The sequence below is a fragment of the Sphingomonas sp. GC_Shp_5 genome (genome assembly GCF_026540855.1).
In the GTDB taxonomy this organism is placed as follows: Bacteria; Pseudomonadota; Alphaproteobacteria; order Sphingomonadales; family Sphingomonadaceae; genus Sphingomonas.
Window position 1 is genome coordinate 1 of sequence record NZ_JALNUP010000025.1, and the last position, 56,839, is coordinate 56,839.

Consider the following 56,839-nt stretch of genomic DNA (forward strand, 5'->3'; position numbering starts at 1 on the left):
ACTCGATCGCATGCCCCTTGCCGCTGCAGTAGGCACCTGGGTGCTACGCACTGCCATCGCCCAAGCCGCGCAGTGGATGCGGGCGGGTACGCCGATACGAGTTGGGGTAAACCTCTTTGCAGCACAATTCCGTTCTGGAAGCTTGCCCGAGCGTATCGCTGCAAAGCTGAGCGAGAACAATCTGCCTGCCAATTTGATTGAGATCGAGCTCACCGAAACGATTGCGGTCAAAAACAGCAGCATGGTCAAAACAGCCTTGAGCGCGCTGCGACAGCAGGGGATCGGCATTGCCCTTGATGACTTTGGTACTGGCTATGCATCGCTCAGCGTTCTGAAAGAGCTGCCTGTTACTCGATTGAAGGTCGACAAGTCCTTTGTTGAGGGCATGGTGGCCGGGAGCCCGGATGCCGTTGTCGTCGACTCGATATTGCGGATGGGTCAGAGCTTCCGCCTGGACGTCACAGCCGAAGGCATTGAGACTGTAGAGCAACAGGAATGGTTGAAGCGTTCGGGCTGCGCAGAGGGGCAGGGATACCTTTACGGCCGCCCCATGTCTGCAAGCGATCTTGACCATATCATGGCGGAGCAGGCCTCCGGCTTAGCCGCCTAGACCGGGAATATATGACAGTGATACTTACCGCGTAAACACCAGCTGCTGGGTACATTTCAAGGATGCTCAGCCGAAGGGTTGCATTATGGCTTAAGAACCCATAATTGCTTGGTCAGTAGCGGCTAGCTCGTGTGACGATTACCGGAAATAATCCGCGCCGACATCCTTGCCCAGTCGTCGGCGAACCAGACGGCGGGGTCTTCTGCGCAAACCGCCTGATCGTCATTGAGGCGGTCGCTAAGCACGGCATCCTCGTAATCGATCAGACACGTCTCGACCGTGTCATAGAACGCGCGAGCGACAGGACGGCAACCCTGCTGAGCGGCCGGCATAATGACCCCAAGCCGGTTCGAGCGCAGCCGGATCAGCTTGCCAGCCGGAAACACGCCGACACTGCGCATAAAGCGGAATAGCAGATCCCGATCGAAGTGGCCGTGCATCGCTGCCATCTGGGTCAGCGCCTCCACCGGCGACATTCCCTTCCGATACGGCCGGTGGGATGTCATCGCATCGTAAACGTCACAGATCGCCGCCATACGAGCGGCTTGGGTAATGCTATCCTCGCGCAGGCCGAATGGATACCCCGACCCATCGAGGCGCTCGTGGTGATGCAGGCAGACATCGAGCGCGGCGGTAGGTACACCTGTCTCCGCCAGCAGCATGGCGTGACCGATCTCGGGGTGCTTAGCGATCAGACTGCGCTCTTCCGCGATGAGATCTCCAGGCTTTCGCAAGATGGTCTCGTCGATCTGGAGCTTGCCCACGTCATGAAGGAGGCCCGCAGCGCCGAGATCACGAACGCTCTCGGCAGATAGGCCGAGCTCACGTGCAAGACTTATCATTAGCGCGCATACCGCGACCGAATGGGTATAGGTGTAGTCGTCCTTAGCCTTAAGCCGGGTGACACTGGCGAATGCCGTGCTGTTCTGCTCCAGGGTCTCTGCGATGTCGCGGACAATTGCGAGAATCTGCGCAGTCGGAATCGATCGCCCAAGCCGGCAGTTGTCAAATATATCTTTGACCACCCTGGTAGATCGCTCTGCCAGCGCTGCTGCGCGAAACTCATCGGCTTTTCCGAATGCAGGCGGCGCGATAGCTCTTTTAGGCAACCGCTTTGACTGCCCACGCGCCGAGGGCGCGGCCAATCTAGCCTGTAGTGCAGACACTTTCTTGGGTTCAACAATCGGGCGGTCCGGCTGCACTTCCTTCTGCAGCGCCACGGGTGCACCTTTTTCAGGATCAATAAAAATGTCAGTGCCGCCGCCTCGTATTCGGAGGAGATCGTCATCTGATTTGATCACGAAATGGGCCCGCCAGAACGGGTGCGAAAGCCAGCTTCCGGGAAAACCATCCACGTACATGCCTAGCTCAGCCTGCTCGGGCTTGATGCGGATGGACATGCTTAGCTCCTGACCCTGTACTGCCCCTCCCGGGTCTTACAGGCACAGCAATGCCGCCCTACAGCCTTCCAAATGGTTTATATAACGAGGGAAATTGTCAGTCCGTTGCCGCCCGCCCGACGATACGCCGCGATGCGGATGATCGTGGCAACACCCCGTTTAGAAACCTCCGTTAGGGCCGCCGCATTACAATTCCGAGGTGATCCTTGTTTCAACAAAGCCGCCATGTTGCCAAACCGAGGGCGACCAAGGAACCGGCCCGCATGGGGCTGGACGTGCTGACCTTCCTGACCGAGCAGGGACTGACGCCGACCCCGGCCAATTATGAGCTCGCCTATTGCTATCGGAGCGATCGCCAAACCCTTGTCGCCCGTGCCATAGATGCGGTGACCATGACCGGGGATCAGCTCAGTCAAGCAAAGGCAACTGAGTTGCTGGCGGTTCTTAGGCAGACGAACGATAGTGCGCCGGACGATGAGCGCTCGCGCATGCGCGACCATACACGGGAGTTGGCTGATCTTGCCGCCTTGGCAAAGGCTGCGACAGGCCAGTTTGGTCGCGACCTGGCGGGCGGCCTCGACGAAATGGGCGTTGAAGGCGTCAATGTAGCCGCAATCGTCAGCGCTATGATTGAACGCAGCCGGGACACCGAGCAGGCCCTCGTCGAAGCCAGCCGCCAAATAGAGACGCTTCGTCAGGAGGTGGAGGCGGCAAAAGGCGATGCCAGCCGCGACGCCCTAACCGGGCTGCACAATCGCCGTGGAGTTGAAAGCGAAGTGTTGGGCCTCAGCGGTCGTCAGCATTCGGTCGTGGCACTTTGCGACATCGACCATTTCAAGCTTATCAACGATCGGCACGGTCACGCGATCGGTGACCGGGTGCTGAAGGCGGTAGCTTCGTCTTTAGCCGAAAGCTGCCACCCACATCTCGTAGCACGGTGGGGCGGAGAGGAGTTCATCATCCTGATGAACGGGGTAGATTTGAACAGCGCAGCGACCATGGTCAACCGGGCTCGAACTCAGCTCAGCACGCGCAGTCTCAAGGTCAGCGAAACCGGCGAGCTCCTCGGCACCATCACGTTCAGCGCTGGCGTAGCCGTACTCGACGGCCGAAAATTCGAAGTGGCGGTCAACAGAGCCGACATTCTTCTTTATCGAGCCAAAGCCAACGGCCGAGATCAGGTGATCAGCGAGCCTGTAGATCCGTAGCCGGTTGTTTACCCGTCTCTCGCTGAGGGCGCCATCTTCGTAAACCGCTCAGCAGGCGGGGAGTCAATGCCGGAGTTGCGCTTATCTGCGGTAGCCTACAATTGCTCAGACGGTCCAGCAAACCGAGGTGGGCCATGGTACGGGCGTCGCGGGCAGCGTGGCCACCAAGACCGAGATCACTCACACCAGCAAGCATAAGAAGGTGACCCGCCAAACCGTTCGTGAGACCTCCGTCAGCACCAGTGGTGACCACAGCACCACTGGTGAAACGTCGCATCGAGATCAACCTTTACCTGGGCTTCACAATCCGAGCACAGGCAAGTTATTCCTGTTTGGCTTGGTGGTGGACGGTGTCACACGCCAGTTCGACAGGGCACATCGAGTGGAAGCGTAATGATATGAACAATGATGGGCAATTTACTTCGGGGATGAGATCACTTCAACCTGACCATCGGCTTGATCCTAGCCGGCTTTGGATGCTGCCGGATTTCGAGCTTGTGACAGAGCACGATCAGCTACCTCCTGAGCAGAATGATGCGCTTGCGCAAGCAATCCGAGACGAATTTAATCGGCGAGGCCTCGGTAGATCGGAAGCCTAGCTCTTACTCGATGCATGGAAAAGCCTTGAAGCCGTTGACCGCGTAGTGGCTTAGACGCCACAAATTCTGCGCCTTTCACATACGCAAGACGCACCATTTTTAACTGGTCGGACGTTAACATCCCAGCGGCGCGCTATCAGTGTGATCCGCGTCTATTAACTGGAGACTTCGTTCATGGCTCGGATCTTGATCGTCGATGACGACGAAGTCTTGGCGGAGATCGTTACAGACCTACTCGAACAAGCTGGCCACATGGTAAGCGCCGTCTACCATGGAGATGAAGCGATAGATGCCGCATTAGCCAGTGCCCCCGATCTCATCATACTGGACTATGCCCTTCCTGGTCGATCAGGGATGGATGTCCTCAGGACACTGCGGAACACACCGGCCTTGGCTGATGTGCCAATCATGATGCTGACAGGCAAGCGAGGAAATCTTCTTCCCGCGCGTGCGGAACACGACGGGGTCGACGACTACATCAACAAGCCTTTCAACCCTGAGGAATTGGCCACCCGCGTTGAGGTCCTACTGAGGAGAGCATCGACCGTACGCGGTAGGCCTCGCTGAATCATGACTGGTTTTGGCTGATCCCGAGATCGTTGGTCTGATCCTTAGGCTAAGTTTCGCGACATAGCTTTGGGCGTTCGTGTATCCTTGTGTAGATATCAGCGGTAATTTGCACGCAGCCGTCAGCGCATGCCGAACGGTGGGGAGTGGTGGCTAGTCTGCTTGGCGCGCGTCATTAATACAACAGCAGTGATGCCGCATGCCGCTCCAGCCATCCCCTTGCGGACGGGGTAGATCACCATGACTGATGATGGAAAGCCGGAACCGGGAAGTGCCGAAGTCGCGAAACGAATGGCCGTGCTTCGCCGGCACCTCCATCATGCGGTGCCGCTGAGCGAGGCCGCGACCGACGCCGGCATATCAGCACGCACCGCCCGCCGCTGGCTCGCCCGCTACCGTGCCGACGGTCCAGAAGGGCTGGCGCGTCCGATCCGACCGGAAGCCGGCAAGCGCACCTTTCCGAAAGAACTGGTCGAACTGATTGAGGGCATGGCGCTGCTCAAGGCGCGACCGTGGCTGACGACGGTGCTGGACGATCACTCGCGTGTGATCGCGGGCTACATGGTCTTCCTCGGTGCGCCCTCCGCGCTCAACACGTCGCTCGCACTACCACAGGCGATCTGCCGCCCTACAATCAGCGCAACCGCATTGAGCGCATGTTTGGCCACCTCAAGATCAACCGTGCCATCGCCACCCGCTACGACCAACTGACCAGCAGCTTCCTTGGCATGGCCCACCTCGCCACCGCCAGACACTGGCTCAAATTTGTCCACGCCGCCTAGTACCTCAACAGTGGGGTGGCGGGTGCGATCGACCTGCACGCCACGCCTTCCCGTTTGGGAACCTGTGGCGGGACAGTCGCCCAGGCGATCACGCCGGCAGCCGTCCGGGGCACCTGCTTTCCCAAAATCTGTTCCCGATTGCTCTTTCTTGAAATGATCCTTTGGAGACGAAGAAACGGGAAAGATCGCGCTGAACGAATGGCCGTTATCGGGAATGCGGATCGCCAGCCTGAACGTCCGCGTGTGAGCGAGGCCGACAAGCGCCATCGGAGCTGCGAGGCAGCGCCCTGCTGAGCAGCTACGGGCAAAGTTGTCCCATGCTGGATGGCTCGCCGGCTTCCGAGCGGCAGACGAGGGGGCTAGTTACCCATGCCCATCGTGTTGTTAGCAATTGGTAAAACGCCATCGTCCGACGCCGTGTCGTGAGCTTTTGCCGCCGCAACCGATTGTGAGCTTGGACGTGCATAAACGGCCGCTTTACACCCACCTTGTTTCGTATACGTTACACGAAGTGACGGTTCGTGTCACCGGTTGGGGAGGGGGAACTTATGCGGCGAGCGGCACTCTTACTGGCCGTTACCGCGATCACGAATTTTCAAGCCGTTGCTTCGACGCAAGGGGATCTCGTCCCGCTGTTTGCACAATGGCGTCAAGCGGCGGCGCCGGAGACGGTGCGCGGCGTTCCCGACTTCACCCCGCCCGCGATTGACCGTACCAGGGCGCGTCTTGCCCGGATGCGCGCGCGGCTGGCTGCGCTGGATCGGTCAGGTTGGACGGCGCCGAGGCGAACCGATGCAAGGCTCATCGAGGCCGAGATGAACGGGCTCGACTTCGACGTGCGCGTGCTGCGTCCGTGGGCGCGTGATCCCGGCTTCTATGCCAACGTTTGGGCTGAAATGAGCGATGTGCCCGCGCATGAAGGCACCACCGCGCCGGCGATCGACCTGTTCCGCTACCAGTTTCCTTTGTCTAAGGCCGATGCCGCAGCGTTGACGCGCCAATTGCGGACGGTGCCGCCGCTGCTCGAACAGGCGCGCGGCAATCTGCGGGACGGCAATGCGCGCGACTTGTGGCGCTACGCGGGCCGGGCATTGCAGGACCAGGCGGATACGCTGGCGGCCCTTGATGCCGGCACGTTGCGCATGCGCACGCTGGACGGCGAGCCACTCGCCACGCTTGCTGGCACGTCGCCCCAGCTGCGTGACGCCGTGCGCCAGGCAAAGGCGGCAACGGATCGCTTTCGTGATTGGGTGGCCGATCAGGCGCGGGACAAGACGGGGCCTTCGGGCGTCGGCAAAGCCGACTATGACTGGTATGCGCATAACGTCCATCTGGTGCCCTATGGCTGGGATCAGCAGGTGACGTTGCTGCAGCGCGAGCTTGATCGCGCGATCGCCGGCCTGCGCTTGGAGGAACTCCATAATCGTGCCTTGCCGCCGTTGCCGCAGCGTGATGATCCGGCGGCCTTCCTGGCCTGGTCGAACGAGCGGCTCCGGCGGTTTGGCGATTTCCTCGTGGCGACGCGGCTGATGGACGAGCGGCCGGCCTATCGCGCCGCGCTGGCCGCCCGGCTGCTGCCCTATGCAGCGCCCGACAAACGCGACTTCTTCGGTCACGGCGTCGCGCTTGATCCGATGCCGCTCTATTCACATTTCTATCATTGGATCGAGCTGGCCCGGATGCGCGAGCAGCCTAACCCCGATCCTGTTCGCCGTTCGCCATCGCTCTCCAACATCTATGATGGCCGAGCCGAGGGGTTCGCCACCGCGCTGGAGGAGCTGGCGATGCACGCCGGCCTCTATGACGATGTGCCGCGTGGGCGCGAGATCGTCTACATCATGCTGGCCAATCGCGCCGCGCGGGGCCTTGCCTCGCTGCACGTGCAGGCCAACGAATGGGACCTGGAACAAGCCGGCCGCTTCCACGCCCGCTGGACGCCGCGTGGCTGGTCGGATCCAACTAGTGCGCTGGTCGGGTTTGAACAGCTCCTCTACCTGCGCCAACCCGGCTACGGGACGAGCTATGTGATCGGCAAGCTGCAGTTCGATCATCTCGTCGCCCGCCTGTCGGAACGCGCCGATCGCAGGGGCGCCACGCTGGACATGCGCGACGTCTTCGCCCGCTTCCTCGCCGCCGGCGTGATCCCGACCGCATTGATCGAAGACGAAATGCTGGAGGATCCGCGATGAAATGGTGCGTCAGCCTCGGCCTCATGACATTCAGCCTGGTCCTCGCCGCGCCGGCGCCGGCGCAGGAGATGCCACGCCTCGTCACCAAGCAGGGCCGCCACGTCATGATGGTCGACGGCAAGCCGTTCTTCATCCTGGCCGCGCAGTTGCACAACAGCAGCGCCTGGCCTGCGGTACTCGACGACGCCTGGGCGGCAGCCGATGCACTGGCGCCGAACACGATCGAGGCGCCGGTTTATTGGGAGCAGTTCGAGCCGCAGCCCGGCCAGTTCGACACCACCAATGTCGATGCGCTGATCGCCAAGGCGCGAGCTACCGGCAAGCGGCTCGCGCTGCTCTGGTTCGGCACCTGGAAGAACGGCCAGATGCACTATGTGCCGGGCTGGATAAAAAGCGATCCGGCAACCTATCCGCGCATGACCGATGCGCGCGGCCAGCCGATCGACGTGATGTCTCCGCACGCTCCGGCGACGCTGGAGGCGGACAAGCGTGCATTCGCCGCGCTGCTCGCCCACCTCAAGAAGGTCGATGGCGATCGCCACACCGTCATCCTCATGCAGGTGGAGAATGAGCCGGGGTCGATCGGCTCGGTGCGTGATTTCGGCGCGGCGGCGCAGGCGGAATTCGCCGGACCGGTCCCGGCTGCGGTGCTCGCGCGCACCGGGCGCAAGCCGGGCGACTGGCGTGCCGTGTTCGGCCCCGATGCCGACGAGGCGTTTGCGGCCTATGCCACCGCCCATTTCATCGATGCCGTCGCCGCTGCCGGCAAGGCAGTCTATCCGTTGCCGATCTACGTCAACACCTGGCTGCGCTACAAGGACAAGAAGTATCCCGGGATCGACTATCCCAGTGGTGGCGCGGTCTGGACGATGTTCGACGTGTGGCGCGCGGCCAGTCCGTCGGTGGATTTCATCGGCACCGATATCTATGCCGACGATGCCGGCGAGTATCGCAAAGTGCTCGATCAATACGCCCGCGCCGACAATCCGTCCTGGGTGTCCGAGACCGGGTTCAACACCAAGACCGCGCCGTTCCTTTATTACGTGCTGGCGCGCGGCGGGATCGGCTTCTCGGTATTCGGCATCGACAACGCGTCCTCGGCCGAGCACGATGCCGCGGTCGCCGCGCATCGCGCCAATTTCGCCGCGCTCGATCCCATCCGTTCGCTGATTGGGCAGGCCGCGCTGGACGGCCGGCTGTTCGCCGCAGTGGAGGAACCCGGCGCCGCCAAGCAGCGGCTCGATCTTGGCCAGGGTTGGCGCGCCAATATCGCGTTCGGACCGCCGCCCTGGGGCGACACGCCGGCGCTGCTCGGCAATTCGCCGGCACAATCCGGCCGCGCCATGGTGATCCGCCTGTCCGACACCAGCGTGCTGCTCACCGGGATCGATGCCCGCATCGAGCTGGAGCGCGTCACGGGCGATGGCCGGCACGGCCAGCTGCTGCGCGTCGAGGAAGGCAGTTACGTCGGCGGCCAATGGCGGCCCACGCGCTGGCTGAACGGTGACGAGACTGACTACGGCATCAACTTCACCGGTGCGGCCCGCATGATCCGGATCGACCTCGGATCCTACTGAGCCGTCGCGCCGACCACGAACAAAAACAGAAACGACCAGAGGACGCCTGAAAGACAGGGAGCACAACAACAAGGGGGTTAATGATGACCGGACAACGAAGCCTCGCATCGCGTCTTCGTCTGCACGCGGGCACGGGCCTGATGGCGCTGATCCTCGCCGGCGGCGTGGTGGGACGGGCGCACGCCCAAACCGCCGCAGAACCTGCCGCAACTGCCACCAGCGGCGATGAGGAAATCGTCGTCACCGGATCGCGCATCCGCCGCAACCCGCTCGACCAGGCGGCGCCGGTCACCGGTATCGACCGCGCGGACATCGACCGCACCGGCCTGTCCTCGATCGCCGACGTGCTGCAGCGCCTGCCAGGCAGCGCCGGCGGCCTCAACTCCCGCTTCAACCGATCAGGCAACAACGGCAACCCGCCGGACGGCGGCGGCGTGGGCGCGGGCTCGGCGGAAATCGACCTGCGCTATCTCAGCAGTCGCCGCACCCTCGTCCTGCTCGATGGTCAGCGCTTCATCAACGGCAGCGCGGCGAGCGGCATTCCCGGCGCCGTCGACCTTAACGCGATCCCCGAAGCGATGATCGAGCGCGTCGAGGTGCTGCGCGATGGCGCTTCCACCACCTACGGTTCCGATGCGATCGCCGGCGTGGTCAACATCATTACCAAAAAGCGGCAGAACGGCTTCATGGCGAGTGCGCAGGGCGGCGCCTTCGACAAGGGCGATGGCGTCACCCAGAATTACCAGCTGAGCTGGGGCACCGAGGACAAGGGCACCGGCACCTCGATCGTGTTCGGCGGCAATTACGTCAAGCAGGGCAGCGTCTTTGCCGGCGACCGCGCGCACTACGCCTATCCGACGCCGGGGCAGACGGCGTGCGATAGCAATTGTAGCTCGGGCAGCGCCAACGGCCGCTTCATCGTCACCAATCCGCTCACCGGCGAAGCGCTCAACCTAACGCTGAAGGCGCCGGTCACCGGGCGTCCGGTGTTCGATCCCCTCGATCCGACCGGCGCCACCAGCGATTTCAAAACCTTCACCAATGCCGATCGCTACAACTTCCGGCCGGTGAACTATCTGGTGACGCCCTATCAGCGCTACGGTGCCTTTCTCAACTTCAAGCAGGCGCTCGGCAACGACGTCAACTTCTCGACCAAATTGATCTACAATCGCCGCACGTCCGACAATCAGGCGGCGCCCATTCCGCTGTTCGTCGGCCCCGATGCCGGCAACGGCAACCTGCTCGATACGATCTCAATTGATGCAACCAATCCCTACAACCCGTTCGGCGTAACCTTGAGCGCTGGCAACAACGGTACGCCGGCGAACTACACCTATATTGGGCGACGCTTCCTCGAAGCGGGGCCGCGCCATTTCTCGCAGAGCGTCGACACCATGTACATGAACGGTGGATTCGACGGGAAGTTCAAGATTGGTAACGGCACCTGGTATTGGGATGCGACGGCCATCTATGCCGAAAACCATGCCAAGCAGTCGATGAGCCGCAACGTCAACGCCGGGCGTCTTGCTCAGGCACTGGGCCCGGTGGCAAACTGCACCGGCGACTGCGTGCCGTTCAACATCTTCGGTGGCGAGGGCTCGATCACCCAGGCGATGATCGATTACGTGACCTTCGTTCAGCGCGATCGCTCGGAACAGTCGATGGTCGATGCGACCCTCAACCTGTCGGGCAATCTGTTCAACCTTCCCGGCGGCCCGCTCGGCACCGCCGTAGGTTATGAGTATCGCCGCAACGCCGGTTCGTTCGATCCCGATCCCATCGTCGCCGCCGGGCTCGGCTCGGACATCCCGGCGCAGCCGTCGCAAGGCTCGTTCGACGTGCACGAGGTCTACGGCGAACTCAACGCGCCGCTGTTGCGCAACGTGCCGTTCTTTTCGCTGCTCGAAGCCTCCTTCGCTGCACGCTATTCGAACTACTCGACCAGCGGCAGCAAGACGACGCTCAAGGGCGGGCTGAGCTGGAAACCGGTCGAAGATCTGCGGCTGCGCGGCACCTGGGCGCAGGGCTTCCGCGCCCCGAGCATCGGCGAGCTGTTCGGCTCGCCATCGCGCTTCGACGGTGGCGTGCAGGACCCGTGCTCCGATTTCCTCAACTCGGGCGTGTCGCAGACCGTCGTCCAGAACTGCGTCGCTCAAGGGGTTCCTGCCAACGGCACGTACGTGCAGGCAAACGGCCAAATCGGCATCATCACCGGTGGCAACCGCCAGCTGAAGGCGGAGACGTCGGAAAGCTGGGTGCTGGGGGGCGTATATAGCCCTGGCTGGGCGACCAACAGCGGCTGGGCACGAGCGCTCAGCCTCGAGGCGGACTATTACACGATCAAGGTGGACAATGCAATCGCCTCGATCGATGCGGCGGTGCTGCTGGCAAATTGCACCGGCCTCGCCGACGCCACCGCCTGCGCCTCCATCCCCCGCACTGCGTCGGGCGCGATCACCCAGATCAATGGCGTGCTGCAGAACATCGCCTCGCTGAAAAGCGAGGGGATCGACATCATCCTGTCGTATCGTAGCCCGGATGTTGCCGGGGGCAGTTTCGGCCTCGCGTGGTCGAGCAACATCCTTCTCGAATATTCGACGACGCTGCCGTCGGCAGGCGGAACCACCACCGTCAGCGAAAAGGGGCTGGAGCGTGGCTCGCAAGCGTATCCGCGCTACAAGGGCAACATCGTGCTGGACTGGTCGAGCCCAAGCATCCAGGCATCGGTAACGGGGCGCTTCATCAGCAAGGTGACCGAGCCGGGTTATGATGATCACGTCATGGGCAACACCTTCTACACCGATGTTCAGGTTGGCTGGTCTCCGAGCGCCTGGGACCGCCGCTTCACTCTCACGCTGGGCGTGAACAATCTGTTCGGCAAACAGGCGCCCGACTGCCTGAGCTGCGGCGGCTTCGATCCCACGACCTACGACATGCCCGACCAGTTCGGCTATGCGCGCCTGTCCGCACGGTTCTGATAATAAGCCAAGCTGCTGCTCCAAACTACAGGAGCAGCAGTTTTCAGCTCCCATGCGAGGAGTACGGGCGACGCAAATCCGGGCGAAAAGCTCAACCGAAGATTGGACCAAAGCTCATCCAACCTCTGCAAAGTCGCTGTTGGCATCGATGCGGTCAGGCGACGATGACTAGCTCTGGGTCCGCGTCATCTCCGGAGGATTGATGTGTTGGCGGCTTTTGGTTGCTCGTGCTCGCGCGCTCGCTACGCTGTGCCGCTGCAAGGCGATGGGGAATGGGATGAGCCACACGTGGAAACTGGCGGCGACATTGCTCGCTGCGTCAAGCATGTCGGTCGCAAAGCAATATGAGCTGCCTGCGACGCCGGCGACCGTCGCATGGGGCCATTATGATGCGTCGGCGGCACCGGCCCTGACGGTCCGCTCGGGTGATACGGTGGTGGTGCATACCTTGCTGACCAATAGCCCTAAGGGTCTGGAAGGCGCAGGGCTGCCAGCCGATCAGGTAGAACCATCGCTGCGTGCGGTGTTCGACGGCGTGCCTGCATCGGCGAGGGGGCCGGGGGGGCACATCCTCACCGGCCCGATCGCCATAGAGGGCGCCCAGCCGGGCGACACACTGGAGGTTCGAATCCTCAAAATCGATCTAGCCATTCCTTATGCTTACAATGCTTTCGGGCCGACTACCGGCTTCCTTTCCGACGACTTCCCCTATCGTCGGATCAAGATCGTACCGCTCGATCGGCGGCTGATGACGGGGGCGCTGGCGCCCGGCGTAGAGGTGCCTCTGCACCCGTTTTTCGGTTCGATCGGTGTCGCTCCACCGGTCGCCTTCGGCCGCTACGATACAACTGCGCCCGCGATCCACGGTGGCAACATGGACAACCGCATGCTCGTCGCCGGAACGACGCTGTTCCTGCCTGTTCACGCGCCCGGGGCGCTGCTTGAGGTGGGCGATGGACACGCGGCACAGGGCAATGGTGAAGTGGACATCACTGCGCTGGAAACCTCGCTTACAGGCACGTTTCAGCTCGTGCTGCACAAAAAGGGAGAGGGTGCCGCCGTCGAGGCGCCATATCCGCGTGCCGAGACTCCAGACGCCTATGTGGCGATGGGATATGACGAGGATCTTTCCAACGCCGCGCGCAAGGCGGTGAGAAACATGATCGCCTTTCTTGTTGCGGCGAAGGGCATGTCACGCGACGACGCGTACATGCTCGTGAGCACGGCAGGTGATGTGGACGTGACCGAGTTAGTGGACCGGAGCAAGGGCGTTCACGTCGTGCTGCCCAAGCGGGTATTCACCAAGCGCTGACAGACCTTACCGAGGATATCGAACGCAGCAGCCATATCAATGGGGTGAACGAAAGCGTGCTTTTGGGCCTCTGCCGCCGACAGCTGAATGCCCAACTATGGGTCACTCTCGCTAGGCTGGGTTTAAGGGCGGCCAGTCTCGTTTGGTGATTGCGACATCCTGCGCGACAGTTCCTGCGCTGGTGCCGATGGCTCCGATCACGGCCCCGTCGCACAGGACGGGCAGACCACCGCCGATCAGAGTGACGTCGCCGCGATTGCTCTCCTCGATGCCGTACAGTTCGGCCCCAGGGTGGGCCATGCAGCCGAGGGCGTCGGTACGTTTGTTGAACAGCCGAGCGGTGCGCGCCTTGTTGATCGCGAGATTGATGCACCCCAGCAAGGCTTCATCCTGGCGAGCGAACGCAAGCCGATGGCCGCCGGCATGGACCACGGCGAAGCAATAGGCGACTTTGATAGCGTCCGCTTCGCCTCGGCCGCGCGGATCATTTGCTGCGCATCGGCTTGGTCCAGGGGCGGAATGGTGCATGGACATGGTGCGCCTCTGGCCAAGGGCCGCGCCGCAGGTCTTGCATCCCGACTTGCGGCGTCGGGCCCGGCGTTTCGGGTCAGCGTGACGAACCGTCCGCCGTCTCGATGAAGACAGCGACCTCGTCGGGATGCGACATCATCACTGCGTGACTGCTCGCGATCTCCTCTGTCTTCGCATGCGCGCGCTTGGCCATGACGCGCTGGGCAGTCGGCGGCACCATGTGATTCTGCGTGGTGACCAGGAAGTAGCTGGGCTTTGTCTTCCAAGCGGGGCTGGTGATGACGCCGGCGACGGCATTCAGCCCCCAGGGCACCTGCGACCTAGCCATGAACGCCGTCGTTCCGGCATCAACATCGGACGCGAACGCCGTTGCGAACTTAGCAGGATCGACGATCAGGAACCCGTCTTTGGGAGGGAGAAGCGGCGCGCTCGGTTCGCCCGGCACCGGCGTTGCGGCAAGCTTAGCGACGGATTCGCCCGCATCGGGAGCAAATGCAGCGAGGTACACGAGGCTACGGACCTTGCGATCGTTGCCAGCTTCCGTGATAACCGAACCACCATAGGAATGGCCCACCAGGATCACGGGATGTCGAGCCGCCGCGATAGCATGCTCGGTCGCGGCGACGTCGTCCTTCAGCGTCACGGTGGGATTCTGGACAACAAGCACTTCATAGCCGTCCTTGGTCAGCCTGTCGTAGACGGAGCGCCAGCCCGAAGCGTCGACGAAGGCGCCATGGACGAGGACCACGGAGAGTCCCTTCTCGGCAGCCTTGGCCGGCAGGACCGGCGCGGCGGTCATCGCGAGAGCGAGCAGGGCGGATGCGGTACGGATCATGGGAAGTCTCCTGGGGATTGCGGGTGAGGTCAGGCCACGGAGGCGGGATCAAGTGTCACGGCAGTGCGCTCGGCGAGGTCGGCGATCGCCGCCAGGTAGTTCTGGAAGTGGGCGGACGTTCGATGCGCAACGACCGCGTCGCTATCGACGTACAGTTCATCGAGCGCAAAGCGTGTCGGATCGGTCTGGTCCTGCCAGAGGTCGTAGCGCAGGTTGCCCGGTTCGGACCGGCTGGGCGTGGTCATGCCGTCGAGCAGTGCTCGCAGTTCCGCAACCTTGCCGGGCCGTGCGGACAGGATAGCGACGATCTTGACGTGATTGGTCATGCTGCTGTTCCTTGTCGGGTTGGTGCGCAATGCAGGGCGCGCACCGAGCACCCCGCCGGTCATGCGCGTGCTCATGCGTTCTTCAGCGAGCGGTCGAGCGCCTCGATCAGCGCTGCCGCGACCGGGTGATCGGAGGCCATGTTCTGGCCGGTGATCAGCTCGCGGTCGATTACCACGTTAGGCGCCCAGTCGGCCGCGCCGGTTGTCACCTCGGCGCCCGCCAGCCGCAACGCGTCGGGCATGTAGAAGGGCAGGTGCGCATGGAAGAGGTTGTTCTCGGCCCACTGCTCCTCGGTGGTCGAGAACACGGTAGTGCGGTAGCCGGCATAGATCCAGTCCTTGGCCAGCTCAGTCGCCGCTTCGGTCTTCCCGGCAACCAACGCGGCACGGAACTCGCGAGCGTGCGGCAGGGCGGCGACCAGTGCGACGGGGCCGTGGCACAGCAGCGCGGTCGGTTTCGCGGCCGCGTGGAAGTGGCGCAGGATCGTGCCGACGTCCGCGTCCTGCATCAGGTCGACGACCGGGGCATGGCCGCCAGGCACGAACACGCCCGCAAAGCCGTCCAGCCCTTCGTCGATGACCGAGCCCAGCGTGCGCACCTGGTTCATCGAGGCATCATTATCGTAGAAGTGCCTAGCCCGGAGATGGGCCGCCTCGTCGTTACCGAAGTGCTGCGCGGCATCGGAGACCTCATCGATGTGCGGTTTGGTGCCGTCCGGCGTGGCGAGCACGACTTCGTACCCGGCGTTGATCAGCGCCATCGAGGGTACCACCGTCTCGTTGAGATACTGGCCGATCGCGGCCGAGCCGCCGTCCTTCAACTCGATCCGGGTCGCGTTGGAGCCGAGCACGAGTAGCTTTGCCTTGGTCATCTGAGCCTCCGTCTGTGGTGATGGGAGCAAGATGGCGGCAGGAGAGGCATTCAAGAACTTCATTGTTCGGATTATGGATATGCTCGAAGGAGCATATCTTGTGCGCTATGACCTTAACCTGCTGCCGATCTTCGTCGCGTTGATGGAGGAGCGCAGCGTCACCCGAGCCGCTGAGCGGGTCGGCATGACGCAGCCCGCGCTCTCCAACGCACTAGGGCGGCTACGTCTCATGCTGCAGGACCAGCTTTTCGTCCGCGAGCGTTACGGCATCCAACCGACGCCGATCGCACTGGAGCTCGCGCCCTCCATCGCAGAGGCGCTCGCGAGGCTGGACGATGCGGTGCTCGGCCAGCAGAATTTCGATCCCGCGAGAGCCGAACGGGTGCTGACCATCGCACCGAACGGTTATGTCGAGTTCGTGCTGGTGCCGGCGATCGTGGCAAGGCTTCAGGAGGTCGCCCCTGGTATCAAGCTGCGCCTGACACCCTACGGCAACGATCTGATCGAAACCGGCGTGGTCTCCGGCACCACGGCCTTGGTGCTGGGCCGCATAGTCGCTCCGCCAGATAATCTCGTGGTGCAGCACGTCATGGACGAGGGGCTGGCCTGCGTCGTGCGGGCGGAGCATCCCGACATCGGCGACAGCATCTCCCGCGAGCAGTTCGAGCGGCTTAAGCACGTCAACGTCGTGCCGCCCGGCCGCATGCGCGCAGGGCTATACCAGGCGCTGTCACAGCAGGAGTTGAAGCGCGATGTCGCGATCTCGGTCACGAACTTCTTCGCGGTTGCCGAGATGGTCGCTGTCACCGACTACTGCGCGACCTTGCCGAACCTAATTTGCCGGAAGCTGGCGCACGATCCTCGGCTGAAGGTGCTGCACGCGCCGGTCGACCTCGGGACTTTCCCGGTCGAGATGGCATGGCATGTGCGGTACCGTCATGATCCGGCCCATCGGTGGTTTCGGACACTGATCGGGGAGGTCGCCGAGATGCTTGCGGCAACAGAGGCGACGGACATGTAATCCGAAGGCGGTAGGACTGCTATCGAGTGGAAATGAATGTGCGTCTGCTTGCCCGGCGGCCGCAAACTGGGCTCAGGGTCCGAAACGGGGTCAACGTACCGACAAGTCCCGCGACTTGTCGTATGCGGTCACTGCCTCCGCCATCGCCTGCTCCTGATCCAGTGCCCACGAACAAAGCGCTTCGAAGGGTTCGCGAAGCGAGTGGCCTAGCGACGTGATCGTATAGACGACGCCGATCGGAGTGGTCGGGATCACAGTGCGCGTGATCAGTCCATGACGTTCCAGGCGCTTCAGTGCATCGGCGAGCGACTTGTGGGTGATGCCGTCCAGCCGTCGCTTGATCTCGTTGAAGCGTGCTGGTTGAGGGCACAGCACGGTCAAAATCATGATCGTCCACTTGTCCGCGATCTTGTCCAGCACGGGGCGGATTCGAGGCACGTCCATCATCGCCTTGCACGACAGGGCCTCCAGGTCGGTATCACTCGCCATATCTACGCTACTCCGAGTGCGTTCTTGATAGCAGATATGCTTTGTATATCTGGTTTGCCATCTCGAACGAAAGGGCTGAAGATGGCAAGAATGGCAGGCAAGGTCGCGCTGGTGGTCGGTGGAGCGAAGGGGATTGGTCTCGCGACCGCCCGCGGGCTCGCGAAGGAAGGTGCTACGGTCCTTCTGACCGGACGTCGGTCACGCGAGGTTGCTGCTGCGGCTGAGAGCATCGGTCCATCGGCGCACGGCATCGAAGCCGACGCGGCGTCCCAAAGCGATCTTGAGCGAGTCGTGGCCGAGGCCAAGCGTCTGCATGGTCGCATTGACGCGCTGGTGCTGAACGCCGGATTGTCGGAACCGGCAACGATCGTCGAGGAGACCGGCGAGCATTTCGACCGACACTTCGCCGTCAACGTGCGCGGCGCGCTGTTTGGAATTCAGGCGGCGCTGCCCGTGATGAGTGACGGAGCATCGGTGGTTCTAATCGGCTCGATCGCCGACATCATGGGCGTGACGCCGTTCAGTACCTACGGAGCGACCAAGGCGGCACTGCGCTCCTATGCGCGCAGCTGGGCGGCCGAACTCACGCCGCGTCGCATCCGCGTCAATGTCGTCGCGCCGGGACCAACCGATACGGACATGATGGCTGCGGTATCCGAGGAGATGCGGCAGATGCTCATCGAGCCCATTCCGCTCGGGCGCATGGCACGCGCCGACGAGGTTGCCGCCGCTGCCGTCTTCCTCCTCAGCGGCGAAGCCAGCTTTATCACCGGCGCCGAACTCTGCGTGGATGGAGGCATGCGACAGGTGTAGCCAGATGAACGAGCGGCGCCTGACGCGTGGATCGGCCAGACCGCGCAGTCAGCGTCGCCCGTCTCCAGTGGCAGCGAGATCGGCCGATCCGCCCGAAAACGCTGAGGCAAGCACGCCTCGCGCTTCTGAACGAATGACCGAAGTTCGGCGGCGAGGAACAAGCCGCTAATGTCTGAATGTGGGTCCTCAGCGCATTCGGTTCTAGATCCAATGGCGGCCTTGTTGTGCGAGTGGCCGGCGACGTGACAGGTGGTGCATAGAGCTTAAAGATCAGCGTCGTGGTTAGAGCCTACTACCGCATGGTGGACCTGCTCAGACGGTCTTGAGCACGTCCACGACGGTTCACAGACAGGCCGGAGTGCTCTGATGCTCCTGCCGGGCAGCGATCTCGTGTTCACCGTTCGCCGATTATGGCTCGCCGGACTAAATAGATGATAAAGCTTTTGGCGACCTACTCACTAGACTCGACAACTAGATCTTCGATCTGCGCCGCGTTCTGCTCGCCATCCGCCCCCTCACGATGGTTTAGCGCCATCGTACATGGCGCGATGGGTTTCGACGCCTTTGGCACCGGCTTCGACGGCCTGCCCACGAGTGCGGCGCGATCCCGTTTATGAAGAGGTTAACATCCTGCAAGACCATGTGAATCGAATGAACTCATGATCGGTTCGGGTGACAGTGATAACGCTGGATGAGCGTTTTTCGTCAGCCGGAGCTTGCGGGCATCCACAGCAGCGGAGGCAAATCGATGCCTGATGCGCATTTATCTCGTCTCGACGCTGCTATTTTGCCAGTACAGGCGAATTGGATTGTCCACTAGAAGTCGGCGCTGCGCCTCCTCCGTCTCGGCGATGCGCGGGATGATATCGACCAGATTGCCGTCGTCGGGCATGTGGCTGGTCATGTTGGGGTGCGGCCAATCGGTGCCCCACAGCACGCGATCCGGGAAGCGCTTCACCAGCGTGCGTGCGAAGGGCACGACGTCGTCGTAGTTGGGCGGCCCTGAGACCGACAGGCGCTCGGGGCACGTCACCTTGCTCCAGACATTGTCATGCTCGGCTATCAGCCGGATGAAACGGGCGAAGTCGGGGCCGTCGACCGGCTTGGTGACATCGGGTCGGCCCATGTGGTCGACCACCACCACCGTCGGCAGCGAGGTGAAGAAGTCCCAACGCTCTTCGAGATCGGCAGCCTCGAAATAGACCACCACGTGCCAGCCGAGCGGCGCGATGCGATCGATGATCGCGCGGTAATAAGCGTCGGGCTTAGGATCGACGAGGCGGCGTACGAAGTTGAAGCGTACGCCCCGTACTCCCGCGGCATCGAGCGCGGCGAGTTCCTCGTCGGTGACGGTGTCGCGCACGGTGGCGATGCCGCGGGCGCGGTCACCGGCCGCCTGCAAAGCATCGACCAAGGCACGATTGTCGGCGCCATGACAGGTCGCCTGGACGATGACGTTGCGCGCAAAGCCGAGATGGTCGCGCAGCGCGAACAATTGGTCCTTGCTGGCGTCGCACGGCGTGTATTTGCGCTCAGGGGCGTAGGGGAAGACATCGCCGGGGCCGAACACGTGGCAATGTGCGTCCACCGCGTCTGCCGGGGGCACGAAGCGCGGTGTGGTTGGCGCCGGATCCCAGCACAGCCATCCCTCGTCCATCTGAAAGTCTGCCATCAAAGCCCCCGTGCCGTGAGCTGCGCGTCGAGCCGTGGATAGACGCGACGGGCATTGCCTTCGAATACTTTGCGCTTATCCGCCTCGGGGATCGCCAGCGCGTCGATATAGCGCTTGGTGTCGTCGAAATAATGGCCGGTCTCGGGATCGATGCCGCGCACCGCGCCGACCATTTCCGAGCCGAACAGGATATTGTCGGTGTCGATCACCTCGATAGCAGGTCAATTCCCGGCTGGTGATAGACGCAGGTGTCGAAGAACACGTTCTTCATGACATGGTCGGCCAGCGGCGGTCGCTTGAGCATGTCGGAAAGGCCGCGATAGCGTCCCCAGTGGTACGGCACTGCGCCGCCGCCATGCGGGATGATGAAGTTGAGCGTGGGGAAGTCGCGGAACAGATCGCCCTCGATGAACTGCATGAAGGCGATCGTGTCGGCGGCAATGTAATAGGCGCCGGTGGCGTGCATCGCGGGATTGCAGCTGCCCGAGACGTGGATCATCGCCGGCACGTCGAGTTCGACCATCTTCTCGAAGAACGGATACCAGGCGCGGTCGTAGAGCGGCGGCGCGCTGAACTTGCCGCCCGAGGGATCAGGATTGAGGTTGCAGCCGATGAACCCGAGCTCGGTGACGCAGCGCTCGAGCTCGTCGATCGACTGCGCGATCGACAGGTCGGGGGTCTGCGGCAGCTGGCAGACGCCGACGAAGGTCTCGGGGTAGAGGTCGATCACGCGATTGATCAGGTCGTTGGATCGCCGTGCCCAGATCCGGCTCATCGCGGCATCGCCGACGTGGGGCGCCATCGCCGACGCGCGCGGGGAAAAGATCGTCATGTCGGCACCGCGCTCGCGGAGCAGGCGGAGCTGGTTGGCCTCGATCGTCTCGCGAATCTCGTCGTCGCTGATCGCGGGATAAGCGGGGTCAATGTCGACGCCGGTCTTGCCGGCTGCCTTCTGCGCTTCGCGCCATTCGTTATGCGGGGCGGGGGACGTGGTGTAATGACCGTGGCAGTCGATGATCATGCGGCGTTCCTCTCCAGGCCGGGGCGCGGCGGCCGTCCGGCAGGGTCGCCGCCCCAGCTAGTCCTCCGCGGCCGCTCATGCGTATCGAAACGGCTCGCGCTCGATTGCTTTTGCTGAAGTCCACTCATCGCACACGGCGCGGAAGGTGCGCACGAAGGCGTCCTGCAATGGTGTCGGGTGCCAGTCGTCGCGCACCGTGAGGCCGATCCTACGGCGGAGCGAGGTCCCAACCCCAGGGATCTCGGCGAGCAGACCGGCGCGGCGTTCGAACACGAATTGGTCGGGCGACATCAGCGTCAGCCAGTCGTCCTCCAGCATCAGCCCGCGCACCACCAGCACCGACCCGCATTCGATCCGCAGCGGCGGCGGTGTGATGCCGCGCTCGGCGAACATCTGTTCCCAGCGCGCACGCACCGGCGCGCCGGGCGCCGCGATCACCCAAGGGTAATCGAGCAGCCGGGTGAAGGCGAAGCCGGGTTCGTCGAGCAACGGGTGGCCCGAGCGCCCGACGATCACTGGGTCGTCGACGATCAGCCCCTCCTGGCGGACGTCGGCGGTCGGCGGCGGCTCGCGCATCGCGCCGATCAGCAGGTCTAGATCGCCCTGGCGCAGGCTGGACAGCAGTTCGGCATAGGGGCCCTCGACGACGTTGACCGAGGCGCGCGGGTGGGCGCGGGCGAAGCGCGCCAGCGCCTGAGGGAGCAGCAGCGCGCGGGCGAGCGGCATCGTGCCGAGGGTGATGTGACCCGCGCCCTGCTCGCGCAGCGCGGCGAGTTCGTCGAGCCCGGCCTGCAGCTCGGCATGGGCCAGCCGGGCGAAGCGGAGCAGCCGCGCCGAGGCGGGGGTGGGGCGGACGGTACGCCCCTGGCGGGTGAGGAGGTCGACGCCGAGCATCCGCTCCAGCTCGCGCGCGGCGCGGTGGAGTGCGGGCTGCGACAGCCCCGTGCGGGCCGAGGCGAGCGCGAAACTGCCCGCCGCATCGACCACGATCAGCGCGCGTAGCTGCCCGAGCGTGATCCGCCGCTCGATGTGCGGCAGCGGCGGCAGCCGGGCGCCGCGGCGGATCGCCTGGCCTCCGCGCGCGACATAATCCAGCGCGCGCTCGATCCGCGCGATCATCAGCCGTCCGGCCTCGGTGGCGGCGACCCCGGCGGGCTGCCGGTCGAACAGGCTGTGGCCGAGCTGCGCCTCCACCTTGCCGACGGCCTGGGTGAGCGCGGGTTGCGAAAGGTTCATCGCCTGCGAGGCGGCGCGAATGCTGCCGAGCCGCCCGGCGACCGCGACGGCATCGAGGTGGCGGAGGTTGAGATCGAACGGCGTTGCCATGACTGGATTAGCCTTAGCTTATATCCTGACGATAAATCCAACGGGGTGCTGCCTGGCCGATGACGTTAGGAGGCGTCCCCGTAACAAATGATACCAGAGGATGTTCGAATGCCCAAGGTGATCACCCGCGTCGACCGCGCGCCGCTCGACGTGATCGATGGCTTGGCGCACGCCGGGGTCGCCACCGTGCACGAGGCGCAGGGCCGGGGCGGCCTGCTCGGCAGCAGGCTGCGCCCCATCTACACCGGCGCGCGCATCGCCGGTTCTGCGGTCACGGTCTCGGTGCCGCCCGGCGACAATTGGATGATGCACGTTGCGATCGAGCAATTGCAGCAGGGCGACATCCTGGTGGTGGCGCCGACCAGCCCCTGCGAGGACGGCTATTTCGGCGACCTGCTTGCGACCTCGGCGCTGGCGCGCGGCTGCCGCGGGCTGGTGATCGACGCCGGCGTGCGCGACGTCCGCGATCTGACTGAGATGAACTTTCCTGTCTGGTCCAAGGCGATCTGCGCGCAGGGAACGGTCAAGGAGACGCTGGGCTCGGTCAACGTGCCGATCGTCTGCGCGGGCGAGTTGGTCAACGCCGGCGATGTGATCGTCGCCGATGACGACGGCGTTTGCGTGGTCCGCCGCGACGACGCGGCCGCGGTGCTCGAGAAGGCGCGCGACCGCGAGGTCAAGGAAGCCGACAAGCGCGAGCGGCTCGCCGCGGGCGAGCTCGGGCTCGATATCTACGCGATGCGCGAGCGGCTCGAGCAGAAAGGCCTGCGTTATGTCTGACGGGATCCGCGCGATGTGGATGCGCGGAGGGACCTCCAAGGGCGGGTTCTTCCTCGCCGAGGACCTGCCTGCCGAGACGGTGGCGCGCGATGCCTTCCTGCTGAGCGCGTTCGGCTCGCCCGATCCGCGCCAGATCGACGGCATGGGTGGCGCCGATCCGCTGACCTCCAAGGTCGCGGTGGTGTCGCGCTCGAGCCATGACGGCGCCGATGTCGATTACCTGTTCCTCCAGGTGTTCGTCGACCAGGCAATCGTCACCGATTCGCAGAATTGCGGCAACATGCTGGCAGGCGTCGGCCCGTTCGCGATCGAGCGCGGGCTGGTCGCGCCGACTGGCGACCAGACCCGCGTCTCGATCTTCATGGTCAACACCGGCAAGCTCGCCACCGCGACGGTGCAGACCCCCGGCGGCACCGCCACCTACGCAGGCGACGCGCGCATCGACGGCGTTCCCGGCACGTCGGCGCCGATCCCGCTCGCCTTTGCCGACATCGCCGGTTCGAGCTGCGGCGCGCTGCTGCCGACCGGCCATGCGGCGGACGAGATCGAGGGCGTGCTCGTCACGCTGATCGACAACGGCATGCCCTGCGTGGTGCTCGCCGCCGCCGATGTCGGCATCACCGGCTATGAGGATCGCGAGACGCTTGATGCCGATGGCGCGGTCAAGGCGCGGCTGGAGGCGATCCGCCTCAAGGCCGGGCCGCTGATGAACCTCGGCGACGTGGCCGAGAAATCGGTTCCCAAGATGATGGTGGTGGCGCCCCCGCGCGCCGGCGGCGCGATCAGCGTCCGTTCGTTCATCCCGCACCGCGTCCACGCCTCGATCGGCGTGCTTGGCGCGGTCAGTGTCGCCACCGCGTGCCTGATCGAAGGTTCGCCCGCCGCCGCGGTGGCTGTGGTGCCCGAAGGGCGCGCCGAGACGCTGGATGTCGAGCATCCCACCGGCGCCACCGGCTGCGTGATCGAGCTTGACGAGGCGGGTGAGATTACCGGCGCGGCGATGCTGCGCACGGCGCGCAAATTGTTCGATGGGCTGCTGTTCGGCTGACCCACCAGCGTCCGATCTGAGAAAGAGAATAGATGACGGATTTAGGAGAGACGGAGAAGAAGGCGAGCCGGTTCGGCATCGTCGGCCAGCTCTGGTTCCAGGTGCTGGCGGCGACGCTGATCGGCATCCTGCTCGGCCATTTCGCGCCCGGGCTCGGTGTCGCGATGAAGCCGCTCGGTGATGCTTTCATCAAGCTGATCCGGATGATGATCGCACCGATCATCTTCGTCACGGTGGTCCACGGCATCGCCGGCATGAACGACATGAAGAGCGTCGGCCGCGTCGCGTTGAAATCGATCCTCTATTTCGAGGCGATCACCATTGTTGCGCTGGTCGTCGGGCTGGTCGCGGTCGATCTGTGGCGCCCCGGCGTCGGCATGAACATCGATGCCGCGACGATCGATACCGCCTCGATCAAGACCTATGTCGTCGCCGCGCATGACCAGTCGATCAGCGGCTATCTGATGGACATCATCCCGGCGAGCTTCGCCGGCGCCTTCACCGAGGCGCACGTGCTCCAGGTCTTGTTCATCGCCGTGCTGTTCGGCATCGCGCTCGCCTCGATCGGTGAACGCGCCAAGCCGGTGATGGCGGTAGTGGAGAGCGCCTCGCAGGCGTTCTTCCGGATCATCGGCTATATCATGTATTTCGCACCGATCGGCGCCTTCGGGGGAATTGCCTTTACCGTCGGCCAGTTCGGCACCGCCTCGTTGCTCTCGCTCGGCAATCTGATCATCGAATTCTTCGTGGTCTGCCTGGTCTTCACCTTCGTGGTGCTCGGCGGCGTGGCCCATTGGTGCGGGGTCAGCCTGTGGCGGCTGCTCGGTTACCTGTGGGACGAGATCGTGATCGTCGCCGCCACCACCTCGACCGAGACGGTGCTGCCGCGGCTGATCCAGAAGATGCGCAAGACCGGCTGCGAGGAAAGCGTGGTCGGCTTCGTCATTCCCGCGGGCTATTCGTTCAATCTCGACGGGACCTGCCTGTACCTCACTACGGTGGCGGTGTTCCTGGCGCAGGCGACCAACACCCATCTGACGATCTGGCACGAGCTCGGGCTGATCGCGGTGCTGCTGCTCACCTCCAAGGGCGCGGCGGGGATCGCCGGCGCGGCGTTCGTGGTGCTCGCGGCGACGCTCAACACCACCGGCACGATTCCCGTCGCCAGCATCGCGCTCATCCTCGGTATCCACCGTATCCTCGCCGAGGGGCTCACCTTCGTGAACCTGATCGGCAACAGCCTCGCGACCATCGTCATCGCCAAGTGGGAGGGCAAGCTCGACCACAAGACGCTTGCCGCCACCGTCGGCAACGCCAGCCTGCGCCGACGCTACCTCGAGCCGGCGGCGGCCTGATTGACGACACCGGCCGGGTGACCCGGCCGGTGCCCCCGTTCTGCGTACAAGCCGGGCGCACAGACCCGGTCAGGAGAGTCCATGCCCGCTACCGCCCTCGCCGCCCTGCTGCTCGCCGCCCAGGCGACCTCGCCGCAGACCACGCTGCCCGACACCAACAGCATCCCCGACAGCGCCCCCGCCACCACCAACACGCCGCCGCTCACCGGCGAAGGCGACCGCGGCAGCGCGGTCGATCCCGCGGCAGCCTTTTCGCCCGGCAACCGCGCGGCGGGCCCTGCCGACCAGAGCAAGACGCCGACCGGCTTCGCCCGCTTCCAGCGCGACAACCCGATCGGCAAGGAACTGCGCGCGCTCAAGAAGGGCGGGGTGGATCTCACCGTCGACTTCGTCGACAATCTCGCCGCCAACCCGGTGGGGGGCATCAGCCATGGCAGCGCGGAATCGCACTGGTTCATGGGCGCCGCCGACCTCGATCTTGAGAAACTGGTCGGGATCTCCGATACCAAGGTTCACATCCAGGGCGCCTGGTTCACCGGCGAAAGCCTGGGGCGCAATGCGATCGGCAATTCGATCAGTTTTCAGCAGACCTGGCGGCCAGTATCGGGCCCGCGCCTCACCCAATTCAACATCGAACACGACTTCGGCAAGCTCAACCTGATGGTGGGCCGCGCCGCGGTGAACAGCTATTTCAACAGTTCGCCGCTCAATTGCGTGTTCATGAGCAACACCGCCTGCCTCACTGCCTATGGGGGGATCAGCGACATCGGCATCACCGCTTACCCCAATTCCTCCTGGGCGGCGAAGGCGCGCTATGCGGTCAACGATCGCTGGTACGTGCAGGCAGGCGCATTCGAATACAACAACACCCTCAACCTCAAGGGCAAGGGGGGCCTCGATTTCTCGCTCGGCAAGGGCACCGGCGTGCTCGTCCCCGCTGAGGTCGGCTATCAGACCACCTTCGCCAACGATCGGCTGCCGCGGCGCTATCGGCTGGGGTTCTACTATAATTCGGACGGTGGGCAGAGCCCGTTCTACGATCGCAACGGCAATTCCGCCGCGCTCTCCGGCCTTGCGCGAGTCGCCGAGCAATCGGGCAGCCGGATGGGCTGGTATGCGATGGTTGACCAGACAGTGCAGCGCGATGCGGGCGCGAGCAAGCGCAACCTCGCGCTGTTCGGCCGCCTGTTCGTCAACACCGGCAATGTCGCCCAGCTCGACTGGTTCGGGTCGGCGGGGTTCGTCAAGACCGGCACCTTCACCGGCCGCGACAACGACACGATCGGCTTCCTGGTCTCGAACACCCATTTCAGCGACCAGCAGATCGCCTATCTGCGGGATCTGCGCGCGAAGAACGGCGGCACCGGCGCGCCGCGCGCGAACGAGATCATCGGCGAGATCAACTATGGCTTCGCCGCGCTGCCGGGTGTGAGGCTGATGCCGAACCTGCAGTATGTGATCAACCCCGACCCCATCAACGCGCCAAAACGCCTCACCAATATTCCCGATGCGATCGTGCTTGGCCTCAGGGTCGACATCCACTTTTCTCAGCTGTTTGGCAGCTGAGGAGCCATCGGAGCCTGGCTGTCACCAAATGCAAGCCCGCGAGCGCAGTGCTGCTCACCGCGGTTCTGGAAGGTGAACGAAGGGCAGGTTGCGGGTGATCTCAAGTTGCGGCTGAATGGCGAAGATTGGGTCGTCCACGCCCTCACGAGCTGCACGAAAATCGCCGCGTCGGGATCGTTCACGCGGGATATGTCACGATCTATCTGCTCACCGGACACATAGTTCAGTGTCGTAGAATTACAGGGCCGAAGATGATTGCTGCTGACAGCTGAGAAAGAGGTAAGCTCAGGGCGTATCCTTTAGGCTTGCCAAGCAGGGAGCAAGGACCTTGAAGGCTTGATCGACCCATTCGGCCAGCGGGCTGCCGATGTTGGATGATATAGATAATTGACCATTCGAGTATGAAGATGGGGCCGTTAACGAGTAAGCTGTCCCGTCGACAACGAGTGGCTGAGGCGCGCCGATTCCGTAAGGCGCAGGGTGAGGCATCTCTACGTTACTCATGCCCTTAACAACGCTGTTTACTGCAGGGCACTTCTCGCTATCAATCCACCCCTCCTTTACTTGGAAAGGGATCTGCCGCTGCCACGTGTAATGCGCCTTGTAAATTCGTCTTTGTGGGCTTCCCAGGGGGGACTCGATCGAGATCCCAACGGTTTCCGTGATATAGACGAGCGACGCACTTCGACTGAATACCGCGAACTCTGATGGTCCAAGCGCAGCTTGGAGCAGCATGATCGCAGATGCTAACCCTGATGGCATGCACGCCCTCCACGCAGACGAAAGCCGGTTGAGTATACTGAGGCTTGTCCCTCACTAGTAAGCTCATCAAATCTTCACCCAACGGCAAGCAAAATCCCCGCCCGCCCAGCACAACCTCCGATGCGATCAGCGACTGTCGCACTGGCAACTCCGAACGCGGGCAAACAAGGGTTTTGGGAGGGCGCTTGCGTTCCCGCCTACTCATCTTGAACGCGGCCGCCTGCGCCTGCGCCTGCGCCTGCGCCTGCGCCTGCGCCAGCGGCTTGAGCGAGCTGTAGGCGAACATGAATGAATGGCTGGTTCTGGAAAGCGGAGGACTGGGTATGAATGTCGCTTTGTGGGTCAAGGCATCAGCCGGATCACCTTGGTTCGGCTTGCGGCACCGCGCACCAGCTCCAGCGTAGATACGGGTCGATCGAGCGCTTTGGCGAGCAGCCGCAAGACCGCGTCATTCGCTTTTCCGTTCTCAGGTGGCGCGGTGGTCCGTATGGCAAGTTGCCCTCCCGAAGCAGGAAGCACTACTGCATCGGCGGAGGCGCTAGGGGAGACCCGAACCTCTAGCCGTCCTTCCGTATCAGCGAGCGCCAGGATCGCGACTTTGGGCGGCATGGCTGACTTAGGCCGCGCCATCAGCGCTTTCGGACGAACTCGGCGCGTAGTACGAGGCCTTTGATCCCCTCGTAACGGCAGTCGATCTCCTGGGGATCCCCAGTCAGCCGGATCGACTTGATCAGCGTGCCGCGCTTCAGGGTCTGGCCGGCACCCTTGACGTCGAGATCCTTGATAAGCGTGACCTGATCGCCGTCAGCCAGCAGATTGCCGACCGCATCGCGCACTTCGACCTGCGCGCCGAGCTGGCGCTTGGCAGCCAGTTCGGCTGCCGGAACCCACTCACCGCTGTCCTCGTCATAGACATAGTCGTCGTCGGACATGCCGCCTCCTGCTCGATAATGATGGTAGGCAGCCCCTTACTCAGGGCAACCAGCCGTTTCTATGCCGAGCAGGCAGCGGTACCGGCGTGTGGCGAGCAGCGTAAGGGAGCCGCCGCCGTGCCGGCAGGTGGCACCACTGGGAGGCCGGCCCGCTTGCCAATCGCTCGTTCGCTGAGCGCCACCGCCCTATGCCTTGCCGGGGTTGATCACACCCAAACTCGCTATTTGGGCGAGATGAACGGACTTCAGCTTTTGGGCAGCGGCTCAAGCGCGCTGAGCGTCCGCGAATGGGTCGTCGCTGCGTCCGCGATCAAGGCACCGGGACGCAGCAGCGATACAGTTCAGCCGTGCGGGCGCATGACCACCTTGATGACGCCTTCCTCCTTGTCGCGGAACTTGGCATACATCTTGGGTGCGTCCTCAAGGCTGGCCGGATGGGTAACCACGAAGCTCGGATCGATCTCCCCAGCCACGATCTTGTCGAGCAGCGGCTTGGTGTAGCGCTGCACGTGCGTCTGGCCGAGCTTGATCGTCAGCCCCTTGTTCATGGCCGCGCCGAGCGGCAGCTTGTCTCCCATGCCGACATAGACGCCGGGCACGGATACCGTGCCGCCCTTGCGGCAGCTCATGATCGCCTGCCGCAGCACGTGGACACGATCCGTGGCGAGCATCATGCTCGCTTTCACCTTGTCCATCACAGCATCGGCCGCGCCATGGCCGGCGGCCTCGCAGCCGACCGCGTCGATGCAGCTGTCGGGCCCGCGACCCTTGGTCCGCGCCTGCAACTCGTCGAACACGTCGGTTTCGGCGAAGTTGATCGTCTCCGCGCCGCCGGCCTCGGCCATGGCGAGCCGCTCGGGCACCTCGTCGATCGCGATCACGCGGCCCGCGCCCATCATCAGCGCGGATCGGATCGCGAACTGGCCGACCGGGCCGCAGCCCCAGATCGCCACGGTGTCGCCATGCTCGATCTGCGCGTTCTCGGCCGCCATGTAGCCCGTCGGGAAGATATCGGACAGGAACAGGGCCTGCTCGTCGGTGACGTTGTCAGGGATCTTGATCGGGCCGATATCGGCCATCGGCACGCGGAGATACTCGGCTTGGCCGCCGCAATAGCCGCCTAGCATGTGGCTGAAGCCGAACAGGCCGGCGGGCGAGTGGCCCATAGCCTTAGCGGCCATCTCGGCATTGGGGTTCGTCCGGTCGCAGGCAGCGAACAGGCCTTTCTGGCAGAACCAGCACTCGCCGCAGCTGATCGTGAACGGCACCACCACGCGGTCGCCGATCCGGAGGTTGGTCACCTCCGAGCCGAGCGCCACGACCTCGCCCATGTTCTCGTGGCCCAGAATGTCGCCCGCTTCCATGGTGGGCTGGTAGCCATCCAGCAGGTGGAGGTCCGACCCGCAGATCGCGCAGGCAGTGACCTTGATGATTGCGTCGCGCGGGTGCTTGATCTCGGGATCCGCTACCGTGTCGACGCGGACGTCGCCCTTACCGTGCCAGCATAATGCGCGCATGTTTGTTCTCCATCTGAGGGGAGCTCAACCGGGATCGGAAAAGCAATTGATCGCGGTTAACGCCCCGGATCTCGGTATGGGCGCGTTCGCCTCGCGGACATCGTCCTACTCCAGGCTGACCGGCCCGCTCATCCCCGGCCAGTCCGAGTAGCCAACCGAGCCTCCCCCGTACCAATATTGCTTCGGCGCCTCGGCAAGCGGAGCCCCGGTCCGCAGACGTTCAACGAGATCGGGATTGGCGAGGAACGGCCGGCCGAAGCTGAACAGGTCGGCATCGCCATTGGCCAGCGTCTCCTCGGCGAGATCGAGGGTGTACTGGTTGTTGGCGATGTACGCGCCGTTGAAGCGCCGGCGCAGCTCCCGGAAGTCGACGCCGTCGGGGACGTCGCGCGTCTGCTGGGTCACACCTTCGATGTCGTGAATGTAGAGCAGGCCCATCTCGGACAGAGCGTCGACGAACGCATCGAAGGTCTGGCCGGGCTGGCTGTCGAGCGGCGTCTTGCCGGGCTCCGTCGTGGCCGGCGAGATGCGGATGCCAACCCGCTTGGCGCCCCAGACATCAACCACCGCACGGATCACGTCGAGCGGGAAGCGCAGACGGTTCTCGATCGATCCGCCATAGATGTCCGTTCGCCGGTTGGTGCTGTCCCGGATGAACTGCTCGAGGAGGTAGTTGTTCGCCGCATGAACCTCGACGCCATCGAAGCCGGCCGCCTTCGCCTGGGCGGCGGCATGGCGGTAATCCTCGACGATGCCGGGGATCTCGTGGGTTTCGAGCGCGCGCGGGGTGACGAAGTCCTTGAGGCCGTCGTTGGTGAACGCCTGTCCCTCGGCCGCGATCGCGGACGGGGCAACGGGAAGTGTGCCACCGTGCAGATCGGGATGAGAGATGCGACCTGTATGCCAAAGCTGGAGGAAGATCATGCCGCCGCGCCGGTGTACGGCCTCGACGATGGGCCTCCAGGCCGCGACCTGCGCGTCCGACCAGATGCCGGGCGTCATGGCGTAGCCGCGTGCCTGGGCCGAGATGTTCGTCGCTTCGGTGATGATGAGGCCTGCATCCGCGCGCTTGCCGTAATAATCGGCAGCAAAGTCGGGCGGCACGCCTTCGTCGTCCGAGCGGCTCCGCGTCAGGGGCGCCATGACGATACGGTTCTTGAGCTTCAGATCGCCAATAGTGACGGGTTGCAGGACGGGGCTGGCCGATGGGTTAGGCAAAAGATGATCCTCCGTGGGAGCGATGAGACCCCGAGTGAGGCGAGGGATAGAACGCGCGAACGCCGGCTTGCTCCCAGATGAAGGTGACGCCGATACCAGGCCGTCTCGAGATCGTCCGGTTGACTATTTCTACGGGCAGCCGAACGTGGTGACGGCCTGGCCTGTGGCAACCATATGGATTCGCGGCGCTTTGGTGGGAACGGGCCCGTGAACGGCAACGTTACACCGGCATCCCATATGTGAGAAGCGCCCATGAACGTTCAACTCAAGCCGATCGCCGATCAGGTGGTGGTAATTACCGGCGCGTCGTCCGGTATAGGGCTTGCTACGGCACGGCTCGCGGCCGAGCGCGGCGCGAAGCTGGTGCTGGCGGCGCGGAGCGAGGGCGCGCTCCGACAGCTGGTCGAAGAGATCCGTGGCAAGGGCGGGCAGGCGATCCATGTCATCGCCGACGTTGGCCAGGAGGACGACGTCCGCCGCATCGCCAGGGAGGCCGAAGCTGCGTTCGGCCGCATCGACACCTGGGTCAACAACGCCGGCATCGGGCTTTACGGCCGGCTCGAGGAGACTCCCGTCGATGACATGCGCAAGCAGATGGAGACCAACTACTGGGGCCATGTCTACGGCTCGCTGGAAGCGGTGAAGCTGCTGCGTCGCCACGGCGGCGGGGCGCTCATTAACGTCGGCAGCGAGGTGTCTGAGCGCGGCATCCCGCTCCAGGGCAGCTACTGCGCGACCAAGCATGCGGTGAAGGGCTTCACCGAGGCGCTCAGGATGGAGCTGGAGTGGGACGAGGCGCCCATTTCCGTCACGCTGGTCAAGCCCGGCCAGATCGACACGCCGTTTCCGGTCAACGCCAAGAACCACCTCGCCTCCGAACCGCACCACGTGCCGCCCGTCTATGCGCCCGCCGTGGTGGCAGACGCGATCCTGCATGCGGCGGTTAAGCCGGTGCGAGACATCTATGCGGGCGGCGGTGCCAAGGGCATGGCGACGATGGCGCATCTGGCGCCCGGCGGCATCGATCGGCCGATGGAGAAGATCGTCATTCCCGGCACGCCCAGCGGTCGCGCGCCGTTCCGGCCGATCGAGCGGAACGGCCTCGACAACGCCACCGAGCGGCTGGAGGAGCGCGGCAACTACGAAGGCCACGTCATGCAGACGAGCCTCTACACTAAGGCCGCACTCAATCCGCTGGCGACCGCGGCGGCGCTGATCGGCACCGGTGCCGCGTTGTTCGCAGCGCGCAAGCTCCTGCCGCACCTGCCTGCCAGGGTTGGCGGCGATGCCGGCAACACGATGGCCAAGGCGCTGCACATCACGCTTGAGGCGCGCCCGGGCAAGGCGGACGAGGTCGCGGCGCTGCTCGCGGGCATCTTGGCCGAGGTGGAGAGCGAACCGGCGACGCGGCCGTGGTTCGGTCTGCGACGCGACGGTTCGACGTTCGAGATCTTCGAGGCGTTCCCAGACGAAGCCGGCCGCGAGGCGCATCTGACGGGCAAGGGCGCGGCGCTGCTGATGGCGCGGTCAAACGTGTTGCTCGCAAGGCCGGCACGGATCGATCGACTGGATGTGCTGATGCGCAAGGGTGAAGCCGTACCTGGCATTCCGATGGCTGGGGCATCGAAGCCTGCTGGAACGTCCTGACCCCTGCCGTTCACAGCAACGATCGGCGAAAACCAGCCATCAGCCTGACCTTAACGAATGGCAGGAGTTGAGGCGCCGAACGGATGCGCTAAATGGCCGGGTGTGGGTCGGTCCGCTCGGGCAAATGTCGACCAAAATTCGCCCATTCCGATCCAGCGCTCCGTACGGTGGCTCGCGCCGAAAGCTGCCGATAAGGCTCTGCGAAGCGGCGGGTCATCATTTCGGGCGTCGCCGCAGACGCTGAAATTAGCAAGCTCGAACCGGCTGACGAAGAAAACACCGGACTGAACAGCTTCTCTTATCTTCGACTTTCGTCCTATAGACAGCTGCGCAGCAATCCCCAGCTTGCTACCACGACTTCGAGGTTCAGGTTGCCTTATACCGCGCGCCCGAACGGCCGCGTGGCCGTCACCATCGACAGCAATGTCTGGAATCAGTTCTTTGTCCTCGGCTTCGATCTGGCTGTCGAACTTCCCGCGACGCGCTTTGCGCTATTCTTGCCGCGCGAGATCGAAATCGCCGCCATCCCCGATCGGCCGAACAAGGTCGCTCTGAAGGCGTATATCCGGGAGCAGATGCGAGACGCCTCCGTCAGGGTCTCCGCCGTTTTCGGCTTCACCACCCAAACGGGCCCACAGCGGCGCGGCGGCTTCGGCTTCGGCACGTTCCAGTCTGAAGATGCGCGCGCGTTCTACGCTGCGATCCAAGAGCCCTTTCTGATCGAAAAGCCGACCCGTAACAGCCAGCTTAGCCATAATGAGGGCGATGCGGCCCTTGGCGCGGCATCGCTCACATCGGTCGTCCTGACCCGTGACCTCAGGAAGGCCGGCCCGCTGCGTGTCGCGCGCGATCATGGCGGCAAGCTGGTCGATATGACGAAGTTCGATCGCGCGGGGCCATCCCTCGCCTCCCTCATCGACGCCTGTATCGCGGAAGACTGACCGACGCGGGAGGCAGCCCCGTCCCTGGCACAATGATGGCCATAAGGGGGCCGCAACCGATTGCCTGCCCGTCGCCCGCTGCCTACCTTTATTCTGCCCATCTCCGAGGAAGATTCACGTCGTGCCGGCATTTGCGCAAAATTTCTCGAGCTATGCCCAGTCGTCGTTCGAGGTCCTCTGCGACATCGCCAATGTCACGAAGAACCCCTCGATCCAGGATCGCGAGGGTTGGGACTATATGGTCGAGTTTGCTCGCGAAAGGGTCCCTGGCCTCCCGCACGATCGGCAACCGGGAAACGCCACGGTGCGGGTTCAGGTAAAGTCCAAGACCGATGGAAAGCCGACCACGAGCGTCAAATTGAGCAATGCGCTCCGGTTCGCCAACGAGCCCGATCCGTGCTTCATCGCGCTTTGGTGGCGCAACAGCGACCATAGCGAGGAGCGGATCTACGCCCGTCACTTCGACAAGCCGCTGATCGAGGCCGCCCTGCGCCGCGCCCGGGAAGCGCAGCGCGACGATAAGCCGGATCTCCATCGTCTCCGCTTGTCGATCGCCTTCGACGAAGCCGACGATCGCACCGATGATCTTCTGCCGTGGATACGCTCGATCGGCGACACCGACCAGCACGACTATGCCAACGAGAAACGCCAGTTGACCCGCGACTTGGGCTTCGAGGAAGGCCGTTTCGGCGGCACGGTGACGCTCCCCTTCGACGACGTACAAAAGCTGATCGATGCCGCCGTCGGACTGCCGACAAGCCCGGCCGACGTCGAGATCACCTTCGGCGACAAGCGGTTTGACATCGTTTCTCCGCTTTTCGCGGGCAAGCCCACCATCTTCAACCTCAACGCCATTCCGCAACCCAGGCAGCTCACCTTTCAGAACGCGGCCGGCCAGGCCGCCACCTTCACCGGCGAGGTCCGCAAGTTCGCCATGGACAATCTCCCGTTGGAGACGGTCCGCGCGACCTTCACCTCACCGACCATGAGCGCTGTCCTGCGCGGCCCCGAGCTCAACATCAGCTACCATTTCAGCGGTGCCGATGTTCACCCGTTCGATCGCCTCCAGAATCTTGCGCGGTTCATGGTGATCTCGAACGAGCGCTGTACGGTTTCCCTTATGCTCGACGACCAGGACGAGCCGCTCGAGACGACCTGCCCTCCTGTCCCAATCGAGGACCGTGAGATCTTCGTCTGGCTGGACGACGCCTTAGGATATCTCCGAAGCTGCTGCAGCCCCGACGACAATCCGCCAATGCGCGCCGCCGACGTGTTTACGGCACATGACGAGGTCGTCAATTTCGCGATTGCCGGCGCCGCCGGCACGCCCACCTTCGATTTCGAAACCGACCGCGACATCAGCCTCCCGCTCGTGAGCAGCATGGTGGCCTATCGTCTCGTCCAGTTCGGAGACGTGAGCTTCTACTCGATATTCCGCCGCGCCTGCCTCGAACAGTCGGCCGAGACCCGGAAAATCCATCTCCGTTTCAACGATCCCGTCGAGCTTGAGGCCGGCATGTTGGCGACCGACAGTGCGTCCGCGCGCGCCACCGTCGCGCAACGCTTCGGCGCGCTCGCCACGCGTATCGGCAAGGGTGCGCTCATTCTCAATGGCGGCGATTACCTATCGCTGATGCGCAAGGAAGGCCCCCTTATCGAGGTGCTGTGAGCGCCTCGCCAGAAGACGCAGCTATTCTTTATTCCTCATTCCAATCACGACGCCGCTGCGCGACATCACGGGCTGCCCTGCGCTGCTCCCACGCCATATGCTGGGCGAGATCGCGCGCCCGATCCCGCGCATAGGCCTGAACGCGGGGCCTTGGATCGTCGCGGAAGCGCTCGATCAGTTCCTTGCGACGCGCATGGGCTTCGACGAAGCCGAACTCGCCCGAGACCACCCCGGATTGGCCGAGCACATCCGACACCCAATTGAGAAGTTTGTCGCCCGGCTCCAGCCGATCGACCACCTCCATTAGGACCGGATAGAGCTGCTCCGCCCCCTCATAGGCAGACAGCGTCTTCAAGATGAACTTGAAGTCCTGCTCGCCCCCCTGGCGGGCGACCGCGATCAGCTGGGCCGCGACTGCTTCCGTCAGCTCGGGGAAGGCATGCTTGAGCAAACGGCCGCCGCGATATTCGTGGAAGCCTGATTCCTCATTATACCATTCGCGCACGGCCGGCAGCAGCAGATCGGCGTGCGGCGACAGCACCTGTGCCAGATCATGCCCGTGGAATGGGATGGGCTCGAAGCGACTATCGCGCCCGCCTCGCTCGCGCCGAAGCCGGGCGCCGAAAAAATCGATCACCAATCGTGGTTGCCGCCGCGCCACCGCAGCCATCAACCGCACCGCCTGGAAATCTACTTCGGGGATATCGACGAAGGATCGCATCAACGCAGCCGCGTGAGGCTCCTCCATCTCCTGAACCATCTGCGCATGACCGGGAGCAAAGAAATGCCCGATCCAATGCGGCAGGCGCTGTTCCGTGACGAACCTTATCACCGGCAGCAACACCTCATCGATCAGCACCGGATCGGGAGCACGCTGATACCAGTTGGCCGCGATCGTGGCCGCATTGACGACCGACACCTGTTCTCCCCGCTCAATCGCCTTGGCGACATAGGCGCGCAGCCGATCGACATCGGTCGCGGGCTTGTGGTGCAGATAATCACCGATCGCCGACAGATGCTGCCCGGCCGCCAGCCGCTGGTCGACCAATGGAAGCACCTCAGCCAGCCTCCCCGCTCGCTCCAGCCCTGCCAACATCGCCGCGAGGAAGGCCGCCCCCTGCGCGCTCACCTCCTCCATCATCATCAGCGCGACGTCCGGCTTCTGCTCGGCGAGAAGGCCTAGGAAGGCGCGCATTGACATGAAATGCCCGCCGTCAAAGCCGACCGCATCGACATAGGCGTCGATCCTGCTGCGCCATTCGGCCACGGTGTCGGCCGTCACCTCGGCAATAATCGCCGGATAGCTTCCCTGCCGCCACGCATCGGTCGCCTCGAAGTCGAAGTGATCGCCGTCCCAGGCCCCGGGGTGAACGCTGTCATGCCCGATCAGGGTCTTGTAGCGCACGAAATCCGCATCCGCCGCTAGAAGGTCGCGCAGGCCCAGCAATGCGCCGATCAGCGCTGTCTGCGCCGCGACCAGCTCCGGTTTCTCCGCGAGGTCCGGCCTTAGGACGTGGAAACGGTAATGCGTGTGGAGGGCATCGACCTCGCGGCTGCGCCGCAGTTCGAGGCCCCACTGTGGTGCCCTTTCGAGGATGAGTTGGGCGACGCGGGCGCCGTCTTCCAGCAACATCTGGAACAGGCCGCCCTCGCCGCCGCCCTGCATCGGCATAGCATCGACATTACCAAGGGCCTGCAGGATCGCGGGGCGCTCGGCGTCGCTCCCGGCAGTATCAAGCCAGCCCTCAAGCCATCCGATCGCTGCCCCGCGCAACCGCCGAAGCTCGTCCGAAGCACGGACCGCGCCTTGGTGAATCATGACACCGTCGGACCGCCACGTTGTCCCGCCAAGCTCGGCCGACAACACCTGTGCAAGCATCCCGATCAGTAGTGGCCGCGCACCGTCGATGTCGGCGCCGTCCATCTTCCCCAGCTCTTCGAGAATGACGTGCTGGGCAGCTGGCCCATACTGCTTCCAGACCTCCAGATTATGTTCGGCCAGCTTCTCGCCGGCCTCGATCCAGAGGCGGCGCTCCTCATCATTGCACGCGCCGAGATACAGCCGGACGAGGGCACGGACGGTCTGGTCTGGCTCGAAATAGCGATACGACCGGATCAGCTGCGCGACCCGGCGCGCGACATTGATGCTCGCCTTGCCCGGATAGTCCCCATAGTCCGTGACGTCCGGGATGGTTGGATAATCCCGCGAACGCTCCACGGCACCGACAAGCGCATCGAACCGGCTGGAAAACTCCTCCGCCGGCTTGTCGAAATGGGGCAGCACCAGGTCCGTGTAGGTTTCGAGAGCATCTTCGAGCACATTGTTATCGCCCGCATGCTCGATCGCTTCGAGGGTCGCCGCCGTCGCCCCATCGGCCTCCAAGAGCCTATGAAAGTCGCGCGCTATCTTGTCGAAGTCGTGCCCGGCGGGGATCAGATGATCCTGCATCACCTTGTTCATGCGCTCGCCGATCGTCGTCATGCGGCCCGCACCCAGATGGGTCAGGTTGGGCTCCTTGTAGATCGTGTCGTGACCCATCTCTGCCCAGGCATGGTTGAGCAATGTCTGGATCTGGATTTCGGCGCGCAGCCCGTCGAACGCGCGATATTCCGTCAGCGCCAGGCGGTCAGGTTTCAGGCGGATAAGATAGTTGGTGCTGTCGAACAACTTCGTCTCGGTGTCGGTGCCGGGGACTGGATGATGGACATTGACGCTCAGCACCTCGAAATTTTCGTGCAGCGCCCCGGTGCTGTTGAATCGCTCGACCTGGGAATTGGTCAGGAACACAATCCGGCAGCCGGCGAGATCCTTGATCTCGTCCATCTCCCGATCGAGCGGGATCCCTCGACCGGTTAGCTTTTTGCGCAGGGAGGCGGGTTCCTTTGCTCGCCCCGTGATCGCATGCGCCACAAGCTCATGCTGCTCCAATGCCCGCTTCAGGATGGTCTGAATAACCTCAACGAACGCGAGATAGCGCGATCGCCCCGCCTGCTGATATTCCTCGAATGTCATCGGCACCCCATCTTGATTTTGCTCGGACGGCATGGCGGCTTATCCAGGGCGGTCAGGGTTGCGGCCCCTTCTGGCGAAGCATACCGCCGCTCCCGCCCATAGGGTCTCACAAAGTCTCTCGAACGTCAGCCGGTCGGATGATCGTTGAACGTCGAATTTTGACAACAACTGCCATTCGACATTCCGCATTCGAACGTCAGGAAAGTCCCACTTCTGGTCACTCAACGACTGTCTCGTTGGCGAGCCGAGCTAAGATGAATGGATGTCCGAAGCTGAGCGGCTGCAATGGCCCCGCGAACGGCCAGAACTGGGTCTTCATTGAGAGGCGACAGCTGGCGTTCATCGACGCACTAAGGACTTGTTCTTGTCGATGACCATCACCTAATGCCGCCCCTGAATGCGGTGGGCGTTACACCGGCCATCCGCTTGAAGAAACGTGTGAAGTAAGCGGCATCGTCAAAGCCGAGAGAGTAGCCGATTTCAGCGACGCTTGCGGAAGAGTATATCAGGCACCGTTTGGCCTCTGCAGCGATCCGGTCGTGAAGAAGCGCCAAGGGCGACAATCCTGTAGCGTCTTTGCACGCGTGGCGCAGTTGAGCGGCCGAGACTCCAAGCTCGCCGGCGAGCTGGTCGATGTCAGGCTGGGTTCGGTATCGAGTCTCAACAAGATCGATCAACCTGTCGACGAGCCTGCCACGCGCGCATAGCAGCGCGGCGTCGGCCGCCGGGCGATCGCGGAGGATCGTCAGCAACATCTGGAGCAGATGGATCTCCGCCGCGATCGCACTACCGCGGGAAGATGCCACCAGTTCCTGCTCAAGCATTGCCAGTGGGGCTGTCAGCCCCGCTTTTGCGGAGGCGGAGAGGGGAAATGCGCCCGCAGTCTCAAGAACGGGCCGAAGGTCCGGACCGCGGCCGAGAAGATCGCCAAGGTAATTGTTCTCGATCGTAACGACCTTGCCCGACGCTGAACCACGATAAAGGAAGCTGTGGATCCGGAACGGCGGAATCACCAGGACGCACGGGCTGGCAAACGGAAGTGCGTCGCCGTCGAGGGTCATCTCGCCGTCGCCCTGGGTTACGAAAAGCAATTGGGTGAATTTGGGATGAGTGTGCGGCTCGATTCGCCATTCGAGGGCCGCCGCGCGGCGCTCGAGCGGTTCCACGTTCACAAACCATTCGCGGGTCGTGGAGTCGCCATAAAGCGCATAGCGAGGCACGCGCACGGCCGTATCACTTCTGACACGGATCGGGGCGGCTGGCGTGCCATGCGGAATGTGCAAGGGAATGTCAGTTTTTGCCATCGCTGCACCTTAAGATCGGTGGCATCGTCCGTGCAACCGCAGCGAGGAGGCGCCTAACGTCACCAATCGCGTAACCGAGCGGACGCGCGGACGAGAGGATATCATGGCCACGATCATTGGCGCCATCGCCAGCTCCCATACGCCGACCATTGGCTTCGCGCTCGACGCGAAGAAGCAGCAGGACCCGGCGTGGAAGCCGATCTTCGATGCCTATCGTCCGATCCAGGAATGGATTGCGGCCAAGCAGCCCGATGTGATGGTGATGATCTACAACGATCATATCACCTCCTTCTTCTTCAACCATTATTCGGCGTTCGCGCTGGGCGTGGACGAGCGCTACGAGGTGGCTGACGAAGGCGGCGGGGTGCGCGGCGTGCCCCCGGTCGCCGGACACGCCGCGTTGTCGCGCCATATCGCGCAAAGCTTGATCACCGACGAGTTCGACCTCGCGACCTTTCGCGACAAGCCGCTCGATCATGGCGTGTTCTCGCCCTTGTCGGTGCTGATGCCGCATGACGAGGCGGGCTGGCCGGTGCCGATCGTACCGCTGCAACTCGGCGTCCTGCAATTTCCGGTGCCGACCGCCAGGCGCTGCTGGAAGCTGGGTCAGGCGCTGCGCACCGCGATCGAGAGCTACCCGGAGGATCTGAAGGTTGCGCTGGTGGCGACCGGCGGGCTGTCGCACCAGGTCCATGGCGAGCGCTGCGGGTTTAACAATACCGCCTGGGACGAACGCTTCCTGGCGCTGCTGGAAAAGGATCCGCTCGCGCTCACCCGCATGACCCATGCGCAATATGCCGAATTGGGCGGCATGGAGAGTTCGGAGGTGATCATGTGGCTGGTGATGCGCGGAGCGCTCTCGGCCGGCGTCCGCAAGGTGCATGGCAGTTACTACCTCCCCTCGATGACCGCGATCGCAACGGTGATCTTCGAGAACGAAGCCGAGCCGTTGCCTGCCCCGCTCGCCGCGGCGCATCGCGACCGCATGGTCGAGCAGTTGCGCGGCGCCGAGGCGATCGAAGGAACCTACCCATATACCTTGGAGCGCAGCGCCCGCGGTTATCGCCTCAACAAGTTCCTGCACGGCCTCACCGATCCGGCGGCGCGCGAGCGCTTCCGCCTGGATGAGGAGACGGCCTACGAGGTTGCCAGCCTGTCGGCGGAGGAGCGCGACCTCGTCCGCCGGCGTGACTGGCTCGGGCTGATCCGATATGGCGCGATCTTCTTCGTGCTCGAGAAGCTCGGCGCCGTGACCGGGATCTCCAACCTCGACATCTACGCCGGGATGCGGGGCGAGACGCTCGGGGACTTCATGAAGACTCGCAATCAGCAGGTGACCTACTCAGTGGCAGCTCAGCTCGAAGACTGAGCCCGGTCCACCGGGACTCTAACCATAACAGACCCGCGCGGCCGCACCGCGATGGGTGACGAGGAGACGTGCATGGAAGATCCACGGGCCATCATCGCGCGCGAGCCGATGCACATTCGCCAAATGCTCGCGATCGCAATCGCAACTGCCCTCAACGCGCTCGACGGCTTTGACGTGCTGTCGATCAGCTTTGCCGCACCCGGCATCGCCAAGGATTGGGGGATCAACCGCGCGGCGCTCGGTTTGGTGCTGTCGATGGAGCTGTTCGGGATGGGGATCGGCGCGCTGCTGCTCGGCACCATCGCCGATCGCATCGGTCGCCGCCCGACAATCCTCGGCTGCCTGGTGGTGATGGCGATCGGCATGGGGCTGGCGTCGACCGCGAGCAGCGTGCCGATGCTTTCGGCCTTCCGCCTGTTCACCGGCCTTGGCATCGGCGGCATGCTTGCGGCGACCAACGCGATCGTGGCGGAATGCTCCAATGCTCGCCGGCGCAATCTCTCGGTCGCGATCATGACCGGGGGCTATCCGATGGGCGCCGTGCTCGGCGGATCGCTAGCCGGATGGCTGCTCGCGGCGACCGGACGCTGGCAATCGGTATTCGAGTTCGGCGCGGTGATTACGACGCTATTCATACCGCTCGTACTGTGGCTGGTGCCGGAAACAATCGCCTTCCTGTGCCACAAACGGCCGGCGGGGGCGCTGGAGCGGATCAATCGCACGATGGTACGTCAGGGCCGCGCGCCGCTGGCCGAGCTGCCGCCGCGCGATGCGGTGAAGGCAGGCTTCAGCCTTACCCAGCTGTTCGCGCCGGGCATGGCTGCGGTCACGTTGCTGCTCACCTTGTCCTACTTCGGCCACATGATGACCTTCTACTTCCTGGTGAAGTGGATCCCTAAGATCGTCACGGACCTAGGCTTTGCCCCGGCCCTGGCGAGCGGCGTGCTGGTCTGGGCCAATGTGGGCGGGGCGACCGGCGCCGTCACCATGAGCTTGCTCACCCAAAAGCTCGGCGTGCGATCGCTGGTGGTCTGCTCGATGCTGTGTGGCGCGGTCGCGGTCGCGGTGTTCGGGCAGGGGTTCAGTACGCTGGGTAGCCTGTCTGCGATCGCCTGCGTCGCCGGCTTCTTCACCAATGGCGCCACCGCGGGACTGTATGCGGTGCTCGCGCAATCCTTCCCGGCATCGCTGCGCGCGGGCGGTACCGGCCTCGTGATCGGGCTTGGCCGCGCCGGTGCGGCGTCGGGCCCGATCGTCGCCGGGTTGCTGTTCTCGGCCGGTTGGGGCTTGTCGACCGTAGCGCTGACGCTGGCCTGCGGCACCGCCGCGGGCGGCATCGTGCTCGGCCTCGTCCGCTACCGCGAAACCAACGTCGCATGACGCGCAGCCTGCACCATCGCGGCCGGCGCGCCACACACACGCACCCATGGGGAGGACGAACTTTGCAGATCATGCCAATTCGATCGTCACGCGGACTTGCCGCGTTGCTGCTGGCAGGATTGTCCGGCGTGGCGCTGGCCACCCCGGGCCTGGCGCAAAGCGTGCCCCCGGACTCGCCGTCGAGCAGCGCCGCGGGTGGACCGCTCGCCAGCCAGACGCCGCCTGGCGTACGCCCGCCCAAATCGCAGGCGCCGGCGGAGGCACTGCCGGGCGGCCGCACCGGCCCGCATGGGGTGCCGCAGGCGATCCGCTGGACCGAAAATTGGTCCGCCGACCCCAAGCCCGACGCCCCCTTGCTCGAACGGATCAAGCACATTCCGATCGGCGATGGCAGCACCTATCTCACCCTCGGCGGCGAGGCGCGCGCCTATTACACCGATTGGCAGCATGCCGCGCTCGGTCGCACCGCCGGCGACGACAACGATCCGCTGCAGCTCAGGCTTCGCCTGCTTGCGGATCTCCACGTCGGGAGCAACCTGCGTGCCTATGTGGAGCTGGGCGACAATCGCGAGTTCGGCGAGCAGTTCGCCACCGGTCCCAACCGCAACAAGATCGACCTCTACCAGGCATTCGTCGACGTGACCTTGCCGCTGGGCAATGCCGGCAAGGTGACGCTGCGCCCAGGCCGCTTTGAAATGCCGCTCGGCAACGGCAAGCTAGTTGGGGTGCGCGAAGGTCTCAACATGCGCTTCACCTACCAGGGCGTGCGCGGCACCTACATTCTGCCCGGGAAGGTGTCGGTCGACGTGTTCGCGGTCAAGCCGGTCAACATCAAGCCCGATGCGTTCGACGACGGGCCGAACCACACGGTCGATTTCCACGGCATCTATGTCAGCGCGCCGAACCGGCTGTTCGGCTTCGGCACGGACCTCTATTGGTATGAAGTAGATCGGGACCGGGCGACGCTGGCCCAAGGCGTCGGTGAGGATCGGCGCGACAATTGGGGCGCTCGCCTGTGGAAGCGGAGCGCGGCCTACGACGTCGATCTCGAAGGCACCTATCAGAGCGGCCGGTTCATCGGGCGCGACATCGAAGCCTATGCCGTGCTGTTCGAGGGCGGCTATACGCTGGTGGACGCGGCGCTGAAGCCGCGGCTCGGGTTGCGCGCCAATCTGTTCAGCGGCGACGGCAATCTCTCCGATGGCAAGGCCGGCACCTTCGTCGCGGCCTTCCCGCGGCTGCCGCTGATCAGCGAGGCGGCGTTCTTCAACCTGTCGAACCTGATGGACCTCTACCCCTCGGTGACGCTGAAGCCGCGCAGCGACGTAACGGTGATGGTCGGTCCGGACTTCCTGTGGCGCAATCGCAAGGCTGACGGAATCTACATCGGGCCGACCGGCGCCTCGTTCGCGGCTTATTCCAATGGACGGTATATCGGCACCGACCTCAACCTCGAGGCGTCGTGGCAAGCGACCGAGAGGCTGCAGTTTCGCCTGTTCGAGACCTATCTCGCCGCGGGCGACGCCTTCGCAGCTCATGGCGGCAAGAACGGCAACTATCTCGGCGTGCAGGCAGATTACAGGTTCTGAGCCGAGATTCGCGTTGGCGCGTGAACGTCGCAGTCGAACAACCCTCGTGCAAACATCTAGGGAGGTGCAGCATCGTTTCCCATCCGGTGCAGCTTGGCTGAACAGGAGAGCAGTACGGGCGGCCTGAACGGCCGCCCGTAAAGCGTCGCAGCATTTGCGCCCATTTAAAGAACCTTGCTGCACATCGGCCAAGGCGCCGGAGCCGCACCTCGGCTCGACTGCAAACCACGCGACCGTCGTTCATCGCAGTGCGGAGCGTCATCCCGCATCCTCATGGCGGTTGCCTTGTCAAAGGCAGCTGAGCCGCTGCGGTTAGCGCTATGGTGCTCATCAACCTCATGTCCGCCTCGCATAATGCAGCGCTGCAACATAGCGTTATTCTCTTGCCATGTGTCCTTATTATCACACCTCCAGCTGCTGCAGGCTGGATGGTGTCGGTCAGGTTGCTGCGCTCATGAGCTAATTTGGTCCTTGGAGATGATGAATGTTGAGCTGGTTCCTATGGTCGTCGGGCTGGAGTCTGTCCGCTCATCCTAGTCGAGTGAACTTGCCTGAGCATCCCATTACAATTCTGCAGGCTCCCTTCACCCCGGCCGGCAGACTTGACTCGGTGGGGAGCACGCGACCATGAAGATGTTCCCTCATCCTACGCCGTCTTCCCAGCCCGACATCCCGCTGATCGATAACCCGTTCTCGCCGGAGATACTCGCAACGGCCGTGTCGGGACTGGCCGTTATCAACGGCATCGTCACGATCACGTTGGAAAGCGCCCGCTGCGATCATTCTAAAGCGCATCCTGGGCTGGAACGGGTCGTGGTAGGAAGGATAGCTCTAACTATTCCGGCAGCCCAAGCGCTGCTGACGGGCATGTTCGACTTTCTTGGCCAGCATGAGATCAACCCGATGATCAGCAACGGGGCTGGTGGGAAGGCGACGTGCCAGTGACGACGCTGTTCCACGCTATACGGACGCCTAGTTCAGATGCCGGCCGTGTCTCGACCTCGCCCTACGCCAACTAAGCCGCAGCTATGTCACGCTTGGATCCTGCGAAGATCAGCAATTGCCAAATGCGAAGTTCTCGTGCGCCGCTGCGCGTCCGGTGGTCGCGGTCCGGTTCGCTCCGATCACTTAAGCGCGACGATGGCGGCGTCTGTGTGATGCTCCGCCATCCACACCAGCGACAGGCGCGGCGCGCGCGACTCTATCTGCTGACCGATCGCCGGCATCTGGGAGTGACAGCGTCCTGCCACTCCCATGTCGCCGTCAGAACTTCACTGATGTGCTGACAAAGAACGCACGCCCGTAGGGATCGTAGGTCGACGGGTAGGTATTCGCCTGTTCCTGGTTGTCGCCGAGGATCGGCGGCTGGCGATTGAAGACGTTGTTCATGCCCACTGACCAGGTAAAGCCCTTGGCCACGTCGAATGCAGCGGTGACGTCGAAGTAGTGGTAAGCCTTGATGTGCTCGACCGAATAGGTGGTCGTGGCATCATCGTCGTCTACCGGCGAGAGGTAACGATGCAGCACGGAGAGCGTGACCGGGCCGCTGGTCCAGGTCACCCGCGACGAGAGACGCCATTTCGCATAGGGATTGCCGCAATTAACGCCGAACTTACCGGCGCAATTGAGGGTGAGGTCGGGAATTGCGGCGAGCGGGTTGTAGTCGAAAGCGATCAGCCGCGTGCCGCTAATCCGAAAGTCAAGTCGGCTGCCGCCGCTGCCGAATGCACCGAAGCCTAAGGGCACACTGTAGCGCGCCTCGAAATCGACGCCGCGGGTGTTGACCCCGCCGGTGTTCGACAGCGTGTTGCTGGCATCAGTGATAGCATAGCTGTTGGCGTCGCGCGGCAGGCTGGCACAATAACTGGCATCATAAGGCGTATAGCCGTTTGCCGCATCGCCATAGCAGGCTCGGATCAGGTTCGAGGTGCCTGGTGCCGCGATGTAGTTCGCGATCTTGATCTTGTAATAGTCCGCCGTGAACGAGAAGCGGGGCAGAAAGCGCGGCTGAAGTACGATGCCCGCGGTGTAGGTATCCGCCGTCTCCTCGCGCAGATTGGCGTTGCCGCCATCCACCGACTCGATCTGAGTACTACCACCGTCGTATGCAGTGCCGAGCAGCGCCGCCGGCACGCCGGTGGCGACGCAGCTTGCCGCAAGGTTGGCGTTCGTGGTCGCCGCCGCTGTGGTGCAGGGATCGGTTGCCGCCGGGAAGTCCTGCGACGAGCCGCTATACAGGTTGGATACCGTCGGTGCCCGCACAGCGCGTGAATATTGACCGCGCAGGCTGATGTCCTTGATCGGTGCCCAGACCACCCCGCCCGAGTAGGTGCTCACCGACTTGGCAGCCGTCGAGTAATAGGAATAGCGGTAGGCGCCGTTGAGCTCGAGCCGATTGACGAATGGCTTGTCCGCGAGCAGCGGCACATCGGCTTCGGTGTACAGCTCCTTGACGTCGTAGCCGCCGCTCAGCCCCTCGCCGGCGTTGAAGCCGACGACGTCGCCGGACGAGAGCGCAAAGTCGGGATTGTAGCTGCCGTGTTCACGACGATACTCGGTGCCAAACACGATCCCCGCGGGCCCCGCGCCCAGGTCGAACAGGTTGGTGTTCTTGATGGAAGCGCTCGCGACTTCCTCACTGATCGTGCTGGTATTCTGGACTGGGATGGTGATAAACGCCGCCGCGGCATCGCTGATGTTGCCCGCGCCGAAGATATTGAGCGGCATGCAGCCATTGCTGGTGTCGGAGCAGACGAGATTGCCATTGGCATCGTAGGTGGTGCGCAGGGCCTGAAGGACACGGCTGCGCGACACGTTACCAGTCTGGGTCTCGACAGACTTGGTCCGCGAGTAGCTATAATAAGCGTCGTAGGCCCAGTTGCCGCCAAGGTCGCCGTTTGCGCCAAGAACGACGCGATAGGCGGTATTGTCGGTGGAGGAGATGCGCGGGCCGACTTCCGTCAGTCGGCGATAGATGGTGGAGGTGACATAGCCGTCGCCATCGGTATCGAGTCCGCGCAACAGTGCTTGCGAACTCGGCGACAGGAACGAGGAGTCGACATCAAGCGCAACCGAGCCGGTGAACGGGGTCGCGGCAAGCTGGTTCTGCACGCGATTGTTGATGAACTGTCCCTCGGCATAGACGTTGAGCGCCGGACTCACCTCGTAATGGGTCTGGGCGCTCATCAGGAAGCGCTTCTGCGGCACCTGAAGGTAGTTATCGGGCGCGTAGTTATAGGCATCCGTCAGCGAGTTATAGGCTGAATAGCTGCCATCGCTCTCGAACTTGCGATTGATCCCGCCGATGGCAAAGCGAGTACCTTCGATCGATCCTGACCCACCAGCTATCAGGCCGCCGTCACCGTCATCGACGAGCGCCTGACGCGAATAGTCACGTTGGCCCTGGAGGATGCCGTTACGCTTGGTGTAATCGAAATAGATGGTGGCATTACCGCGATCATCCGCGAAATTGCCACCGAGCAGCAGGTTGGTGTTGAAGGTCCCACCATCACCTTCCTGATTGATGCGATAATTAGCGCTGGCCTGCACCCCGCTGAAGTCCTGCTTCAACACGAAGTTGATCACGCCTGACACAGCATCCGAGCCATAGACGGCCGACCGGCCGCCAGTGACGATATCCGCCCGCTCGATGAGACCGGCGGGGATCGTGTTAAGATCGACGATCTGACTGGAGTCATAGGAAACGTAGCGGCGGCCGTTGACCAACACCAGCGTTCGTGAAGCGCCGAGACCACGAAGATCGGCAGTCGAGACGCCGCCACCGGGATTGTTGGACGCGCCGCTCAGGCTTGGTACGATCTGCGGCAGATCCTTGAGGACGTTCTCGACATTAACTTGGCCGGTCAGCGCAAACTCCTGCGCAGTGACGGTCGCGATCGGTGACGCTTGGGTCAGCTCAGGCCGACCGAGGCGCGAACCAGTGACAACGATCTCGCTGTCCGCCGGAGTTGCGGTGGCCTCATCCTGCGAAGCAGCTGCGGGCACCGTTTGCCCCCACGCGGGCGTAACCGACGCGAACATTAGCGATGATGCAAGCAGATGCGTGCGATATGACAGTATCATTGACAAACCCCCAGAGCTGCCTGCAAATGGCAGTAGACATAAAGCGGTGGATGGCTCCACCTGCATAGGTTTGTCGCGGTCGATGTGGCTCAGCAATGGCTCTGCGTGGCAGCGGCGCAACTGAGATATTAAGTGTGCATTTGCAAACACTGTTTGTTGCACTTCGTGTCACGATGTCTGCTTAGTGTTACATAGATCATTTCGGCGTTTTATGATGCTGTTTGGTCTCTCCTGCCATTGTTATCACGTGATACTACCTGAGGCTCTACACAAGAGTGTGAGCACCCTTTGAAGAAACCTTGAGTTTGCCGATGGCCGGGCATCGAACATGCCGGTCAACAAAGGGCGAGATCTGATCCGTGAACCTAACCTTCTTCTTCGTGCGAGTTTATAAGACCTATGTCACAGGGGTTGGGCAGCAAACCTGCGGATCATTGGCTGCACGTGCATTTGTCGGCGGTAGGCAACAGGGAAGTCACAGCATCGTATCACCTCTATGTCGGCGATTTTTCCTCCCGGACGGGCATTTAGGCCGCTTGATGGGAGACGGGTATAATCGCTACGCACGTGGTTACGGACGCAAACCAGCTACTTGCCTGGCTTGCCTGGCCTTGGGGGGATAGGAGGAAGAACAAATGCCGGGCTGGAGCAGGCGGCCGCATTGAGCCCGGCGCTGCGCCCAGAAAGGAACGCGAAGGTGTCCACGCCCAATCCAGCCAAATCGACCTTCGTTCGACTGCTTGCGCTCCTTTTCACGACGGTGGTGGCGACCCAGGCGGTGACCTTCGCACTTGTGCTGGCGATGCCGACCCCGGCCGTACAGACGACAAAGGTAAGCGCGATCGTGGCCGCCCTCAAGTCAGGCACATCGGCGGGGACAATGCAGGTGGCCACCCGGGCCGTCGCCCCGGCGGATAACTGGCAGGATCCTACGGAAAGAGCTTTTGCCGCTCACATTGCCCATGATCTGGCGGTGAGGTCGGCGCGCGTGCGTGTTGTGTCTCGGCGCCGGGTAGATGAGGAACCCGGACCGCCACCTCCGGGCGGCCCTGGTGGTCCGGGGGGCGGCCTCGAACCCCCGTCCAACCGGATCGCGTTCCCCCCTGTCCGTGACAGCAGCCCGGCCCCGGTACTGACAGCGGATGATCTTGCCAGCCCGTTCGAAGTAGGCCTCAGGCAGCCCGGCGGCAGATGGCGTGTTGTGTCGTCATCAGCCTTGAAGGTCGAACGGTGGCAGTGGGAAGTACTGCTGTGGCTCCTGGCCTCGGCCATCGTCGTTGCGCCATTTGCCTGGTTCTTTGCGCGCCGCATCGTCGAACCGATCGCTACTTTCAGTCGCGCCGCAGATCGGCTGGGGCTCGATCCGCGCAGCGAACCCGTCGCCGTCCGAGGCCCGCCGGAAATTACGGCTGCCGCAACGGCGATCAACCGAATGCAGGAACGGCTGCGCCGATATGTCGAGGAGCGACTGCTAATGGTGGGCTCAATGGCCCACGATCTCAGAACGCCTTTGATGCGGCTCGCGCTCCTCTTGCAGGACGCTCCCGACGCCATTCGTCACGCCGGCGAAGCGGAGATCAGAGAAATCGACCAGATGGCAGCCGGCGTTCTGGCGCTGGTCCGCGACCACTCTCATACGCCCAAGCGTCAGCGGCTGGCGCTTCGCTCGCTGACCGAAACGGTGGTGGAAGAGTTTGCGGACACCGGGCAGGATGTGAGCCTGTTGCCGGGCATCGATGTTGAGGTGGAGGTCGATGTGCCGGGTATCCGGCGCCTGCTCACCAATGTCATCGAGAACGCGGTGGTCTACGGCGGGGAAGCCCATGTCGAGCTGACCGCGACCGACGAAGCAGCGATCGTCGAAGTGCGTGATCGCGGGCCAGGGCTTGCCGCCGGGGATCTGGAGCGGGTGTTCGAGCCGTTCTACCGCGGCGAACCATCGCGCAATCGCAAGACCGGGGGTATTGGCCTTGGCCTCGCCAGTGCGCGAGCGATCGCGCGTGCCCATGGGGGCGACGTCACCCTTGCCAATCACAGTGTCGGAGGGCTCTTGGCACTCGTGACGATCCCGCGGTGATCAGGAGGCGTGGCTGATGATGGCACAAAGTGGTTCGGTTGATCCGCGGCTCGGCCGCAAGCCGCATCTGCTGGTCGTCGATGACGACGAAAGCCTCGCGCGATTGTTGGCAAACTACCTGTCGCGAAACGGATTCGAGGTCGGCCTCGCCGCCAATGCCGTGGCGATGAAAACGGCTCTCGCCACCTACCAGATCGACCTTATCATCCTCGATCTGATGCTGCCGGGTGACGACGGTTTGACCATTTTGCGTGAGCTTGGCGCACAGCCTGGTAAGCCTGCGGTGCTCATGTTTTCTGCGTACAGCACCGATACTGACCGCATCGCCGGCCTGGACCTTGGTGCGGAAGACTTCGTCCAGAAGCCCTGCAGCCCTCCTGAGCTTCTCGCGCGGATCAAGGTGGCGTTGCGACGAGCGGAGCGAACCGCGCCTGATGGCACCGACGCGCTGAGGCAGCGCAGGATCTTCCGGTTTCAAGGCTGGATGCTGGATGCGACCATGCGGGTGCTGCTCGACCCTTCGGGCGTGATCGTGCACTTGTCGGAAGGTGAACTGAGCTTGCTGCTGTCCTTTGTGGAGCAACCAAAGCAGCTGCTCACGCGAACGGACCTGCTCGACAGCGCTCCCGACAGCGATCGCGACGTGTTCGATCGTAACGTTGACGTTCAAGTCAGCCGCCTTCGCCGCAAGATGGCAGGCCGCGTTGGCAGTCTGGAGATGATTAGGACGATACGGGGCCAGGGCTACACCTTCGATCTCCCGGTGGTCGCCTCGCTCGAGAAATGACAGATGAAGCGCGTTTATTGCAGCCGTTGAAAAACTCCCGGGCAGCCGATCTGCTAAGCGGAGGCATCAATTGATGATCTGACGGAGAGAGTGATGGCTGTTATGCGGCATAGGGGATCGTACCTGGTGATCGCGTCGGCGCTCATGCTGGCAAGCTGCGGTGATGATTCAGGCGATACGTCGACCGCTACGCCTACCCCTACCGCAACAGCAACCCCGACACCTACCGCCACGGCCACGCCAACTCCCACCTCCAGCACGTCCACCAATGGCGTCGGCACCGGAGTCAGCCAGGGCACCGGCACGGCTGCGGTCGTTACCGCCGCGGAAGCCTTTCTTGCGACGTTGAGCGACACGCAGAAGACGGAAACGGGTACCGCCGGCACGACGACCACGGCTCGATTTACGCTTACGCGCGCGAACGCAATTCAATGGACCAATCTTCCCGGAAACCGGCAAGGACTGCGGCTCAACACCTCGACGCTGACGACGGCTCAGCTCACGGCAGCAGAAAACCTGATGGCGACGGCGCTGAGCACCGCCGGAAAGACCGAGCAGGATGAAATCCGCCGGGCAGACGATGTTCTTGCCAGCTCGCAAAGCGGCTATGGCTCGGGCCTGTACTCGATCGCCATTCTCGGAACGCCATCGACCAGTTCGCCCTGGATGCTGCAGATTGCCGGGCACCACCTCGCCTACAACATCATGTACAACTCGACCTATGTGTCGGGGTCGCCCGCCTTCCTTGGCGTCGAGCCCCCGAACTGGGCGGTGACGTCCACGGGCTCGGTCGTCGTGAACGGATCGGTGACGGCTTCCACCGCGGGCACGCAGCATGCGCCAGTCGAAACGCAGCGGCTCGCCGCCTACAATCTGGCGCAGGCACTTCAGGCCAACAGCACATTCGCGTCAGGCGCATTGCTCAGCGGCACCTACAACGACGTGGTCGCCGGGGCCAACGGCAACACCGACAGCAACTTTGGGTCTCTGTCATACCCCACGGCTAATCGTGGACTGCTCTATACCAGCTTGGATTCAACAACCCAGGCGCTGGTGAAGTCGTTGATCGAAGCATATGTCAACACGCAGCCAAGCGACAAAGCCAGTCAATTGCTGGGCGTTTACGAAAGCACCAGCCAGCTTGCGTCGACTTATGTTGGCTACGCCAAAGGTGCTGGCGGCTCGGCCGACTTCGGGGCTTTCCCATCGGGTGTGACGTCGCAACGCTCCTACATACGCGTCGATGGCCCGCGTGTCTGGATTGAATTCGTTGTTCAACAAGGCGTCGTCTACAGCAGCCAGGTCCACTATCACAGCATCTGGCGCGACAAGGTCGCCGACTATGGCGGCCAGTTCGGTAACGGATCGAGCAACTTCAGCGGGACATGAGGCTTAGCCTGATCAAGTGGCTGGCGGCATTGCTGCTCCTGATCTCTGGAGCAGCAGTACTCGCCCATGCGCTGCCAGGCACGGCCGCGTTGCTCGACTTCCGTCGCAGCGATGTCGGACTGGAACTCGACATGCCGCTCGACCAGTTCGAGCTCGGCTTCAAGCACCCGATCATGGATGCGCCCGGCAAGACGGTCGAGCGCTACCCCCGTGAGCTTCCTGCCTATCTGATGGCTCACGTCCAGCCGGTCGCGCCTGATGGACGTGCCTGGCGCGTTCGCGTCGACAGCCTCAAGGTCGACGAGAACCTTGATCTAGGCCATGCTGACCTCGTTGCCCATCTCACCCTAACGCCGCCGCCAGGCGCACCGACGCGGCGTTTCCGCTTCAACTACTCAGTCATCAATCACGAGGTGATGACACACACGGTGCTGGTGTTCGCACGCTCGGACTGGGCCAATGGCGTGTTCGGCGCGGATCCGCAGCTGCTTGGCACCATTCGCTTCATCACCACCGGGCTTGACGTGAACCGCGACGAGGGGTCGTTCTGGAATGGCTTTACCGGTGTCTTTCGCCTTGGGATGGAGCACATCGCCGACGGTACTGACCACCTGCTCTTCTTGCTTGCCCTGCTTCTGCCGGCGCCGTTGTGCCGCCAAGGCAGTCGCGCCTGGGGCGCCTATATCGGCACGCGGCAGACACTGGTCCGGCTCGCCAAGCTCGTCACCGCCTTTACGCTGGGTCATTCACTGACACTGATCATCGGCGTGTTCGGCAGCATTCCGGTTCCCGCCCGGCCGGTCGAGGTCGCCATTGCCCTGTCGATCTTCGTCTCCGCACTCCATGCCTGGCGCCCGCTCCTGAGGGGTCGCGAGACATGGGTGGCGGCGGGGTTCGGCCTCGTCCATGGCCTGGCCTTCAGTCAGGTCATCGCTGGTGGGGGCCTGGACGGCTGGAACAAGGCGGCTGCGGTCCTCGGTTTCAATCTTGGCATCGAATCCGTTCAGCTGCTCGTCGTTGCGGCAGTCGTTCCATGGCTCATGTTACTTGCCTGGTCGGGGCATTATCGACCCGTGCGGCTGGCGGGCGCCGCCTTCGCGGCGGTGGCGTCGCTGGGCTGGGCACTGGAGCGCATCAGCGGCACGGCTAACGTGGTGTCGGCGTCGTTGGAGGGGCTTCGTGCGAGCGCCCCGTGGCTAGTGCTCGTGCTTGCGATCGCAGCCTCTCTCGTTGCCGCCTTCAGCCATCGCAAGAGTGACATCGACGCATAGCCTGAGGCTGATCGGCTCACACGCCGGGTACCCGAGACGCTGCGCTGCTGCCCGGGCACGCTGAAGCGCGACGTCACCCCTTGTCTGGCGGTGGTGGGCCACGCCGTGCGATACGTGCAGCGGTGGGCAAAAGTGCGGCAACGCGTGGCTCGCCGGTGAGTGGCCGTGCTCCGGGCGGCGGGCCAGGACGCTCACCGAGCCCCGGTAGAAAGCCGTGACGAGGTGGTCCATCGCCGGGCGGGGGGGGCAGGCGGAGGTCCCCGCCTGTCATGAGCGTTGACGGGGCCGAACGAGCCGGGGTCCTGGCGGGGCCTGTCGCCCGGCGCATGATCGGGAGAGGCGATCGCATTCCGGTCGACGCAGACGGTCAGCCCGATGACATACCGCCCATTCGTCTCGCGCACCGTTCCTTCGACGCTGTCGCCTGCCTCGATCGTAACGCCGTCTTCGGAGTTCAGGGTGTCGCGCAGTGCGTCACGTCGATAGGCAGCGACCTGCGTGTACAGGAACTCACTCAAGCTATCGGGCAGGAACAGTTGGGACGTGAGATTGGTCTTGGCTCCCGATCGAATTTTGAAGTGGATGTGCGTCGTGATGCTGAGCGGCGTGATGTGGGTCCTCGATGCGGTTACCCGAACGATCGTCGCTTCAGAGCGTGGCGATCGCGTCGATCAGGTAAGCCACGCCCGCCCCGGCGACGACGATCGAGCCCAGTCGCCGAACGCGTCGCACCCTTTGCTGTCCCGGACCGCCTGCCTTCCAGGTCATTGCCCGCAAGCCAGCGAACAGGGGCAGGAGCACCATCTGATTGCCGGCCTCGACGCCGAGGCTGAAGCCGAGGATGGCCAGTGTGACGATGCGGCCCGACATTGCGTGCATCACGTCCAGTAGCCCGCCCGCGAAGCCCAGGCCGTGAAAGCATCCTGAAGGAGCTGATTGCAGGCCAGGACGAGAAGGTCTCCAAGGAGCACTGCAAAGGCATGGAAGGCCTCGTTGCCGAGGCGACCAAGCACGTGCTGGAGGAAGGGCCGGAGAAGGGACCTTTGCTCGATGTTCTGATCATCGCGCAGTACCAGCGCATGACGCACTACGGGATTGCCGGCTTCGGCACGGCTGCCGCCTACGCTGAGGCACTCGGCCTGAAGGACGACAGCAAAAGGCTCAAAGAGGCTACCAAAGAGATTTACGGTGGCGATGAGTACATGACTCAACTCGCCGAGACGTCGGTCAACTTGCAAGCCGAGGATGCGTGAGTTGCCTCGTCCGCCTGGCTGCTGCCGGGCGGACGACAACCAACAGCCGCTCGATCATCGCCCGAACGCTCAGCTCCTCCGAGCTGTAAGCCAGATCTTCAGGCGAGCCCCCGTTCGCGGGCCCAGGCTGCGGCTGCAGCGCGGCGGTTCACGCCGAGCTTACTGTAAACGCTGGCAACGTGGTTGCGCACCGTGTTGCCCGATAGCGATAAACGCTGGGCGATCGCCTTGTCGTCCAACCCCTCGCAAATAGCTCCCAGCACCTCTCGCTCGCGGGTGGTCAGCTCTGGCGTTGACTTTTGCCCCTCGGTCCCCCGCGGGTTCTTGAGGCTGGCAAGCTTGTCCATGATCGAGCGGCTGAACCAGCTCGCGTCCTTCATCACGGCTTCAATTGCCTCAACGAGTTCAAGCTCGCTGGTCCGCCGAGCAGAGATGTCCTGAAACAGCCACAGCGTGCAGTGTTCGCCGCGCAGCGACATGCGCTCGGCCGAAAGCAGGCAATCTACCGGCTGGTTCTTGGCGCCGAGCAGCCGGACGTCACGATTGCGGATGCCACCTGACCGCTCGATCTCCGCTTCAACAGAGTTGCGTTCCCCGACATCGGCCCACAGCTCCGGATCGCCCGCAGCCTTGCCGAGGAAGTTGGTGGAGGTGTAGCCGGTCAAGCGCCAGAACGCCTCGTTTCCCTCGATCATGCGATGGCCGTCTGGGGACGTCAGCGCCATCGCCACTGGCGCCATCCTGAACAGGGTGGAAAAATGGGCCTCACTGTCGCGCAGGGAGCGCTCGGCCCTGCGCCGCGGCTCGAGGTCGGTGAAGGTGAACAGCATGCACTTGTCATCGCCGATCTCGATAGGTTGCCCAGCAACCACCACGAGCGCCTCTTGCCCGTCTGAAAGTGGCAGCTTCGCCTCCATCTGCGGGATGGTCTTGCCCGCCTCGAGCCGTTCCTTGGCAATGTGCAGGCGCTCGGCCCCATGTAGAACGTCTAGGTCATACAAAGAACGACCGATTACAGTTGTTCGTGCATAGCCACTCATTTCCAGGAAGCCGCTGTTGACGCGCACGTACCGGTGATCTGCCAGCCGCAGGATCAGAGCCGGCGCCGGATTGGCCTGGAACATGGCTTCGAAACGCTCTTCGGCATCATATTGCTCTGAAACATCCTGGATGACGAGGGCCAGGCAATCTGGATCGGCATCCTCGCCGGTCATGACGACATCGCGGACATGGTGCGTCCAGCGGGGCCCCTTAGCCCCGTTGGCACTGACCTCGACGATTAGATCGGGAATGTCTTCGCCTGCGAGCACCCGCATCACCGGATAATCACGACTGGCAAGCCGCTGACCGTTGCGTTCGCTCAAGGCAAAGCGCTTGGCATATTCGTCCGCTGTCGTACCCAGGCCGTCGAGCTTGTCGACACCGTGCATGGTGAGGGCAGCGCCGTTCGCCCAAATGATGCTACCGGAGAGATCAAGCAGGATAACACCCGCAGACAGCTCGCCGATCAGCTGCTCCAGATGGACAAGCGTGTTACCGGCGAGGGAGCGAGGGAGAGGATTGTTCATGCTCCTCAAAGCGCAGGGTCGCTGCCGATGTTCCTGCTCACCGCCTGCGAAGGCACCATTGTACCACCAAGCTTCTAGTATTTTCCTACTAGCTAGTCGGGTTGGCTAAATGTCCCAGCCCGGAACACCTGTGATGTGAAGCTGTTGGAGGGGCTTAACCACAAGGTCAGCCATGTCCGACGAACTGCGCATC

At 63.3% G+C, this 56,839-nt stretch carries 43 protein-coding genes and 3 pseudogenes; 28 read left to right on the plus strand and 18 right to left on the minus strand.

Features of this window, described 5'->3' with window-relative positions; translation table 11 throughout:
• Positions 1 to 610 (plus strand): EAL domain-containing protein (locus OXR60_RS16575; protein ID WP_267397060.1); only part of this gene is annotated, 610 nt, incomplete at its 5' end.
• A 122-nt stretch (positions 611 to 732) separates the two neighbouring features.
• Here the strand turns inward: OXR60_RS16575 and OXR60_RS16580 are convergent.
• Entirely contained in the window at positions 733 to 2,010 is a 1,278-nt protein-coding gene (locus OXR60_RS16580; RefSeq protein WP_267397061.1) for an HD-GYP domain-containing protein, read from the minus strand.
• 263 nt (positions 2,011 to 2,273) lie between these two features.
• Here OXR60_RS16580 and OXR60_RS16585 point away from each other — a divergent pair, with 263 nt between their 5' ends.
• The 9 genes and pseudogenes from OXR60_RS16585 (at position 2,274) to OXR60_RS16625 (ending at position 13,222) form a co-directional block, all read left to right on the plus strand.
• Positions 2,274 to 3,218, plus strand: a complete 945-nt coding sequence (locus OXR60_RS16585; protein WP_267397062.1) for a GGDEF domain-containing protein — start codon at positions 2,274 to 2,276, stop codon at positions 3,216 to 3,218.
• Positions 3,219 to 3,481: 263 nt separating this feature from the next.
• The gene (locus OXR60_RS16590; RefSeq protein WP_267397063.1) at positions 3,482 to 3,817 is read left to right on the plus strand and encodes a hypothetical protein; all 336 of its coding nucleotides are present in this window, start codon (positions 3,482 to 3,484) and stop codon (positions 3,815 to 3,817) included.
• Between the two features lie 186 nt (positions 3,818 to 4,003).
• On the plus strand, positions 4,004 to 4,384 hold the full coding sequence (locus tag OXR60_RS16595; RefSeq protein WP_267397065.1) for a response regulator: 381 nt from the start codon (positions 4,004 to 4,006) through the stop codon (positions 4,382 to 4,384).
• Between the two features lie 240 nt (positions 4,385 to 4,624).
• A pseudogene (locus tag OXR60_RS20040) lies at positions 4,625 to 5,005 on the plus strand (helix-turn-helix domain-containing protein); the annotation flags it as partial.
• Positions 5,002 to 5,106 (plus strand): annotated as a pseudogene (locus OXR60_RS16605) (IS5/IS1182 family transposase); the annotation flags it as partial. The pseudogenes OXR60_RS20040 and OXR60_RS16605, both read left to right, overlap by 4 nt.
• Positions 5,107 to 5,714: 608 nt before the next feature.
• Positions 5,715 to 7,355, plus strand: a complete 1,641-nt coding sequence (locus OXR60_RS16610; protein ID WP_267397067.1) for a DUF885 family protein — start codon at positions 5,715 to 5,717, stop codon at positions 7,353 to 7,355.
• Positions 7,352 to 8,932: a DUF5597 domain-containing protein gene (locus tag OXR60_RS16615; RefSeq protein ID WP_267397068.1), complete on the plus strand. Its 1,581-nt coding sequence runs from the start codon at positions 7,352 to 7,354 to the stop codon at positions 8,930 to 8,932. Before OXR60_RS16610 ends, OXR60_RS16615 begins: the two co-directional genes overlap by 4 nt.
• Before the next feature lie 83 nt (positions 8,933 to 9,015).
• Positions 9,016 to 11,910 carry a TonB-dependent receptor gene (locus tag OXR60_RS16620; protein WP_267397069.1) on the plus strand — a complete coding sequence of 965 codons (2,895 nt, stop codon included), beginning with the start codon at positions 9,016 to 9,018 and terminating at the stop codon, positions 11,908 to 11,910.
• 277 nt (positions 11,911 to 12,187) lie between these two features.
• Positions 12,188 to 13,222: an acetamidase/formamidase family protein gene (locus OXR60_RS16625; protein WP_267397070.1), complete on the plus strand. Its 1,035-nt coding sequence runs from the start codon at positions 12,188 to 12,190 to the stop codon at positions 13,220 to 13,222.
• A 111-nt stretch (positions 13,223 to 13,333) separates the two neighbouring features.
• Here the strand turns inward: OXR60_RS16625 and OXR60_RS16630 are convergent, their stop codons facing one another.
• The 4 genes from OXR60_RS16630 to OXR60_RS16645 form a co-directional block, all read right to left on the minus strand.
• Positions 13,334 to 13,756, minus strand: a complete 423-nt coding sequence (locus OXR60_RS16630) for a heme-binding protein (protein ID WP_267397071.1) — start codon at positions 13,754 to 13,756, stop codon at positions 13,334 to 13,336.
• Between the two features lie 73 nt (positions 13,757 to 13,829).
• The gene (locus tag OXR60_RS16635; RefSeq protein ID WP_267397072.1) at positions 13,830 to 14,588 is read right to left on the minus strand and encodes an alpha/beta hydrolase; all 759 of its coding nucleotides are present in this window, start codon (positions 14,586 to 14,588) and stop codon (positions 13,830 to 13,832) included.
• A 29-nt stretch (positions 14,589 to 14,617) separates the two neighbouring features.
• Positions 14,618 to 14,989, minus strand: coding sequence for a putative quinol monooxygenase (locus OXR60_RS16640; RefSeq protein WP_267397073.1), 372 nt, complete (start codon positions 14,987 to 14,989; stop codon positions 14,618 to 14,620).
• Entirely contained in the window at positions 14,986 to 15,786 is an 801-nt protein-coding gene (locus tag OXR60_RS16645; RefSeq protein ID WP_267397074.1) for a type 1 glutamine amidotransferase domain-containing protein, read from the minus strand. Before OXR60_RS16645 ends, OXR60_RS16640 begins: the two co-directional genes overlap by 4 nt.
• A gap of 31 nt (positions 15,787 to 15,817) precedes the next feature.
• Between OXR60_RS16645 and OXR60_RS16650 the strand changes: the two genes are divergently transcribed.
• Entirely contained in the window at positions 15,818 to 16,807 is a 990-nt protein-coding gene (locus OXR60_RS16650; protein WP_267397075.1) for a LysR substrate-binding domain-containing protein, read from the plus strand.
• Positions 16,808 to 16,897: 90 nt separating this feature from the next.
• On the opposite strand, the gene OXR60_RS16655 is transcribed toward OXR60_RS16650, so the two are convergent.
• Positions 16,898 to 17,296 carry a helix-turn-helix domain-containing protein gene (locus OXR60_RS16655; RefSeq protein WP_267397076.1) on the minus strand — a complete coding sequence of 133 codons (399 nt, stop codon included), beginning with the start codon at positions 17,294 to 17,296 and terminating at the stop codon, positions 16,898 to 16,900.
• Positions 17,297 to 17,386: 90 nt separating this feature from the next.
• On the opposite strand from OXR60_RS16655, the gene OXR60_RS16660 reads away from it, so the two are divergent.
• Entirely contained in the window at positions 17,387 to 18,109 is a 723-nt protein-coding gene (locus OXR60_RS16660; protein ID WP_267397077.1) for an SDR family oxidoreductase, read from the plus strand.
• 763 nt (positions 18,110 to 18,872) lie between these two features.
• Here OXR60_RS16660 and OXR60_RS16665 read toward each other — a convergent pair.
• The 3 genes and pseudogenes from OXR60_RS16665 to OXR60_RS16675 form a co-directional block, all read right to left on the minus strand.
• Positions 18,873 to 19,781: an amidohydrolase family protein gene (locus tag OXR60_RS16665; protein ID WP_267397078.1), complete on the minus strand. Its 909-nt coding sequence runs from the start codon at positions 19,779 to 19,781 to the stop codon at positions 18,873 to 18,875.
• Positions 19,781 to 20,802: pseudogene (locus tag OXR60_RS16670) on the minus strand (amidohydrolase family protein). Before OXR60_RS16670 ends, OXR60_RS16665 begins: the two are co-directional and overlap by 1 nt.
• 75 nt (positions 20,803 to 20,877) lie before the next feature.
• Positions 20,878 to 22,128, minus strand: coding sequence for a LysR substrate-binding domain-containing protein (locus tag OXR60_RS16675; RefSeq protein WP_267397079.1), 1,251 nt, complete (start codon positions 22,126 to 22,128; stop codon positions 20,878 to 20,880).
• Between the two features lie 108 nt (positions 22,129 to 22,236).
• Between OXR60_RS16675 and OXR60_RS16680 the strand changes: the two genes are divergently transcribed.
• From OXR60_RS16680 to OXR60_RS16695, 4 genes are all read left to right on the plus strand, one after another.
• On the plus strand, positions 22,237 to 22,908 hold the full coding sequence (locus tag OXR60_RS16680) for a 4-carboxy-4-hydroxy-2-oxoadipate aldolase/oxaloacetate decarboxylase (protein ID WP_267397080.1): 672 nt from the start codon (positions 22,237 to 22,239) through the stop codon (positions 22,906 to 22,908).
• Entirely contained in the window at positions 22,901 to 23,956 is a 1,056-nt protein-coding gene (locus OXR60_RS16685) for a 4-oxalomesaconate tautomerase (protein ID WP_267397081.1), read from the plus strand. Before OXR60_RS16680 ends, OXR60_RS16685 begins: the two co-directional genes overlap by 8 nt.
• A gap of 32 nt (positions 23,957 to 23,988) precedes the next feature.
• Positions 23,989 to 25,311 carry a C4-dicarboxylate transporter DctA gene (dctA, locus tag OXR60_RS16690; protein ID WP_267397082.1) on the plus strand — a complete coding sequence of 441 codons (1,323 nt, stop codon included), beginning with the start codon at positions 23,989 to 23,991 and terminating at the stop codon, positions 25,309 to 25,311.
• Between the two features lie 81 nt (positions 25,312 to 25,392).
• On the plus strand, positions 25,393 to 26,877 hold the full coding sequence (locus tag OXR60_RS16695; protein ID WP_267397083.1) for a carbohydrate porin: 1,485 nt from the start codon (positions 25,393 to 25,395) through the stop codon (positions 26,875 to 26,877).
• Between the two features lie 1,104 nt (positions 26,878 to 27,981).
• Here the strand turns inward: OXR60_RS16695 and OXR60_RS16700 are convergent.
• The 4 genes from OXR60_RS16700 to OXR60_RS16715 all read right to left on the minus strand — a co-directional run bounded on the left by OXR60_RS16700 (position 27,982) and on the right by OXR60_RS16715 (position 31,306).
• Positions 27,982 to 28,269, minus strand: coding sequence for a DUF167 domain-containing protein (locus OXR60_RS16700; protein WP_267397084.1), 288 nt, complete (start codon positions 28,267 to 28,269; stop codon positions 27,982 to 27,984).
• Positions 28,269 to 28,571 (minus strand): alkylphosphonate utilization protein, encoded by a 303-nt coding sequence (locus OXR60_RS16705; RefSeq protein ID WP_267397085.1) that lies wholly within the window; start codon positions 28,569 to 28,571, stop codon positions 28,269 to 28,271. Before OXR60_RS16705 ends, OXR60_RS16700 begins: the two co-directional genes overlap by 1 nt.
• Positions 28,572 to 28,912: 341 nt before the next feature.
• On the minus strand, positions 28,913 to 30,088 hold the full coding sequence (locus OXR60_RS16710; protein ID WP_267397086.1) for a zinc-dependent alcohol dehydrogenase: 1,176 nt from the start codon (positions 30,086 to 30,088) through the stop codon (positions 28,913 to 28,915).
• A 105-nt stretch (positions 30,089 to 30,193) separates the two neighbouring features.
• On the minus strand, positions 30,194 to 31,306 hold the full coding sequence (locus OXR60_RS16715; protein ID WP_267397087.1) for an alkene reductase: 1,113 nt from the start codon (positions 31,304 to 31,306) through the stop codon (positions 30,194 to 30,196).
• Between the two features lie 252 nt (positions 31,307 to 31,558).
• Between OXR60_RS16715 and OXR60_RS16720 the strand changes: the two genes are divergently transcribed.
• The 3 genes from OXR60_RS16720 (at position 31,559) to OXR60_RS16730 (ending at position 35,563) form a co-directional block, all read left to right on the plus strand.
• Positions 31,559 to 32,953, plus strand: a complete 1,395-nt coding sequence (locus OXR60_RS16720; RefSeq protein WP_267397088.1) for an SDR family oxidoreductase — start codon at positions 31,559 to 31,561, stop codon at positions 32,951 to 32,953.
• Positions 32,954 to 33,354: 401 nt separating this feature from the next.
• Entirely contained in the window at positions 33,355 to 33,894 is a 540-nt protein-coding gene (locus tag OXR60_RS16725) for a hypothetical protein (protein WP_267397089.1), read from the plus strand.
• A gap of 121 nt (positions 33,895 to 34,015) precedes the next feature.
• On the plus strand, positions 34,016 to 35,563 hold the full coding sequence (locus OXR60_RS16730) for a hypothetical protein (RefSeq protein ID WP_267397090.1): 1,548 nt from the start codon (positions 34,016 to 34,018) through the stop codon (positions 35,561 to 35,563).
• Between the two features lie 28 nt (positions 35,564 to 35,591).
• On the opposite strand, the gene OXR60_RS16735 is transcribed toward OXR60_RS16730, so the two are convergent.
• Positions 35,592 to 38,609: a RelA/SpoT domain-containing protein gene (locus OXR60_RS16735; protein WP_267397091.1), complete on the minus strand. Its 3,018-nt coding sequence runs from the start codon at positions 38,607 to 38,609 to the stop codon at positions 35,592 to 35,594.
• A 344-nt stretch (positions 38,610 to 38,953) separates the two neighbouring features.
• On the minus strand, positions 38,954 to 39,880 hold the full coding sequence (locus OXR60_RS16740) for a helix-turn-helix domain-containing protein (RefSeq protein WP_267397092.1): 927 nt from the start codon (positions 39,878 to 39,880) through the stop codon (positions 38,954 to 38,956).
• Positions 39,881 to 39,983: 103 nt separating this feature from the next.
• Here OXR60_RS16740 and OXR60_RS16745 point away from each other — a divergent pair, with 103 nt between their 5' ends.
• The 4 genes from OXR60_RS16745 (at position 39,984) to OXR60_RS16760 (ending at position 45,163) form a co-directional block, all read left to right on the plus strand.
• Positions 39,984 to 41,249: a gallate dioxygenase gene (locus OXR60_RS16745; protein WP_267397093.1), complete on the plus strand. Its 1,266-nt coding sequence runs from the start codon at positions 39,984 to 39,986 to the stop codon at positions 41,247 to 41,249.
• Between the two features lie 72 nt (positions 41,250 to 41,321).
• Entirely contained in the window at positions 41,322 to 42,629 is a 1,308-nt protein-coding gene (locus tag OXR60_RS16750; protein ID WP_267397094.1) for an MFS transporter, read from the plus strand.
• Positions 42,630 to 42,757: 128 nt separating this feature from the next.
• Complete coding sequence (locus OXR60_RS16755; RefSeq protein WP_267397095.1) at positions 42,758 to 44,218, plus strand: alginate export family protein; 1,461 nt, start codon at positions 42,758 to 42,760, stop codon at positions 44,216 to 44,218.
• A 627-nt stretch (positions 44,219 to 44,845) separates the two neighbouring features.
• Positions 44,846 to 45,163, plus strand: a complete 318-nt coding sequence (locus OXR60_RS16760; protein ID WP_267397096.1) for a hypothetical protein — start codon at positions 44,846 to 44,848, stop codon at positions 45,161 to 45,163.
• A 318-nt stretch (positions 45,164 to 45,481) separates the two neighbouring features.
• Here the strand turns inward: OXR60_RS16760 and OXR60_RS16765 are convergent, their stop codons facing one another.
• Entirely contained in the window at positions 45,482 to 48,463 is a 2,982-nt protein-coding gene (locus tag OXR60_RS16765) for a TonB-dependent receptor (RefSeq protein WP_267397097.1), read from the minus strand.
• Between the two features lie 1,054 nt (positions 48,464 to 49,517).
• Between OXR60_RS16765 and OXR60_RS16770 the strand changes: the two genes are divergently transcribed.
• The 4 genes from OXR60_RS16770 (at position 49,518) to OXR60_RS16785 (ending at position 53,825) form a co-directional block, all read left to right on the plus strand.
• Complete coding sequence (locus tag OXR60_RS16770) at positions 49,518 to 50,378, plus strand: HAMP domain-containing sensor histidine kinase (RefSeq protein ID WP_267397098.1); 861 nt, start codon at positions 49,518 to 49,520, stop codon at positions 50,376 to 50,378.
• 16 nt (positions 50,379 to 50,394) lie between these two features.
• Positions 50,395 to 51,165, plus strand: a complete 771-nt coding sequence (locus tag OXR60_RS16775) for a response regulator transcription factor (RefSeq protein ID WP_267397099.1) — start codon at positions 50,395 to 50,397, stop codon at positions 51,163 to 51,165.
• A gap of 126 nt (positions 51,166 to 51,291) precedes the next feature.
• The gene (locus OXR60_RS16780) at positions 51,292 to 52,554 is read left to right on the plus strand and encodes a DUF3500 domain-containing protein (RefSeq protein WP_267397100.1); all 1,263 of its coding nucleotides are present in this window, start codon (positions 51,292 to 51,294) and stop codon (positions 52,552 to 52,554) included.
• A complete protein-coding gene (locus tag OXR60_RS16785; RefSeq protein WP_267397102.1) occupies positions 52,551 to 53,825 on the plus strand; it encodes a HupE/UreJ family protein in 1,275 nt (424 codons plus the stop codon). The genes OXR60_RS16780 and OXR60_RS16785 overlap by 4 nt, the downstream gene beginning before the upstream one ends.
• A 648-nt stretch (positions 53,826 to 54,473) precedes the next feature.
• Here the strand turns inward: OXR60_RS16785 and OXR60_RS16790 are convergent.
• Entirely contained in the window at positions 54,474 to 54,695 is a 222-nt protein-coding gene (locus OXR60_RS16790) for a hypothetical protein (protein ID WP_267397103.1), read from the minus strand.
• Between OXR60_RS16790 and OXR60_RS16795 the strand changes: the two genes are divergently transcribed.
• The gene (locus OXR60_RS16795) at positions 54,695 to 55,078 is read left to right on the plus strand and encodes a DUF892 family protein (protein WP_267397104.1); all 384 of its coding nucleotides are present in this window, start codon (positions 54,695 to 54,697) and stop codon (positions 55,076 to 55,078) included. The genes OXR60_RS16790 and OXR60_RS16795 overlap by 1 nt on opposite strands.
• A gap of 98 nt (positions 55,079 to 55,176) precedes the next feature.
• Here OXR60_RS16795 and OXR60_RS16800 read toward each other — a convergent pair whose 3' ends face one another.
• Positions 55,177 to 56,646 carry a helix-turn-helix transcriptional regulator gene (locus tag OXR60_RS16800; RefSeq protein ID WP_267397105.1) on the minus strand — a complete coding sequence of 490 codons (1,470 nt, stop codon included), beginning with the start codon at positions 56,644 to 56,646 and terminating at the stop codon, positions 55,177 to 55,179.
• Between the last annotated feature and the right edge of the window lie 193 nt (positions 56,647 to 56,839).

Bases quoted from the DNA above. Each gene is read 5' to 3' on its own strand.
- OXR60_RS16745 (WP_267397093.1), top strand. From the start codon at position 39,984: ATGGCCACGATCATTGGCGCCATCGCCAGCTCCCATACGCCGACCATT.
- OXR60_RS16645 (WP_267397074.1), bottom strand. From the start codon at position 15,786: ATGACCAAGGCAAAGCTACTCGTGCTCGGCTCCAACGCGACCCGGATC.
- OXR60_RS16585 (WP_267397062.1), top strand. From the start codon at position 2,274: ATGGGGCTGGACGTGCTGACCTTCCTGACCGAGCAGGGACTGACGCCG.
- OXR60_RS16660 (WP_267397077.1), top strand. From the start codon at position 17,387: ATGGCAGGCAAGGTCGCGCTGGTGGTCGGTGGAGCGAAGGGGATTGGT.
- OXR60_RS16675 (WP_267397079.1), bottom strand. From the start codon at position 22,128: ATGGCAACGCCGTTCGATCTCAACCTCCGCCACCTCGATGCCGTCGCG.
- OXR60_RS16610 (WP_267397067.1), top strand. From the start codon at position 5,715: ATGCGGCGAGCGGCACTCTTACTGGCCGTTACCGCGATCACGAATTTT.
- OXR60_RS16750 (WP_267397094.1), top strand. From the start codon at position 41,322: ATGGAAGATCCACGGGCCATCATCGCGCGCGAGCCGATGCACATTCGC.
- OXR60_RS16580 (WP_267397061.1), bottom strand. From the start codon at position 2,010: ATGTCCATCCGCATCAAGCCCGAGCAGGCTGAGCTAGGCATGTACGTG.
- OXR60_RS16665 (WP_267397078.1), bottom strand. From the start codon at position 19,781: ATGGCAGACTTTCAGATGGACGAGGGATGGCTGTGCTGGGATCCGGCG.
- OXR60_RS16740 (WP_267397092.1), bottom strand. From the start codon at position 39,880: ATGGCAAAAACTGACATTCCCTTGCACATTCCGCATGGCACGCCAGCC.
- OXR60_RS16785 (WP_267397102.1), top strand. From the start codon at position 52,551: ATGAGGCTTAGCCTGATCAAGTGGCTGGCGGCATTGCTGCTCCTGATC.
- OXR60_RS16640 (WP_267397073.1), bottom strand. From the start codon at position 14,989: ATGAGCACGCGCATGACCGGCGGGGTGCTCGGTGCGCGCCCTGCATTG.
- OXR60_RS16615 (WP_267397068.1), top strand. From the start codon at position 7,352: ATGAAATGGTGCGTCAGCCTCGGCCTCATGACATTCAGCCTGGTCCTC.
- OXR60_RS16630 (WP_267397071.1), bottom strand. From the start codon at position 13,756: ATGTCCATGCACCATTCCGCCCCTGGACCAAGCCGATGCGCAGCAAAT.
- OXR60_RS16800 (WP_267397105.1), bottom strand. From the start codon at position 56,646: ATGAACAATCCTCTCCCTCGCTCCCTCGCCGGTAACACGCTTGTCCAT.
- dctA (WP_267397082.1), top strand. From the start codon at position 23,989: ATGACGGATTTAGGAGAGACGGAGAAGAAGGCGAGCCGGTTCGGCATC.
- OXR60_RS16735 (WP_267397091.1), bottom strand. From the start codon at position 38,609: ATGCCGTCCGAGCAAAATCAAGATGGGGTGCCGATGACATTCGAGGAA.
- OXR60_RS16680 (WP_267397080.1), top strand. From the start codon at position 22,237: ATGCCCAAGGTGATCACCCGCGTCGACCGCGCGCCGCTCGACGTGATC.
- OXR60_RS16760 (WP_267397096.1), top strand. From the start codon at position 44,846: ATGAAGATGTTCCCTCATCCTACGCCGTCTTCCCAGCCCGACATCCCG.
- OXR60_RS16710 (WP_267397086.1), bottom strand. From the start codon at position 30,088: ATGCGCGCATTATGCTGGCACGGTAAGGGCGACGTCCGCGTCGACACG.
- OXR60_RS16655 (WP_267397076.1), bottom strand. From the start codon at position 17,296: ATGGCGAGTGATACCGACCTGGAGGCCCTGTCGTGCAAGGCGATGATG.
- OXR60_RS16790 (WP_267397103.1), bottom strand. From the start codon at position 54,695: ATGTCGGGCCGCATCGTCACACTGGCCATCCTCGGCTTCAGCCTCGGC.
- OXR60_RS16700 (WP_267397084.1), bottom strand. From the start codon at position 28,269: ATGGCGCGGCCTAAGTCAGCCATGCCGCCCAAAGTCGCGATCCTGGCG.
- OXR60_RS16625 (WP_267397070.1), top strand. From the start codon at position 12,188: ATGAGCCACACGTGGAAACTGGCGGCGACATTGCTCGCTGCGTCAAGC.
- OXR60_RS16620 (WP_267397069.1), top strand. From the start codon at position 9,016: ATGACCGGACAACGAAGCCTCGCATCGCGTCTTCGTCTGCACGCGGGC.
- OXR60_RS16685 (WP_267397081.1), top strand. From the start codon at position 22,901: ATGTCTGACGGGATCCGCGCGATGTGGATGCGCGGAGGGACCTCCAAG.
- OXR60_RS16705 (WP_267397085.1), bottom strand. From the start codon at position 28,571: ATGTCCGACGACGACTATGTCTATGACGAGGACAGCGGTGAGTGGGTT.
- OXR60_RS16695 (WP_267397083.1), top strand. From the start codon at position 25,393: ATGCCCGCTACCGCCCTCGCCGCCCTGCTGCTCGCCGCCCAGGCGACC.
- OXR60_RS16650 (WP_267397075.1), top strand. From the start codon at position 15,818: ATGGCGGCAGGAGAGGCATTCAAGAACTTCATTGTTCGGATTATGGAT.
- OXR60_RS16775 (WP_267397099.1), top strand. From the start codon at position 50,395: ATGATGGCACAAAGTGGTTCGGTTGATCCGCGGCTCGGCCGCAAGCCG.
- OXR60_RS16635 (WP_267397072.1), bottom strand. From the start codon at position 14,588: ATGATCCGTACCGCATCCGCCCTGCTCGCTCTCGCGATGACCGCCGCG.
- OXR60_RS16720 (WP_267397088.1), top strand. From the start codon at position 31,559: ATGAACGTTCAACTCAAGCCGATCGCCGATCAGGTGGTGGTAATTACC.